Genomic DNA, 57007 nt, shown 5'->3' on the forward strand with positions numbered 1-57007 from the left:
CACATCGGCACGACCGAGACGTGGATCCGCTCGGTGCTCGAAGACGTCGAGAACTCCCCGAGCGAGGCCGACGGTGATCAGGCACCGCCCGGCAGCGGCGTCGCCGACGGGCTCTGGCAGGATCTCGGGGGAGACACGGGGGAGACGGAGACGAGGGAGACACGGTGAAGATACGCCTGGCCTACGGGGAGACCGGCCTCACGGTCGAGCTGCCGGACACGGCCACCACGGTGGTCACCCCCGTACACCACGAGGCCGCGCCCGACCAGATGGGCGTGCTGCGGGCGGCCCTGCGCGATCCGGTGGCCGGGCCGCCGCTGCGCGAGAGGGTACGGCCGGGACAGACCGTCGCCATCTCGGCCTGTGACGGCACCCGTCCCCAGCCGCGGCACCTGATGATCCCGGCGATCCTCGACGAACTCGACGGCGTCGTCGACCTCGACGACGTGACCATCCTGGTGGCGACCGGCACCCACCGCGGCAACACCGAGGCCGAACTGCGCGCGATGTTCGGCGACGCGGTCGTGGACTCCGTGCGGATCGTCAACCACGACGCCCGCGACCCCGGCTCGCTCACCTACCTCGGCCGCTTCGGCAAGGACGTACCGGTGTGGCTGAACACCGCCTGGGTCGAGGCCGACGTGCGGATCACCACCGGTTTCGTGGAACCTCACTTCTTCGCGGGCTTCTCCGGCGGCCCCAAACTCGTCGCCCCCGGCCTGGCCGCGCTGGAGACCGTCCTCACCCTGCACGACGCCGCGCGCATCGGCGACCCCCGGGCAACCTGGGGGGTGATCGAGGGCAACCCCGTGCACGACGACGTGCGGGCGATCGCCGAGGCCACCGGGGTGACCTTCGCCCTCGACGTGATCCTCAACCGGGACAAGGACATCGCGGCGGCGTTCGGCGGCGACATCCTGCCCATGCACGCCGCCGCCACCGCCGCCGCCCGCCGGGTCGCGATGCGGGAGGTCGAGGCACCCTTCGACGTGGTGGTCACCACCAACTCCGGCTACCCCCTCGACCAGAACCTCTACCAGGCGGTCAAGGGCATGTCGGCGGCGTTCCAGGTGGTCAGGCCGGGTGGCGTGATCGTCTGCGCGGCCGAGTGCCGCGACGGCTTCCCCGACCACGGCTCCTACCGCGAGGTGCTCGCCTCCGAGCCCTCCCCGCAGGCGCTGCTCGACGCGATCGCCGCCAGGCCGGTGACCGTCCCCGACCAGTGGCAGGTGCAGATCCAGGCACGCATCCAGGCCGGCGCCCGGGTGGTGATGCACACCTCCTACCTCGGCGACGCCGACCTGGCGACCGCCCACCTGGAGCAGACCGACGACATCGAGGCCACGGTGATCCAGGCGCTGGCCGCCGCCGGCCCCGGCGCCCGGGTGTGCGTGCTCCCCGAGGGGCCGCAGACCATCCCGTACCTGGCCGGCGGCCGGGCGTGAGCGAGCGCGTGGTGGACCTGGGGTTCGCCCGGGTCGACGTGGACCGGGAGGCCCGCCAGGGGACGCCTGAGGTGGTCTACGGGCCCGGCAAGACCGCCGGGGAGATCGCCGCGATCGCGTCCGCCCTGCTCGCCCGCAACACCGGCCCGGTGCTGGCCACCCGGGTCGAGGAGGCCGACGCCCGGACCGTCCTCGCGGCCGTGCCCGGCGGGTCCCACGACCCGGCCGCGCGGCTGCTGGCATGGCGGCCGGCCGCACCCGGAACCTTCGCGGTCGCGGTCGTCACGGCGGGCACCTCCGACGGGCCGGTGGCGGCCGAGGCCGCGGCCGTGGCCCGGGCGCTCGGCCTCGCCGTCACCGTGATCCGCGACGTGGGCGTCGCGGGCATCCACCGGCTGCTCGCCGAGACCGAGCGGCTCCGCGCGGCCGACGCGGTGATCGTCGTGGCGGGCATGGAAGGCGCGCTCGCCAGCGCCGTCGGAGGTCTCGTGGCGGCGCCGGTGATCGCCGTGCCCACCTCCGTCGGGTACGGCGCGGCCCTGGAGGGCGTCACCGCCCTGCTGGCGATGCTGTCCTCGTGCGCCGCGGGCCTCACCGTCGTCAACATCGACTCCGGCTTCGGCGCCGCCATGGCGGCCCACCGCCTCGCCCACACAGCCACCCGCCGCACCCGCCGCACCCTCTCACCACCCCCGCCCACCCCGGCCGGCGCGGAGGCGGCGCGGCCCGGGGGACGGCCGTGATCTGCTGGGTCAACCCGTTCACAGGGCTCGCCGGCGACATGCTGCTGGCGGCGCTCATCGACGCCGGGGCGCCGCTGGAGGGCATCCGCGCGGCGGTGGGATCGACCGGCCTCACCGGCTGGGAGCTGACCGCCGAGCGGGCCCTCAGCCACGGCCTGGCGGCGACCCGGGTACGGGTCACGGTCACCGACACGGCGACCGAGCGACGGGCCGCCGAACTGATCGCGATGGCCGGGGCCGCCCGGCCCGGACCGGTCGCCGCCCTCGCCGGCGACGCGCTGCGGGCGATCGCGGAGGCGGAGGGCCGTATCCACGGCACCGACCCCGGCCAGGTGCACCTGCACGAGCTGGGCGGCCACGACGCGCTCGTGGACATCGTCGGCGTGGCCGCCGCGCTGCACCTGCTCGGCGTCGACACCGTGCACTGCGCCCCGATCCCGCTGGGCACCGGCACGGTGACCACCCGCCACGGCGTACTGCCCGTACCGGCTCCCGCGACCGCCGCCCTGCTGCGAGGGGCGCTGGTGACCGGCAGCGACCTGCCGGGCGAGACCGTGACCCCCACGGGAGCGGCGCTGCTGCGCGCCATGCGAGCGCGATACACCCCGCCGCCGGCGATGACCCCGGTGGCGACCGGCTACGGCGCGGGCACCAGGAAACTTCCCGACCGCCCCAACATCGTCGCCGTCACCGTCGCCGAGCCCGTCCGGGACAGCGGCACCGAACCCCTCGTCGTCCTGGAGACCAACCTGGACGACGTCACCGGCGAGGTGCTCGGGCACACGATCGCGCGGGCCCTCGACGCCGGCGCCCTGGACGCCTGGGCCACCCCGGCCACCATGAAGAAGGGGCGACCGGCGCACGTACTGCACCTGCTGTGCCGCCGTCCCGCCCTCCCCGCCCTGCGCGAACTGATCCTCGCCGAGACCGGCGCGCTCGGCGTGCGCGAGGTCGCGGTCGAGCGCACGGCCCTGCCCCGGCACATCACCGAGGTCGACCTGGAGGGCCATCGCGTACGGGTCAAGCACGGACCCCACTCGGCCAAACCCGAACACGACGACGTGGCCGCGGCCTCGGCCGCCCTCGGCCTGTCCCTGCGCGAGACGGCCGCCAGGGCGCTGCGACTGGCCCACGAGCGGCCCGCCACGCACGAGAGCCCAGGTTGACCTCCTCACCGCACCTCAAGGCGGAGGTCACCACGCGGAAAGGAACACGATGACGGCCCTCGACGCCAAGATCGCCACGCTGCTCGACCGGCTGGCGGCCCTGCCCTCGCTCGCCGTCGCCTTCTCCGGCGGGGTCGACTCCGCGCTGGTGCTGGCGGCGGCGGTCCGCTCGGTAGGGTCCGGCAGAGTCGCCGACAGAGTCCTGGCGGTGACGGCGGTCTCCGACAGCCTGGCGGCCGAGGAACTCGACGCGGCACGGCGGTTCGCGCTCTCGCTCGGCGTACGGCACCTGCTGCCCGGCACCGCCGAGACGGCGAACCCCGGCTACCGGGCGAACGGCCGCGACCGCTGCTACTTCTGCAAGTCGGAGGTGCTCGACGTGATCGGCCGGGTGGCGGCCGACCACGGCTTCGCGCACGTCGCCACCGGCACCAACGCCGACGACGCCGCCGACCCGTTCCGGCCGGGGATCAGGGCCGCCGACGAGCGCGGGGTGCTCGCCCCGCTGCGGGACGCCGGTCTGACCAAGGCCGAGGTACGGCGGGCCTGCAAGGCGTGGGACCTGACCGTCTGGGACAAGCCGGCCGCGCCCTGCCTGGCCAGCCGGGTGGCCTACGGCGTGGAGGTGACACCGGCCAGGCTGCACCGCGTCGAGACGGCCGAGCGGGCGGTGCGCCGCCTGCTGGCCGGAGCCGGCCTGACGGTCACCGACCTGCGGGTGCGCGACCTCGGCGACCGGGCGCGGGTGGAACTGGACGCCGACCTGCTGCCCCGGGCCTCAAGCCTGCCGGGCCTGGTCCCCGCCGTACGCGAGGCGGGCTTCCACGGCGCCCAGGTCGACGTGGCGGTCTTCCGCTCCGGAGTCCTGAACATCGAGCCGCTTCGCCCCTGAGCGGTCGCGCGGACCCCGCGCGCGAGGTCGCTCGCGTGGCCTCGACAGGAAAAGCACCACGGCGGTCCCGGGTTCACCGGACCCGGGCCTGCCGAGGGTGAGCCATCGATCCTTGGATCGGCCTGATGTCCCAGAGGCTTGGCGCGTCGGCCTCCGGGACGTCAGGCCGGCGTTCCGTCTCCTCGTGACGGGACGGGCGCGGTCAGCGTGAGCGATCTGTTCAGGACGTACTCGGTCTCACCCGCTCGGAACATCACCGACGCCTTGATCTGCGCGCGATCGGCCGGGGACGCGAACGACTCGGGTGCCGTGACCTTCCAGGTCTCGGTGGCCGAGTCGCCGGGGGCGAGCACGTCTCTCACCGGTTCGCCGGCGCGTTCGGCCCTCCAGCCCCGCAAGGCGGCGATCGAGACGGCCAGGCCGGTGGCCGGACGCTCGCCCAGGTTCTCCACCGTGACGGTGACGATCGTCGGACCACCGGCCCCCACGGTGACCGGATCGGCGGACAGGAAGGCGCCGGCCGGGGGACGCCGCGGGTCGGGGGCGCCGCGGTACGGCCCGGCGGGACCCGCCTCGTAGATCACCCGGCTGGCCTCGATCGGGAGGTTGCCGTCGGTGACGACGACGTTGCCGCGGACGACGTTGCCACGGTCGCCGTCGGCGATGCCGGTGACGGCGGGGTTGGTGGTGTAGTTCCCGATCAGGGTGAGATCACCGGTGTGGTTGGCGACGCCGTTGTTGGCGTGCGCCCACTGCTCCGCGGTGTCGGCGAACACGTTGCGGCGCACGCTCAGGTACCGGGCACCCTCGTCGAAGTACAGGCCGTACTGGCCGCTGTTCTCGCAGAAGTTCTCCTCGACGCGGCCGCGGGGTATCGCCGAGAGCGCGTAGATGCAGCCGGCGGCGTACATCGTCCGCACGACGTCGCGCACGTGGTTGCCCACGATGTGGACGTCACTCAGAGTCGTGGGCGTGTCGTGGACCGGCTGGAAGCGGTAAAGCCCGCGATCGACGTAGTCGGGGCTGCCTCCCACGTCGTTGGCGCCCCAGCCGTAACCGACGCCGATGCCGATGTAGGGCATCTCGGAGACGTGGTTGTGCTCGATGGTCAGCCGCGTGACGTAGGTGGCGAGAATCGCGGCCTGGTCCAGGTATTCGAGCGCGGTCGCGTGGACGCGGTTGTCGCTGAGCACGATGTCGCTGTTGACCATACGGGGGTCGGACGGATGGTGCGCGTCGGGGCGCACGCCGCCGACCACGATCCCGCCGCCGGCACTCGCGGTGAACGTGCTCCCCACCACCGAGACCCGGTGCGCGCCCAGCCCCACGCCGGTGGCATGGGCGCCCGCGTCGTTGCCGATGCCGAGCCCGACGGAACCGAGGTTGACGAAGGTGCTGTCGAGGAACCCGATGTCGTCGGCCGCCGACACCTGCACCGCCGCGGGCGCCTGTGCCCAGTCGTTACGAGACGCCTCAAGCCCCGTGCAGCCGACGGAGCACGAGGTGAACGCGTCGGCCGGTCGGCGGGGCTGGACGCCGCTGATGAACACGCCGGTCTGCTGGTTGGCGTACCCGTCGGACGAACCGGGACGCAGCCACGTGGTGCCGGTGAAGGTGAGGCCCTCGAATCGCAGGTTGCGGGCGGGCTCGTCGTAGGTGCCGCCGACCTGGAGCAGCGATTCCAGCCGCGGCAGCTCCACCCGCGCGCGCGAGACGTCCTGCCCCGGGAGCGGTTTGTAGTAGAGCGTCCCCGTCGCCGGGTCCAGATACCACTCGCCGGGCTCGGTCAGGAAACTCCTGGAGTTGAGCAGGAAGAACGTCGGGGTGCGGAACGGAGCCTGGACGGTGTCGTAGCCGTAGGTGTTGTTGTCCCAGGCCGGCTGTTGCATGACGACCGTCGATCCGGAGACGCTCCGCAGCGGCGCGAACCGGTTGGTGAACGTCAGCATCGCCTGCAGTTCGATGCGCCCCTGGTCGGGCAGGGTGGCCAGGTAGGCGAGGTCGGGGTTGTCGACGGTGAAACCGGTCGCGGTCGGCGTGATGTCGCCGGGTGCCAGCCTGATCCGCGCGCGGCGCGCGAGGACCCCGTCGACGTAGAGCTGCCGGGTGTCGAATCCGGTGCCGACCCGGGCCCGGTAGACGCCCGTGTCGGTGTCGTCGGGGTCGTCGGGTTCCCAGCCGGTGACGGGCCGGGCGCCGCTCAGTACGGGCCTGGCCCCGCGCGCCGCCCTCCAGGTCACGGTGTGCCCGCCGCGCCCGGAGTCGGCGGCGTCCAGGCGCAGCGGCGAGAGCAGGCGGTGGATCCCGTCCAGGAGCAGGACGACGACGTCGCGGTCGCCCTCGGCCGCCGCCTCGCGCGCCCGCCGCCGTGCCTCCCACAGGGTCGCCAGTGGCCGCGCCGCAGTGCCGGGGCCGCCGTCGTCGGCGTTCTCGGCCCCGGTGGGCGCGACCACGATCGTGTGGCCGGCCCGTGAGGTCTCCGCCGGGGCCGAGGCGCGTCTGTGTGGCACGAACGACGAACGCACGCGCGTTCCTTTCTTCCGGCCCGGGACGCTCATCCGGCCCGGGGACACGGCGTGGACCGTCGGTGTCGAACGGTGAGGGGCTACCTCGGCGTTCGGTCGCGCAGGTCCACGGCCAGGGGGGCGAGCAGGCGCTGCTGCGCGACCTGATCGTGATCGGTCACCGAGAGCAGCCGGCGTCCGGCCTGCTCGGGGCGGACGCCGGGGCCGTCGGCCGTCAGGGTGCCCGGCCGGTGGGTGAACCCTCTGATGACGTCCTCGTCGACCGTGACGCCCAGGCCGGGAGAGTCCCCGAGGTGGAACGCGCCGTCCTCGACGTGCAGGTCGACGGACACCCCCAGTGGCGGACGCAGGTCCTGCAACTCGCTGGCGATGTGGTTCGGCACCGAGGTCGCGGCGTGCAGCAGGCCGATCGGGATGTTGCCGATCGGGCTGACCGGCAGATCGTGGGCGTGAGCCAGGGCCGACACCCGCAGGAAATGGGAGACACCCCAGACCGCGGCCGTCTGGACGATGTCGACGGCTCCCGCGGCCAGCAGCGGGCGATACTGCTCAAGTCCGGTGAGGTTCTCCCCGGTGGCGACCGACGCGCGGATCCCCCTGCCGACGGTGGCATGGCCCTCGGCGTCCCACCGCCGGACGGGCTCCTCGATCCAGGTGAGATCCAGGGTGCGCTCCAGCTCGCAGACGTGCCGGATCGCCTGTTTGCGCGACCACGACTCGTTCACGTCGAGCATCAGGCCCGGCCGCCTTCCGTGCCCGGCCTCGGTCAGGACCTCCTGCACCAGCGTCAGGCGGTGCCTGTCCCGCTCGATGTCGAGGCCGCCCTTGAGCTTGGCGGCCCGCAGGCCGTACCGGGCGTAGACCTCGTAGGCCGAGACGAGCTCGTCGTCGGTCAGGCCGATGTCCAGGCCGGAGGCGTAGGCGGGGACCCGCCTGTCGCGCCCGCCCAGCAGACGCCAGAGCGGTTCGCCGGCGATCTTCGCCTTGATGTCCCACAGGGCGGTGTCCATGGCGCCGATGGTCCCGAACACCGCGCCCGCGTGGCCCGCCTTGAAGGTCTGCCGCAGCATGCGGTCGTACAGCGCCGCCACGCCGCGCGGGTCCTCGCCCTCGATGGCGGCGAAGACGCCGTCGATCTCCACGTGAGGTCCGATGCCGACACCGGTGATCCCCTCGTCGGTGTCCACCATGACGATGGACACCGGAACGACGCCGTCGGCGTAGAGGCCGTTGGAATCACCGACAGGACGGTCCCATTCCTGGACCGTCGTCAAAGTGCGATACCCCGAAATACGCATGTCAGCCCTTCGTGGAACCGGCGGTGACCCCGTCGGCGATCTGGCGCTGGAGAAAGAGATAGATCATCAACATGGGGACGGCGGCGATCAGCACCCCGGAGGCGAAGGTGGGGATGTTGTCGGAGTACTGTCCACGCAGCGAGGTGACCCCGACCATGAGGGTGCGGTGGTCGGCCGACGGCATCATCAGCAGGGCGATGAGCACGTCGTTCCAGCAGAACAGCGTGTTGAGAATGCCGACCGACAGCAGCGCCGGAGTGCCCATGGGCAGCATGATCCGCCGGTAGACGCCGTACGTGGTGTTCCCGTCGATCCTCGCCGCGTCGACGATCTCCGCCGGGATGGTCTTGTAGTAACTCGTCATCAGGAAGATGGTGAACGGCAGGAACTGCGCGACGTAGGCGAGGATCAACCCCGGGTAGGTGTCGATGAGGCCGCTGTCGGCCATGACCCGCGCGAGCGGCACCATGATCACCTGAAACGGGATGAGCAGCGCCGCGAGACAGCCGAGGAAAAGCACCTTGGAACCGCGAAACCGCAGCTGGCTCAGCGCGAAGCCCGCCATCGACCCGAAGAGGAGCAGCAGGACCACCGAGATCGTCACCACGATGAGCGAGTTGGCGAAGTATCGTGCCATGCCGACACTGGTCCACGCCGTGACGATGTTCTCCCACTGCAGGGAGGTCGTCAGGGCGAAGCGGTCGAGGACGTACTCACGCCGGGTCTTCAGGGCGACGTTGACGGTGAACACGAGGGGGTAGATCGTCGCCAGCGCGAGGAGCGCCATCGGAACGGCGAGCACCCACCTGATCAGTCTCTTGCCGAGCATCAGTCCTGCCTCCCCGCGCGGCGGAGCACGCTGATCTGCAGGAGCCCCACCACGAGCATGATGAGGAAGAGGACCGTCGACGCGGCCGAGGCGAGCGCCGGGCGGTTCATCTGTCCCTGCTGGATCCAGACGTAGTACTCCGGCAGGTAGGTGGACCCCTCCGGGCCGCCGCTGGTCATGACGTACAGCAGGCCGAACATGGATGTCAGCATCCCGATCATCGTGGTCACGAAGACGAACTGAATGGTGCGGGTCAGGCCCGGGATGATCACGTGCCAGATGGTCTGCGGGAGCGACGCGCCGTCCATCCTGGCCGCGTCCAGGAGCGCGGAGTCCAGGGTGGCGAATCCGGCGAGGAACACCACCAGGGCCATCCCGAACGTCGCCCAGATCTGCACGCCGACCACCGCGAACATGGCGACATCCGGATCGCCGAGCCAGTCGACCGGGCCGAGGCCGATCGTCGCGAGGATGGAGTTCAGCGGGCCGTCGAAGGCGAGCATCAGGTTGAAGATCGCACCGACGATCACCGGGGAGAGCACGGCCGGGAAGAAGTAGACGCTGCGGAAGACCCGATGCCCGGGAACGCGCAGGTAGATGAACGTCGCGAGCAGCCCGGGGATGGCCACCGCGACGGGAAGCAGCAGCACCAGCAGCAGCACGTTGCGCAGCGCGCTCTGGAACGTCGCGTCCTGGAACATCTCCAGGTAGTTGTCGAAGCCGACCATCGCCCCGTTGCGCTCACCGTCGCCGGTGAAGGAGAAGTTGACGCCCAGCAACAGCGGCCACAGCCGCAGGGCCACGATGATCAGTAGGGCCGGAGCCACCAGAACGTAAGGCGCGAGGCGCTCGGAGCGCAACGAGCGGGAGGGCGGCAGGGAAACGATCCCGGCGTCGGCGCGGCGTGCCCGCTGCTCTGCTTCCCTCGTTCCGCCCGCACCGCCTGCCCGCCCGGAACCGACCGGGCGGGCAGACGGCGACGAATCTCTGACCGGCACGAGATCAGCTCGCCCGATCCGAGGCGGCCAGCTGCTCCACTACCTCGTCGACGGTCGCCGAGCCGCTCAGGAGCTGCTGGGAAAGCCTTCCCATCAGGTCCAGGGTCTTGGAGGACAGCGCGACATGCAGCGCGGGCTTGCCTTCCTTGAGCTGGGAGACGAGCGTGCCGACGGCCGCGGGGGCCTGCGAGACGTCGATCGTGGTGTCGGACGCGATCGCGCCGGCGTCGGAGTAGAAGGAGGTGAGGGCGTCGGTGGTGGTCAGCGACCGCACCAGGTCGGCGGCGAGCTTGGGGTCCTTCGCCCACTTCGCGACGCCGTAGCCGATGCCACCGTCGTAGGCGAGGCTCGGGGTCACCCCGTCGGTGACGACCGGAGCGGGCATGACGCCGAGCTTGTCGGCCCCCAGGAACTCGCTGAAGTCCTTCCAGTGCCCGATGTCGGACATCAGGCCGATGATGTGGGCGGCCTTACCGGAGTTGAAGATCGTGAAGGCGTCGTTGAACATCGCGGTCGAGTTGGCCCCGTCGTTGTTCAGCTTCGCGTCGCCGGTGTCCTTCCACAGCTTGAAGATCTTCTTCACGTTGGGGGAGTCCCAGACGCGCTTCCCGGCGATCCAGTCGTCGTACTCCTGTGCCGTCAGGATGCCCGAGCCGAGGCCCGACATGAAGAATTGGATGCCGGCGCCCTCCTTGTTGCCGAGCGCGAAGCACTTGGCCCCGGTCGCCTTCTTGATGGCGGCGCAGTCGTCGAGGAACTTGTCCCAGGTGGTGGCGGGGTTCGCCGGGTCGAGTCCCGCCTTCTCGTACAGCGTCTTGTTGTAGTAGATCGGGTGGCCCTGCAACGTCAACGGCGCGGCGTAGATCTTGCCTGCCTCGCTGAACGCGTCCCAGCCCGCCAGGCGCTGCTTGTCCTCGGCCACGTACTGGTCGAGCGGAAGGAGCGCGTCCACGCGGTCGCGGATCTGGCCGCCTCCGTTGAAGAGCATGACGTCGGGCCCCGCGCTGGACTGGATCGCCGAGCCCAGCAGGGTGTAGTACTGGTCGAAGGGCTGGGCCACGAACTCGACCGTGACGTCCGGATGCTTCTTGGCGAAGTCGGCCTTCGCCTTCTGGATGTAGTTGGCGGCGGACGCCTCACCCGATTTCCAGTCCCAGACCACGAGTTTCGTGACCTTGCCGGACTCGCTCGGCGACGACGTGGGTCGCGTGGCGCTTCCGCAGCCGGTCAAGACCAGCCCCGCGGCCAGGACGGCCGACCAGAGTGCTCGCTGCTTCATTGCTGTTCACTCTCCAGAGGGTGGCCGGGCTCACCCGGCCTTCGTTTGAGGCGAAACGTAATTCGTATGACGTCTGACGTCAATATGCGTGACATATACTGATGTTGAAATGTGGCGCCGCCCGCGGCACCGGAGGAGATATGACGGCATCACAGGAGTCGCCCCTGAGCTTGGCGTCCCCTCCGGCGTGGGTGCGACGGCCGGCGAACCTCGCCAGGGCGGTCACGGCGGAGCTGGTGGAGCGCATCGTTCGCGGAGCGCATCCGCCCGGCACACCGCTGCCCGCCGAGCCGGTCCTCTGCGAGACCTTCTCGGTGAGCCGGACCGTCATCCGCGAGGCGGTGAAGATCCTTCAGGAGAAGGGGCTGGTGCAGGTCCGCCAGGGCAGCGGCACCATAGTCACCTCGCCGACGATGTGGGACATGCTCGACGAACTCGTCCTCGCGGCGACCATCGCCGAGGACGAGAGCCTGGCGATCCTCGACGACCTCGTCGTCACGCGGCGCGTGCTGGAGTCCGACATGGCGAACCTCGCCGCTCGCCTCGCGGACCAGGACACCATCGATCGGCTGCGTGCGCTGGTGGACCGGATGGACGAGCTCGTGGACGATCATGTCACCTACGCCGACCACGACCGCGCCTTCCACGACACGATCATGCAGGCGTCCGGAAACCGCATCGCCCGCGGCGTGGTGCGGGCACTGGAGAGTCAGGTCATCAACACCGCCCGCTACATGGGCCAGCCCCAGCGGGCACTGTGCGTGGCGTCCAACCTCGGTCATCGCCGTATTTACGAGCACATCGCCGCCCACGACCCCGGCGGCGCCGCCGGGGCGATGTTCACGCACATCACCGAAGCCTGGCTCGTTCGTCGCGGCGGGCCGGGCGATCCCGTACGCCTGGAGCGCTGAGGGCCGGCCTATGGACACGCGTTCCCTCGCGCGGGGTCGCCGGGGAGGTCCGAGGACTCGGTGGAAGGAGCCGGCCCGGTCAGGCCCAGGGCGGTGACGCGCCGTACCAGGGACTCGCGCCGCACCCGGATCTGCCGGCCGTTGTCGTGGCCGGCGAGGGTCGCGGCGCGCACCTCGGCGATGACGTGGGAGTGCGGGACGTTGAGCACCGCGGCGGCCGTGGCGACGCTCACCAGGGGCTCGTCGGGCAGCATCGCGAGCCGTTCGGCGATCATGCGCTCGCGGAACTCGGCGGCGAACCAGACGGTGGCGTCACCGATGCCGAGATGAAGGACGAGACCTTCGCGTTCCAGATACCGCAGGAGGTCGTCGATGTCGCCCGGCGTGCTCATGTGGTGCTTTCCCTCGTGTTCGGTGGTGTGGGCGGGATGGGGACCCGCGTTCCGGCGGCAGTGCCCTCGACTGCCCCCGGAGCGTCCCGGACGGGTGGGGCCGTCCGCCCCCGCCCGGCCGGGGGCGGGTGACGGCTTTCGCCGGGGCGGTGGGCCGCCCCGGCGAAGACATGAGACGGCTGGATCAGTTGCGCAGGCTCCAGCGCTGGTTGGCGCCGCCGTTGCAGGCCCAGAGGTTGAGCTTGGTGCCGTTGGCGGTGCCGTTGCTGGGCGCGTCCAGGCACAGCCCTGACTGCACGCCCGTGATGGTGCCGTTGGCGTTGACGTTCCACTGCTGGTTGGTGCCGCTGTTGCAGTCCCAGATCACCACCTGGGTGCCGTTGGCGGTTCCCTGGCCGTAGGCGTCCAGGCACTTGTTGGCGTACACCTGCAGCTGCTTGCCCGCGGTGTGGGTCCAACGCTGGCTGGTGGCGCTGCCACAGTCCCAGAGATGTGCCTGGGCCCCGTTGGCGGTGCTGTTGCCGGTGACGTCGACGCAGCGGTTCGACTGGGCCCCGACGATCTGCGCGCTCTGCTGCGGGTTACCGCTCGTCTGGGGGCCGGCGGCCGCCATCACGGCCTGGGCTCCCGAGGGCCAGTTGCCGTTGGTGACCGTGACGTTGCCGTTGACGACGTTGCCCCGGTCGCCGTTGGTCACGTTGGTGCTGTTGTTGGTCGCCCAGTTGTTGGTGACGGTGAAGTTCCCCATGTTCTCGGCGTACCAGTAGTTGGCGGTGGCCCAGGTGCCGGTGGAGGAGAAGACGTTGTTGCGAGCGGTGTAGTAGCGCGAGCCCTCGTCGAAGTAGAGCCCGAAGTAGCCGTTGGTCCGCAGGCAGTAGTTGTCGCTGATCACCGCGTTCGGGTTCGCCGACAGCGTGTAGATGCATCCGCCGTCGTTCATCTGCTGCATGACGTCGTGCACGTAGTTGCCGGTGAGCCGGTTGTTGGACGCGGTGGTGGCCGTGGTGTACCTCGGCTGGTAGTTGTACAGGCCGCGACCGGCGTAGTGCTCACTGCCGCCGGCGTCGTTGGCGCCCCAGCCGTACCCGATCGACATGCCGGTGTACGGCATGTTGTAGACCTCGTTGTTGGAGACGGTGGCGGTGTTGACGTAGGTGGTCAGGACCGACACGATGCCCCGGTACTCCACGCCGAGGTCGTGGATGCGGTTGTTGCTGACGGTGATGTTCCGGTTCACCATCCGCTGGTCGCCGGGGTGGTGCGCGTCGGCGCGCACGCCGCCGACCACGATGCCGCCGGCCGAGGTGCGGGCGATCTCGGACCGGGTGACGGTGATGTTGCTCGCGCCCAGGCCGACACCGCTGGTGTGGCCGTTGGCGTCGTTGCCGATGCCCACGGCCGTCTGGCCGAGGTTGAAGAACTGCGAGTCGCTGAAGGTGATGTTGTTGGCGGCCGACACCTGCACTGCGGCGGGCATCTGGTACCAGTTCGGCCGGGTGGCCTCGAACTGCGGGCAGCCGTTGTGGCAGGAGGAGAAGGCCGGCCAGTTCCAGTTGCCGGCCATGTAGACGCCGGTCTGCTGGTCCACGTAGCCCTGGTTGCCGCTGGGGCCCATCCAGGTCGTGCCGGTGAAGGTGATTCCGGTGAACGAGATGTGGTGGGCGGGCGCGTCATAGGTGCCCCCGACGTTCACCAGGGACTGCAGCGTCGGCAGCTCCACGCTGACGTTGCTCATGTTCTGCCCGGCGAGCGGGATGTAGGAGAGCTGGCCGGTCCCGGGGTTGAGGTGCCACTCGCCCGGTGAGTCGAGGAACTCGTAGGCGTTGGCCAGGTAGAGCGGACCCGCCCGGTGCGGGCTGGTGAAGGTGTCGTATCCGAAGTTGTTGTTGCTCCAGCCGGGCTGCTGCATCGTGATGAAGTTCCCGGTGATGTTCTGCACCCTCACGTACCGGTCGGTGAACGAGCCGACGCTCTCCATCTCGACCTGGTTCTTGTTGGCGAGGTTGTTCAGATAGCTCAGGGCGCCGTTGGTGAAGGAGAGGCCGCTGCTGTTGGCGGTGAAGTCCGACCGGTTCACGGTGGTACGCGCGCGTGTGGCGATGGCACCGTTGACGTAGAGCTGCCGGCTGTCGACCCCGGTGCCGACGTTGGCCCGCCAGATGTTCTTCCCTGAATCGGCGAGCGACCAGCCGGTGACCGCCCTCGCGCCGCTGATCACGGGGCGCGCCGACGGGGCGGCCCGCCATATCACCTGGTATCCGTTGTTACCGGAGTCGGCGGCGGTGAACCGTAGTGGCGCGGAGAGCCGGTATACCCCGTCGGCCAGTTCCACGACGATGTCGCCGGACATCGCGCCGGTGAGTGCCCGCACCGCGGTCTGCGCGGCCGGCAACGAGCACGGCTGGGCGCTGGAGCAGCTGCCGCCGCTGCCGGAGGGGGAGGCGTAGAGGGTCGTGGTGGCCGCGAGGGCGGGGGAGACCGGCGCCACCAGGGCGGCCGCGGCGGTCAATCCGATCGCGGCCGCTCCGGCCAGCATCAGTCTCCGTATCGCGGAGTACGAGAGTTCGAACACGGCACTTCCTTACGTGGGGGGGTGGTGGGAGAGCGGTCGGCGTGCCGCTCTCCCCCGGCGGGCACGCGAAGGTGCCCCGCCGTGGGCGGAATCCCCCGCCGGGAGGGTCGTTCTTCCCGGCGGGGGATTCCCGAAGGTGTCTCAGAGATGGTCCGGCAGGAGGATCAGATCCGGGTCCAGCGCTGGTTGCCTCCGCCGTTGCAGGACCAGATGACGAGCTTGGTGCCGTTGGCCGTGGCGTTGTTGGGCACGTCCAGGCACTTGTTCGAGCCGAGGGCGGTGATGCTGCCGTCGGGGTTGAGGCGCCACTTCTGGTTGTTCTGGCCGTTGCAGTCCCAGATCTGCACCGCGGCGCCGTCGGCGGTGCTCTGGTTGCTCACGTCCAGGCACTTGTTGCCGTAGACCCGCAGCTCGTTCGCGCCGTTCGACGTCCACTGCTGGTTGCTCTGGCCGTTGCAGTCCCAGATCTGCGCCAGAGCGCCGTTGGCCTGGGAGGCGCCGGTCACGTCGAGGCACTTGCCCGAGGCCGTGCCCCGGAGCGGGCTCGTCTGCGTTCCCGGGTTCGCGGTCGGAGTCGGGTTCGGGGTCGGGTTGGGGTTGGGGTCGCTACCGAACTGCGAGAAGAACCTCCACACCTCGCCCTTGGTCCAGGTCGTGATGCCGCTCTCGGCGTAGGTCCCGTCCACCGGACCCGGCATGTGGCCGTTGTCGAAGGCGGCCCACACGACCGGGTAGCCCGCGCGGCAGCCCGAGTAGGTGGTGGTGATGTGCGTCCTGCTGCCAGAGCCCGGCTCCGGCGGGTTCTGGGGGGTGCAGCCGTTGTTCCTGACGAACCTGTCACGCAGTGACCGGCCCTGGGAGATGTTGAGGACGTTGTCGGTGATGCCGTGCAGTCCCATGTACGCGATGGGCTGGCTGCCGTCGCTGCATCCGCTGAGCTGGGCGCCGGCGTAGACCGCGACCGCGCGGAAGACGTTCGCCCGGCTGCAGGCGAGCGAGTAGCTCATACCGCCGCCGTAGCTGAAGCCCATGGCGAAGCGCTGCGAGGTGTCGACGCACAGGGCCGCGTCGATCCGCCTGATCAGGTCGTCGACGAGGACCACGTCCTCGTTGCCGGAGTTGGCCCAGCCGTTGCCGATGCCCTGGGGCGCGACGAAGATCGCGTTGTTGTTCGACATCTGCCGCATGCCGTAGAAGGACCACGGGTAACCGCTGGTGCCGCCGGAGTCGACGTCGTTCATGGTGCCGCCCCGCCAGTGGAATCCGAAGAACAACCGGTAGGGGGTGTTGTTGTTGTAGTTGTCGGGGAGTCTCAGGATGAAGGAGCGGGTCTTGCCGCCGCTCTGGATCGTCTGCGTACCGTTGTTCAGCCCCGGGGCCTTGCCGCACCCGGCGGTCGGCGCGAGGGCGCGGGCCCCCGCCGACGACGACGCGGTGGCGCTGGAGCTGCTCAGTGCGGCATGTGCCGTGGACACGACGAGGAGGGCCGCGACCGCGATCGCTCCGAAGAGGGATCTCCGCTTCGCCATCAGGTGACCTCCCCTGCGGTTCGAATATCGGCATGTCTTGGTGGGCAGACCACTTGCTTCTCCTTCATGTGGGGGGTGAGGAGTTTCAGCCGGCCGGTGTGGCGGCTCGACGCCGTTTTTGTTTTCGCCCGCGCCGAACAGCACGCCTGGCCGGTTCTTGCAGGTGTCGCCGAACAACCGCGTCCCGGTCCGAGGTGGTCGGGACCGTTCGCGTTGCCGTCATGGACGGCGATGTCCGTCCTTGTCTCCGGTGGCTTCCCCTCCGCTCCAGATGTGGTCCGGCCAAAGGGGGGCCCTCCGACAGGAGGCGTCCCGGAGACTTAGCTACTAATTACGTTCCTCACGCTGAGTCGCGTCAAGACCTTAAGCCCACTTATTTCTGACTCCTCACAGGGGTTCCTTTGTCAGAGTTGGGGTTCATTTGAAGATAAGCGCAGGTAGGGGGCTTACTTCTTCCTCCCTCCTTGCTGTGGATCCGAGTTCGGGCAGGATGTGTAGCACTTAATGTCAGGTAGGTTGAGAGGGATTGATGCTGATCCGTGCCTCAGTTGGTCGTACTCTTGAGGAGGTGGTGGCAGGGAGAGGGCGGGTAGCGTGATCGATAATCCGCGCGCGGAAGGCGCATACCGGCCGGGCTACGAGGTGGCCGCGGAGCAGGTGCTGGAGTTGATCACCAGGCTGCACCTGCGGCCGGGTGATCGCATGCCCACCGAGAACGAGCTGGCCCAGCAACTGGGCACGAGCCGGACCGTGGTGCGCGAGGCGGTGAAGATACTCTCCGCGCTCGGCAGGATACGCGCCCAGAAAGGGCGCGGCCTCTACGTGGCCGACGACGAGGGGATGCTCGGTACCGGACGATGGGCGTCCTTCTTCCTGCCCACCGACCTGGACCACATCTACATGCTGTTCGAGTTCCGCCGGGCCCAGGAGATGGAGACCAGCCGGCTTGCCGCCCGCCGCGCCACCCCGGCGGAGCTGGGAGACATCGAGAAGTGGGCCGGGGTGTGCCGCTACGGGTTCGACACCGGACGCGAGGAGCTGTTCAACGAGGGCGACGACGCCTTCCACACCGCCATCGCGACGGCCTCGCACAACATGTTCCTCCAGATAGCGGTGCGGGAGGCTCGCCGGCTGCAGGCGCAGTCCAACCTCATCGGACTGCGAGGTTCGGTGGGCGGGCACGCGGCGAAGGCCGTCGAGGAGCACGACGCCATCTACCAGGCCATCCGCGCCGGTGACCCCGAGGCGGCGGCCCAGGCCGCGGCGACGCACATCGACAACACGCTGGACGACTACCGCAGGGAGATCCAGCAACGCATCTTCTCGCCGACCGACTGACTCCCCGCGGGCGGGCGACGCGGACGGCGGGTGCGCGGCGCCGCCGGAATCCGCCCGGCGCCGTCGCGCCGGGCGGATCGGCCGTGAGGTCAGACGCGGGTCCAGTGCTGGTCCGTCACCCGGGTGAGCGACGCGGTCGCGGCGGGCCGGACCGCCCGCAGCAGGCTCGCGATCGTCAGGGGTGACGCGACGACCGCGAGCAGGGCGCTGAGCCTTCGTCTCACGTTGTGTCCTTTCGATCGCCGGGAGCGTCAGAGCGCGGTGATGGTCCACTGGTTGTTGGTGCTGTTGTTGGGGGCCCACATGGCGACGGTGGAGCCGGCGGTGCTGTTGCCCATGCCGTCGAGGGCGGTGTTGGTGCCGCGGTTGATGATCTGCTGGCGGCCGTTGCCCACGCTGTTGAGGCGCCACTGCTGGTTGTTGTTGCCGGTCCAGGCGGCCTGTCTGGCGTTGGCGCCGTTGGCGGTGTTGCCCCAGCTGTCGATGACCATGCCGTTGGTGCGGTTGACGATGCGGTACCAGCCGCCGCCGAGGTCGACCAGCTGCCAGTGCAGGTTGGTGCTGCCGTCGGAGGCGTTCCACTGCTTGAGGTTCGATCCGGAGGCGACGTTGCCGCCGCTGTCCAGTGCCAGGCCGGTGGTGCCGTTGGTGATCCGCACATAGCCGGTCGGGGTGGGGCCCGAGCCCAGGGCGGGGATCTGACCGGAGAAGGTCAGCTTGACCACGTACGCCGGGGCGCTGAACGGGGCGGTGGAGGACGGCATCGAGACGTGCAGGCCGGAACCGTCCTGGCTGCGGTTGGGCAGATCGACGTACGACCCGGCCGTGGAGCCGAGGAGCTGCACCGAGGTCAGGACGCTCAGGTTGATCCGGTTCGAGCCCAGGGTCGTGATGTCCAGGGTGGCGCCCGGCCAGCCGAGCACGGTGGCGTACAGGACCGTGTTGGTCTTGTTGCGCGTGAAGCGGATGTCCCGGTTGGTTCCCGCGCGTGGTGTGACGAAGGAGCCGCCGCCCATCTGCGTGGGGCCCTCGCCGAAGGCCGTCCAGGCCCGGGTGGAGTAGATCGATTCGCCGAAGCGCCGCAGGTAGTCCCCGATGCCCAGCAGGATCGTCCGCTGCCCGGACGGGATGGTGCCGTCGGCCGTCGGGGCGATGTTCAGCAGCATGTTGCCGTTCTTGCTGACCCGGTCGATCAGCGAGTGCAGCATGGCGTTGAGCGAGTAGTAGCCGATGCCGTTGGTGTAACACCAGCTTGAGCTGGAGATGCTGTCGTCGGTCAGCCAGTAGGGGGTCTGGATGCCCGCCGGCCCGCCGCGCTCGTAGTCGTAGACCTCGCCCCTGTTGTTGAAACCGTCCTTGTAGGTGACGACCATCTCCCTGTTCCAGGCGATGGCCTGGTTGTAGTAGTAGGCGAGGAAGTTCAGCCGTTGCGTCTCGGGGATCTGGGGGAGGTTGAAGTCCTGCCAGATGACGTCGGGCCGGTAGCCGTCGATGACCTCCTTGAGCTTGTCGTACCAGAGTTGGTTCTCCGCGGTCCTGTCCAGCTGGCCGTACAGCTTCCTGAGGGAGGCGGTGGACTGGGTGGGCACGCGCTCGAAGAAGCCGGTGAAGTTGTAGGCGTGGTGCAGGGAGACCAGCAGCTTGAGACCCTTGGCCCGGATGGCGTCGGCGTGCAGCCGTAGCAGGTCGAGCCTCGGGCCGGTGGCGACCGAGTTCCACTCGTTCACCCTGCTGTTCCACATCGAGTAGCCGTCGTGGTGCTCGGCCACCGGCCCCGCGAACCTGGCGCCGGCGTCGACGAACAGCTGCGCCCACTCGCCGGGGTCGAAGTTGCCGCCGGCGGACCTGAGTTTGGGGGCGAACTGCACCCAGTTGCCCGCCTTGTCAGGGGCGCCGTTGATGAAGTTGTGGTACGGCCACACCGAGGGATCACCGTAGACGTTCCTGTGGTGGTTGTTCTCGCTGGAACCGCCGAAGTACATGTTGCGCGGGTACCACTCGTTGGCGAACGCGGGGACGCTGAACACGCCCCAGTGGTAGTAGATGCCGAACTTGGCGTCCTGGAACCACTCCGGAGCCGGCGGGTGCTGGTCGACCGACTCCCAGGTCGGGGTGTAACCGCTCGGGGCGCCTGCCGCCCACGCGGGAGGCGATCCCAGCAGGCCGGCGGCCGCGGCGCCTCCGGCTCCGGCGAGCAGCGCGCGGCGGCTGAACGGTGACGAGGATGGGGACATGAGCGGAAACCTCTCGGAGTGGGGGGATTCTCCTGGCCGTTCCGCAGGTGGGATGAGCGTCGTGGTCGACGGCCCCCGCCGCGCACCACCGACTTGGCATAGGGGCCGTCTCGGGGACTCAGTGTGGAAACTATTACAAAATGTGTCAAGGTCACGCAGGAAGGATCTGTCTCGCCGCGTGCCGCACACGTGATGGACCCGCTTCGGCGTCTGCGGGTCCTTGCAGGGCGTGGTGCCCGTTCCGGGGCGAGACGTCGGCGGTGAAATTTTCATCACGTCACCCCGGCCCGTTCGGTGCGGTGACCTGTGAAACACCAGATGGAGCCGTCTCCGTCTCCGGCTCCTGTTCGTCTCGCCGTGTTTCCGGCTCTTGACAGCCTCTCCTTGCCTCGTGTTTGCTCCGCTGCACCACCACAATCATTCGACGCTGGAAGAGGCCGCGACCGGCAGGAAAATGTTAGCGCTCACATCTCCCCGCCCCCCAAAAAGGCCCACTCGGCGACCGTGAATCCCGGCCACACACCACACCCGCGATTCCCTCCCACGGTCACCGATTTCTCGACAGGAGGATTCTCCGCACGGCGAAAGCCGGACCAACCCGATCCATCGGACCTCGCAGCCCTGTGCCCGGCGGGCACCCGCGAGGTGCCCCGAGCCGCCGCTCCCGCCGCCACATGACATTCGTTGGAAAGTGCTCCGAATACAGACCGTCAGCGCTAAACGAGCTGTCAGCAGTCACTGCTCTCAGCTTTCGGAAAGAGGTTGAGCATGCGTAGGTGGAGACGCTGGTTCACAGCGGCGCTTCTGGCTGTGATCGTGGTCGCGCTGGGCGCGGTGACGCGGACGAGCGTCGCCGGCGCGGAGTCCAACGGCGGCGTGCGGGTCATGCCGCTGGGCGACTCGATCACCGAGGGCACGCAGGTGCCGGGTGGATACCGCATCGGCCTGTGGCAGCGGCTGGTCTCGGGCCGGTACACGGTGGACTTCGTCGGGTCACAGTTCAACGGGCCGGCCTCGCTGGGGGACCACGACCACCAGGGGCACCCCGGCTGGCGCATCGACCAGATCGACGCGAACATCACGAACTGGGCGCGCACCCAAAATCCGCGCACGGTGCTGCTGCACATCGGCACCAACGACATCCTGCAGAACTACAACGTGGCCGGCGCGCCCCAGCGGCTCTCCAACCTGATCGACCGCATCACCGCGACCGTGCCTGACGCGGACGTGTTCGTCGCCACCATCATCCCGCTGTCCAACTCCGGGCAGGCGGCCGCCGCCCGCACCTTCAACGCGGCCATCCCCGGCATCGTGCAGAACAAGGTGAACAGCGGCAAGCGCGTCCACCTGGTCGACATGTACAGCAAGCTGGCCACGTCCGACCTGATCGACGGCATCCACCCCACCGCCGGCGGCTACGACAAGATGGCCGCCGCCTGGTACGCCGCCCTCCAGTCGGTCTCCGGCAGCATCGGCCAGCCCGGCGACCCCGGTTCGACGCCCTCGCCCTCGCCGACGAGCGCGATCAGGGGGGTCGGTTCGGGCAGGTGCCTGGACGTCGCCAACGTCTCGCAGGCCAACGGCGCCGCGGTGCAGATCTGGGACTGCAACGGCCAGAACAACCAGCGCTGGGCACCGACCGGCGCGAGTGAGCTGCGGGTCTACGGCAACAAGTGCCTGGACGTGAGCAACCAGAGCACCGCCAACGGCGCGCAGGTCCAGATCTGGGACTGCAACGGCCAGAACAACCAGAAGTGGCGCCTCAACAACGACGGCAGCATCACCGCCATCGGCGCGAACAAGTGCCTGGACGTGTCCAACAACTCCACCGCCAACGGTGCCAGACTCCAGATCTGGGACTGCAACGGCCAGGGCAACCAGCGCTGGACCCGCGTCTGATCCGTACTTCCCAAACGGCGCGTGGGCCTGTACCCCCCAGGCAGGCCCACCCCGCCGACCGGTTCGGCTACCGGCGCGTCGGCCTGATCGTTCAGGCCGACCCGCCGGGCCGGACCGGCCCGGTGCTCCCGCCGTGCGGCGGGAGCACCGGGCGGCGCGGGGTCATGGGAGCGTCCCCGCGCCGCTCTCGCGACCCCGCGCCACGGAGGCGTTCACCCCGTCGAGGGTGAGTTCGAGGACCGGCGCGTTCGTCCCGCCGAAACCGGCCCTCGCCTGCGCGGCCGGGATCCGCATCGGATCCTCGCCGCCCGTGGACGGGTAGTTGAGGAAGCTCACCACCCGAAGATCGGGCAGCACCAACCAGGCGTACGCCTGATCGGGCTCACTCGCGGGGTTGCCGACCACCAGCCCGGAGCCGTTCAGCGGCTCGTACGGTCCGGTGAGGCTCGGGGCCACGAAGCCGTACAGGCCGGTGGGCGCCGACCTCGGGGGATGGAACGAATGCCGGTGCGTGCAGAAGAAAAGGTAGTACGAGGACCCGTGCACGACGATGTGCGGTCGTTCGATCTCGTGATTGACCCCGTCGGCCACCAGCAGTGGCGGCCGGAGCGACCAGCCGTCAGGCGCCGCGTCGGCGAGGGCCACCGCGCCCGTGTAGCGATCCTCCCAGGCGACGGAGGCGGCGACGAGAAGGTGTTCGCGCCCGTCGGCGGGATCACGGAACCAGCCGGGATCGCGAAAGGCCCGGATCTTCCCCGGCCCCCCCTCGACGTCGTCGGCGGGCAGATACGTCCGGCCGTCCGAGCTCAAGATCTCCCGGTGCTCGGCGTGCGGTTCCAGCACGATCCGTTCGCCGTCGGCGACCAGCCGGGCACGTGCCTCCACGACACGCTGGACGAACGTCGGGCGCGCCTCGCCTCGCCGGCCGGCGGCCGTGTAGAACACCGACACCGTGCCGTCGGGTCTGCGGACCGCCGACCCCGACCACTCGCGGCTGCCCGGCGAGGCGCCGTCGGCGAACGCGTTCCCCAGGTCCTTCCAGTCGTCGCCGTCCTTGGCGAGCAACCGGACGCGAGCGTGGTCGTGGCGGTCCTCGGGATGCCCGGCGGCGGGTGCCGACAGACCCATCCACAGCTCGTGGCCGAGAACCGTGGAGGTCGAGCCGTCCTCCTCCTGGATCGGCCACAGGTCCCAGACGTCGTCGTGCGGCAGCACGCGCGGCAGGGCCACCGGACCGACGACCGGCGCCGTCGTCGCGGGAGTGTCGGTGAGCAGGGCGAGATGGCGCCGGTCCCAGCGCGCCGGCCGGCCGTCGCCGTGTCCGGGCGATCCTGTCTCGGTATCCGTGCCGAGCAACGACATGACGTGTGTCATCCCTTCAGGGAGCCCTGGAGCAGAGCCGTGACGAACCGGCGCTGGAAGATGAGAAAGATCAGCAACGTGGGAGCCAGGATGAGCAGCGACCCCGCGCACAACAGCGGGATGTCGGTGCCCCACTGTCCCTGGAAGGCGCCCAGCGCGCCGGACATGGTGCGCTGCAGCGGGTCGTCGACCAGGACGATGGCGAGCAGGAACTGGTTCCAGGTCCACAGGAACAACAGGATGGCGAGCGACGAGATCGCCGGCATGGCGAGCGGGACGTGGACGCGCCAGAACAGCTGCCACACGTTCGCCCCGTCGATCCGCGCGCTCTCCGACAGTTCCTCGGGCATGTTCACGAAGTGCGCGCGCATCCAGTAGACGGAGAACGGCATGAACAGCCCGATGAGCGGAAGGATGATCGCCCACCTGGTGTTCAGCAGGCCCATGTCGCGCACCTGGTAGTACAGCGGGGTGATGATGCCCTCGAAGGGCAGCGTCAGCCCGAACACGAACGCGAGGAACACCACGTGCTGTCCGGGGATCCGCAGGTGGCCGATGGCGAATCCCGCCATCGTCGCGATGATGAGCGCGAGGGGGACCACCCCGAGCACGATGAGCGTGCTCGACTTCAGCAGCTCGCCCATCCGCGCCACCTGGAAGGCCTGGACGAAGTTGCCCCACTGCGGGTCGCTCGGCCAGGAGAGTCCGAGCGGGTAGGTGCCCGACGGGTGCAGCGCCGTGACGAACAGGCTGACGAACGGCAGAAGGGTGACCGTCATCAGCAGGACGAGCAGCACCCTTCCCGTCCACGCCTCTCGATATCCGGTGATCATGTGGACCTGTTCCTGGTGAGCCACTGGACGGGAAGGGCGAAGATGAGCACGAGCAGCATCAGCACGACGGCGAGTGCCGAGGCCGTTCCCACCTGCCGGTCGGAGAAGGCCAGGTAGTAGATCTCCAGGCCGGGGACCATGGTGGCGTTCCCCGGCCCGCCCTGGGTCGAGATGTAGATGATGTCGAAGCTGGCGAGGGCGGCGATCACGGTCACCGTGACGCAGACGCCGATCTCCTGCCGCAGGCTGGGCACCGTGATCGAGAGGAACTCCCGGAGCGGCCCTGCGCCGTCCAGCCGGGCGGCCTCGTACAGCGATATGTCGATCTTGCTCATGCCCGCCAGGAACAGCAGGGTGCACAGGCCGAGGAGCACCCACGCGCCGATCACCCCGACCGCGGGCAGCGCGGTGGAGAAGTCGCCCAGCCAGGCGCGGGTCACGCCGTCGAGACCGGCGTAGCCGAGCAGCTGGTTGATCAGACCGGTCGACGACAGCAGCCAGCTCCAGGCGATGCCGGCGGCGACGAGCGGGATGACCTGCGGCAGGAAGATCACCGTTCTCGCCACGAGCGCGAGCCGGCTGGTGGCGATCCGCCGGATCGTCGAGGCGATCACCAGGCCCAGCACGACCGGGATCGCGCTGAAGAACACGATCAGCTCGAAGGCGTTCACGATGGAGGCGAACAGGTCGGGGTCGAGGAAGACCTTCGCGTAGTTGTTCAGGCCCGCCCAGGTGGACGAGCCGATGCCGTCCCAGGTGTACAGCGAGTACTGGAAGGTCAGGAGGATCGGCCGCAGGACGAAGACCACGTAGAAGGCGAGCGCGGGAACGACGAACAGCCAGCCGATCCAGCGCCGCGGGCGGAGCCCCGCCGATCGGGCGGGGCTCCTCCTCCTCGTCACGGCCTTCGGCCCGGACCGGGTCCCGGCGAGATCGACCGCCGTGTCGGGAGTCGGCCGTGCCATGGCGTGCTCAGCTCCCCTCGACCTGACTCTGGTAGTCGCTCTGCACCGACTTCAGCAGGCCTTCGGGGGTCTGCTGCCCGCCGACCAGCTTCTGCAGCTGCGGGGTCCAGCTCTTGGCGTAGATCGCGCCGGTGGCGTTGGCGATGAAGTCCATCGCGCCGTTGTCCTCACCGATCTTCGCTCCGGCCGCGAGCGTGCTCGCCGTCACCGTGTCCTGGGCGAGGGGCGGCATGTGAGCGTCGGCGGGACCCATGGGGTGCGATCCTCCGACCTCCACGGCGATGTCGCGCGCCTTCTGGTCGCTCGCCACCCAGTTGAGGAAGAACGCGGCACAGTCGGCGTTCTTGGCCTGGGCGCCGATGCCGAAGGTGAGGGGAGCCGACATCGCGGCCAGCTTGCCGCCCTCCTGCGCGGACGGCATCAGGAAGAAGCCCACGTCGCCGGGCATCTGCTTGTCGAGGTTGCCGGACTCCCAGTCGCCGTTGAACATGAACAGGCCGTCACCGCCGATGAAGCGGCTCATCATCGTGGCGTAGTCGACGGCGTTGATGTCCTTCCAGAAGGATCCGGCCTTGATCCAGCGCTCCAGGTGCTGCGCGGCCTGGAGGTTCGTCGGCGTGTCGATCGTGGCGTCCGGCTTCTGGAAGATCCAGTCGTTGATCGGCCCGGCCGTGCCGTAGGCGGCCATCAGACCTTGCAGGGGGAACGCCAGCCCGCCGGTGGCTCCTCCGTTGAACTGGGCGATCGGGGTGACGCCCTCCTTCTTGGCCTTCGAGATCGCGTCGTCGAGCTCCGCCAGGGTGGTCGGCGGGGACGACATCCCGATCTTCTCGGCGAGCTTCTTGTTGTAGAAGACGCCGGTCATGCTGAAGTTGAGGCCCATCGCGTACAGCGACCCCTCGCCTCGGGTCTTGCCCCCGGGACCGAGGCGCAGCTGCGCGAGCTGGGACTCCGGCCAGGCGTCCCAGCCGAAGACCTTCGCGTAGTCGTCGAGGTTCTTCAGCAGGTTGTTCTTGACGAGCTCGGAGACCTGGGGGAGCCGCATGAGGTCCGGCGGGTCGTCCGCGAGGACACGCGGGGCGTTCTGCGTGATCACCGCGAACTGGTCCTCGCGGATGTTCCATGTGACGTTCTTGTGCTGCGCGGAGAACTCGGTGGTGAGCGCCTTCGGCAGGGGGAAACCGGTCTCGAAGTAGGCGTTGATCGTGATCGGGTCGGTCCCGCAGGTCGGTGCGGCCGACAGCGGCGTGCTGCTTCCTGCGGCCTCCGGCTGCGGTGCGTTGTTGTTGCCCGGTGCGGCGCAACCGGCGGCCAGCGTCCCCCCCAGGACGACCATGAGCACCGCCCGGCGATGAGGGCTGAATCGACGCGGCATATGCGTCTCCTTGGTTGATCGGGAACTCGCCGGCAATCCGCCGGGTGTCCTGGGAACTCATTTGCTAAATCGGATTAGCAATGCGGTAGTCTCACCACACGTATAGCTGGCTGTCAACCCTCACAACGTGGGAGGTCTCTCGGTGAGCCCAAAGCGGGTCACACTGGCCGATGTCGCCAAGATAGCCGCTGTCTCCACCACCACGGCATCGCTCGTCCTGTCCGGCCGAGGCCGTGAGCTGCGCATATCCCAGGACGTCGAGCAACGAGTGCTGAAGGCCGCCGAGGAGTTGCAGTATCGGCCCAACATCGTTTCCGTGGGGCTGCGCACGGGAACGACGCGGACCATCGCCTTCGTGTCCGACACGATCGCCACCTCACGGCTCGCCGGCGACATGATCAAAGGTTCTCTCGAGGCCGCCAGGGAACGCGGCGTGATGCTGTTCATCGGTGAGACCGAGGGAGACCCCGAGCTCGAACGCGCCCTGCTACAGGCCATGCAGGACCGTCAGGTCGACGGGATCATCCTGGCCTCGATGTTCACCAGGACCATCAAGGTGCCGAAGACGATAACGGCCGCTCCGGCGGTTCTGCTCAACGCGCTTCCCAAGCAGCCCTCTCCGCTTTCCTCGATCATCCCCGACGAGGTCGAGGCCGGCCGCACCGCCGCCCGCCTGCTGCTCAAGGCCGGCCATCGCGACGGCATCCACCTGGTCGGCGCCGGCCCCGGGATGCGCAACGTGCCCGCGGGAAGTGTCGCGGCCGTGGAACGGCTCGCCGGCATTCGCGAGGTGCTGGGCGAGGCGGGCGTCAAGATCGCGAGCGGGCGGGTCTGCCCCGACTGGCAGCCGGAGTACGGCCTCGACGCCACCCGCGCGATCCTGGAGAAGGAGCGCCCGCGCGCGTTGATCTGTTTCAACGACAGGATCGCGCTCGGCGCGTACCAGGCGCTCAGCGACCACGGGCTGAGGATCCCGCAGGACGTCTCGGTGATCTCGTTCGACGACCACCCCCTCGCCTCGTGGATGCGGCCCAAGCTCACCACGGTGGCCCTCCCGCACTACGATCTCGGCCGCAAGGCGGTGGACGTGCTGTTCGCGGAGATCGGCCGTCATCGTGACGGCGGGGCCGGTCGGCAGAGCGAGACGCACCGGGTCCCGATGCCGCTGCGCGACCGCGAGTCCGTCGCGCCACCGGGAGTCTGAACCGCGCGAATCCGTGGGGTCGCGTCCTCGGGCGGGCGAGGCGAGGCGGCGTGAGCCGCCGTTGATCAGCGCCGCACCCCGGGTGCGGGCGCACGAACTCTCCCATATCCGGGGGAGGTGCTCACCGGCCAGGCGGTTCTCTCGAGATGTCTGTGGGGCCCGTGACGCGCCGGGATGACGCGTCACGGGCCCCGGGCGATGGCGAGGGCGCGTGTTGCTAGACGGCGCGGGCGACGGCGATCGTCGAACCGCCGCGCCGGCCGGCCTCGTAGAACATGTAGGCCACGCCGCCGTCGGTGCCGAAGGAGGGGGCGGCGCTACGGCCGTTGTCGGGGGCTCCGGTCAGCGGGCGGTGGAAGACGCCGAGGTGCACCTCACGGTCGAAGGCGTTGCCCACCTCGGTGAGGAACATGTTTCCGCTGTTGCCGTGGTAGGCGACATAGGTGGTGCCGTTGCGCTTGAGCAGGGACGGCCCGGACAGGTCGCTCTGCCCGTCGGGGCCGGGCGACACCAGCGGGGTCGGGTCGAACCGCCAGTCCATGCCGTTGGACGACCAGCCCCAGAAGATCTTGCGAGAGCCGCCGGTGACGCCCATGAAGACCATGACGTATTTGTTGCCCAGTCCCGGGACCGCGTGCTCGAAGACCCGGGCGTAGGAGGTCTCCGTCGAGCCGGGGATCATGGCGGTGGTCAGCACCGTGCCGTGGTAGGTGAAGCGCACGCCGTCGGTCGACCAGGCCATCCGGGTGGTGTTGTTCTCACCGTGGAAGTACATGTGGAACCGCCGGTCGGCGGCGTTCCAGATGATGTGCGGCGAGGAGATGTGGCTCACCGAATAGTGCGGTGACCAGGTCCTGGAGATGATCGGGTTGCTCGGATACTCGGTGAACGGGCCGCCGAGCGAGTTGCCGTAGGCGAGGCAGATGCCGCCGGGCGCGTCGTGGGGGGCGTAGTAGAGGTAGTAGCGCCCCAGCGGGCTCGCGATCTTGTCGTACATGCCCCGGATGCAGGGGAAGATCAGCTCGTTGGTCGGGTTGTAGCGCAGGCTCGCCTTGTCGAACGCCGTGCCGATGTAGCGGTAGGTGGGGAATCCGGCGGGTCCCAGCGCCGCGGTCGTGCCGGCCCGCGCGGACGCCTGCACGGACGCCTGCGCGATCGCCGCCGTGGCCGTCCCGGGAAGGGCGAGCCCGAGACCGCCGGCCACGCCGGCACCGACCGCCGCGCGCAGGAGTCCGCGGCGGTCCAGGAGGGGTTCAGACATGGAACGTCCCTTCGCGACAACTTTCACCGTGAGTGATGGTGAGGACTTCTCCCTGATCGCAAAGATTCGGTCAAGCATGCCCGCTCGTCAAGGTGCTAATACGGATTATCACCGGCAAAATTTCCATAGCAAGATCCTGGAGCCCGGCTCTTGACAGGATCCGCCGCGGATTGCAGGATGACGTCCCAACTTCGCTAATGCGCATTATCAGCAGATGGGACGCTACGAATCGTGACCGCCCCCGGCCGCCGGCTCACCCAGCAGGACATCGCCCGCATCGCGGGGGTGAGCCAGACGACGGTCTCGCTCGTCCTCAACAACCGGATCGACGCCGAGGTACGCATCGCCCCGGAGACGCGCGAGCGGGTGCTGAGGGTGATCAGGGAGACCGGATACGTCGCGGACCCGGTCGCCCGGCGGCTCGCCGAGCGGCGCAACCGCATCCTGGGCGTCTTCACCTACGAGGCCGTCTTCCCGACCGCGAGCGCGGACTTCTACCACCCCTTCCTGCTCGGCATCGAGGAGTGCGCCGAGGAGATGGGCTGTGACCTGTTGCTGTTCACCAGCGCCAGGGCCGCGGGGGAGCGGCGCCGCATCTTCAACGAGGACAGCCGGGTGCGGCTGGCGGACGGCTGCGTGCTCCTCGGGCGGGCCGTCGACCGCGACGACCTGGCCCGGCTGCTGACCGAGGGCATCCCCTTCGTCTCCATCGGCCGCCGCGACGACGCTGGAGCCCCGGTGCCGTACGTGGGCGCCGACTACTCGCCCGCGGTGCGCGCCCTGGTCGACCGGGCGGCCGGGCTCGGCCACCGGCGGCTCGCCTACGTCGGCACCGGGGCCGGTGCCGAGTCGCCGGCCGACCGCATGCGCGGCTTCCGCGAGGCGGTGGCCGCCGTCGGAGCCGAGGGGGTGCACGTGCCGGTCGTCGGCAGGACCCCCGAGGAGATGCTGGACGAGCTGTCGGCCGCGGGGGTGACCGCGGTCTTCGCCGAGGAGCCCGCCGACGCCGTGGCGATCATGCACGCGGCGGGTGAGCGGGGTCTTGAGATCCCCGTTGACCTGTCGTTCATCGCACTGGGCGCTCCGACCAGGCCCGTCCGCGTCGACGTCGACCTCACCGGGTTCCGCATCCCCCGGCGGGAGATGGGCCGCAGGGCCGTCGAGCTGCTCGCGCGGCTGCTGGAGCGCGGCGGAGGAACGCCACAGGAACTACTGCCCTGCGAGCTGGTCGAGGGATCCACGCTCGCACCGGTCCGGAGCTGACCGGACGATGCGGAACGCCACAAGCGCCGAGAAGGCGAAGAACGCCGGGAACGGCGAGAAGGCGGAGAGAACGACGATGATGGGAGAGAGCCCCGACGTGGTTGAGATATCGGCGGACGCGGTGGTCGTCGGCGGAGGACTGGGCGGCGTCGCCGCCGCCCTGGCGCTGCTGCGAGCCGGGCGCACCGTGATCCTGACCGAGGAGTACGACTGGCTCGGCGGGCAGCTGACCAGCCAGGCCGTACCGCCCGACGAGCACTCCTGGGTGGAGCGGTTCGGTGTCACGGCCTCCTACCGGGCGCTGCGCGACGGCATCCGCCGCTACTACCGCGACCACTACCCGCTCACCGCGCGGTCGCGGGCCTGGCGGGAGCTGAACCCGGGCGCCGGGCACGTGAGCCGCCTGTGCCACGAGCCGCGCGTCGCGGTCGCGGTGATCGAGGCCATGCTCGCGCCGTACCGGGGTTCCGGGCGGCTGCGCGTGCTGCAGCCGTACCGGCCGGTCGGCGCCGAGGTCGACGGCGACCGGGTGCGGGCCGTGCGCCTGGAGCACCGCGAAGGGAAAGGCGAGGTCACGGCCGTCGCGCCGTACGTGCTGGACGCCACGGAGACGGGTGAGTTGCTGCCGCTGACCGGCACCGAGTACGTGACGGGGTTCGAGTCGCAGGGCGACACCGGAGAGCCGAGCGCGCCCGCCGAGGCCCAGCCGATGAACATGCAGGCCGTCTCGGTGTGCTTCGCGATCGACCACGTCGACGGAGACCACACCATCGACAAACCCGCCGCCTACGAGTTCTGGAGGAGCTACCAGCCCGACTTCTGGGGCGACCGGCTGCTGTCCTGGCGCTGCCCGCACCCCAGGACCCTGGAGATCGTGGAACGCTCCTTCACCCCCAACCCCGACGACGACCCGCTGCTGGTGGAGGCCGACCAACGCCTCAACCCCGGTGACGCGAACCTGTGGACGTTCCGCAGGATCGCCGCGCGGCGCAACTTCGCCGACGGCGCCTACGACAGCGACATCACCCTGGTCAACTGGCCGATGATCGACTACCTGGAGGGCCCGGTCATCGACGTGCCGGACGCCGCCGCGCACGTGGCCGCAGCTCGCGAGCTGTCGCGCTCGGTGCTGTACTGGATGCAGACCGAGGCGCCCCGCGCCGACGGCGGGACCGGCTTTCCCGGCCTGCGCCTGCGCGGCGACGTCACCGGCGGCGGTGAGGACGGGCTGGCCCAGGCACCCTACATCCGCGAGTCGCGCCGCGTCCGCGCCCTGTACACCGTGGCCGAGCAGGACCTGTCGTTCGCGGTGCGCGGAGACAAGGGCGCGGTGAACTACGCCGACTCCGTCGGGGTGGGGATGTACCGCATCGACCTGCACCCCTCCACCGGGGGCGACAACTACATCGACGTGGCGAGCTCACCGTTCGAGATCCCCCTCGGCGCGCTCGTGCCGCAGCGTATGACCAACCTGCTGCCCGCGTCCAAGAACATCGGCACCACCCACATCACCAACGGCGCCTACCGGCTGCACCCGGTGGAGTGGAACGTCGGCGAGGCCGCGGGGGCCCTCGCGGCCTTCTGCCTGGACAACGCCACCACCCCGCACGCCGTACGCGAGGACGAGGGCCTGCTCGCCGACTTCCAGCGGCGGCTCACCCGAGACGGCGTCGAGCTGCGCTGGCCGCAGGTGACCGGCTACTGACCGGACGAGCGGCACCGGCCGGGCGACCGGTCATCCACCACGACCGCCGGGGGATTCCCAGCAAGGAGATCGGACCATGAGAACATTCGCGAAGCCCGCGGCCGTCGCGCTGGCGGCGCTGCTCACCCTGACGGCGTGCGGCGGGGGAGGCGAGGCCGCCCCCGCCGCGCAGGGCCCGCAGCCGCTGCGCATGACGATCTGGACCTCCAACGAGGCCCACCTGAAGCTGTTCGACGAGATCGCCGCCGAGTACAAAAAGACGCGCCCCGACGTCGGCGAGATCAAGTTCGACCCCCTTCCCTTCGAGAACTACACCACGACCCTGACCACCCAGATCGCCGGCGGCAACGCCCCCGACCTGGCCTGGATCCTGGAGAACTCCGCGCCCGACTTCGTCTCCTCCGGCGCGCTGGCGCCGCTCGACGACACGCTGCGCAAGGCCGAGGGCTACGAGTTCGACGACCTCACCCCCTCGGCGGTCAAGCTCTGGCAGGCCGAGGGCAAGCTGTACGCCTACCCGTTCTCCACCTCGCCGTTCGGTGTTTTCGTCAACACCGACCTGCTCAAGAAGGCGGGCCAGAAGCCTCCGGCGGAGATGATCGAGGACGGCACGTGGACCTGGGAGAAGGTCGCCGCCCAGAACGCCGCGGTCGCCTCCAAGACCGGCAAGGCGGGCATGGTCGTCCGCGACTTCGACTACAAGGGCTGGGACAACCTCTCCACGGTGTGGGGCGGCTGGGGCGCCCAGGCATGGAGCGAGGACGGTAAGAGCTGCGGGTTCGACAGCCCCGAGATGGTCGAGGCGATGACGTTCCTGCACAAGTCGATCTTCACCGACAAGGCCTTCCCCGGCCCCGGCACCACGGCCGACTTCTTCGCGGGCGACGCGGCGATGACCATCACCCAGATCTCCCGCGCCTCGCTCCTGCAGGAGGCGAAGTTCGGCTGGGATCTCGTGCCGCTGCCCGCCGGGCCCAAGGGCGAGTACTCGGTGATCGGACAGGCGGGCCTGGGCGTCTTCAAGCAGTCCGCCAACGCGGAGCTGGCGGCCGACTTCCTCGCCTTCTTCACCAACCCCGGCAACTCGGCCAAGCTCGCCGCCTACTTCCCGCCGCCCCGGGCCTCCCAGCTCACCGCCGACACCCTCGCCAAGAGCAACCCGCTGCTCAAGCCCGGCCAGCTGCAGGAGGTCGTGATCGGCGGCATCGAGAAGGGCGTGGTCAAGCCCAACCACACCGGCCAGGCGGAGCTGTCGCAGACCGTACGGGCCGCGCTCGACCCGCTCTGGCAGCCCGGCGCCGACGTCAAGGCCGTGCTGGGCGGCGTGTGCGCCAAGATCCAGCCGATGCTGGGCGCGTGACGTGGCCGCGTCACACCCCCGATCCGCGGTGACCGGCCGGGCCGACGCCCGGCCGGTCACCGGCGACCGGGCCGCCCGCCGGACGGCGGAGGGCACGGAGGCCGAGGGCCTGACTCGCGGCCCCCGGCGGACCCGCCGGGCTCACCGGGTTTCCGGCGGCGGTGGAGGAGGCGGGGTGTTCTGGACCATGCGCCGCCGCGACAACCTGGTCGGATACCTGCTCATCACCCCGCAGCTCCTCGGCAGCCTGCTGTTCGTGCTCCTGCCGCTCGGGCTCGTCCTGTGGTACAGCCTGCACGAGTGGAACGTGCTCGCCGGGACCTTCGAGTTCGTCGGCGGGGAGAACTACGACAGGCTGCTCGCCGACGCCAACCTCCGTGAGGTCCTCGCGGGGACCGCGCTGTTCTCCGTCGGGCTGGTCGTGCTCAACCTCGGCCTCGCCCTCGTCCTCGCGATCCTGCTCAACCAGCGGCTGCGCGGGACCACCTTCTTCCGCACACTGTTCTTCTCGCCCGTGGTGGTCTCGCTCGTCGCCTGGACGATCGTGTGGCGGTTCCTCCTGCAGGACGACGGCGGACTCAACGGCCTGCTCGCCGTCGCCGGGGCCGACGGCCCCAACTGGCTGCGCGGCGAGGGCACCGCGATGCTCTCGGTGATCGTCGTGCAGGTCCTCAAGAACGTCGGCCTCAACATGGTGCTGTTCCTCGCCGCCCTCCAGGGGGTGCCGTCCCAGCTGTACGAGGCCGCCGAACTCGACGGCGCCGGGGCGTGGACCCGCTTCCTGCGGATCACCGTCCCCCTGATCAGCCCGACCATCCTGCTCACCTCGATCATCACCGTGGTGGGGTCGCTGCAGGTGTTCGCGCAGATCGCGGTGCTCACCCAGGGCGGCCCGGGAATGTCGACAACGGTCCTCGTCTACTACCTGTACCAGCAGGCGTTCCAGTTCCATCACTTCGGATACGGCGCGACGCTGTCGGTCCTGCTGTTCGTGATCGTGGCGCTGCTCACCGTCGTGCAGTGGCGGATGCGCAGGAGGTGGGTCTTCAATGAGACGTGAGATACCGGTACGGATGAAGACGCTCCTGTACGGCGTGCTGTGCGTGTTGTGCGTGCCGTTCGTCTTCCCGACCTGGTGGATGGTGACCTCGTCCCTCAAGCCGGTCGGCGAGATCTTCGCCTTCCCGCCGCGGCCGCTGCCCGCCGACTGGGACTTCTCGGCCTACGGGCAGGTCTTCCGGCTCCAGCCCTTCGCGGGCCAGTATTTCAACAGCCTCTACATCGCCCTGGTCGTCACGGCGGGGACGATGGCGGTGGCCGCGATGGCCGGGTACGCCTTCGCGCGCATCCGCTTCCCCGGCCAGAACGTCCTCTTCGTCGTCGTACTGCTCGGGCTGCTCATCCCGAGCGAGGTCACGATCGTCCCGCTTTTCCAGATGTTCCACGGGCTCGGGCTGACCGACACCCACTGGCCGCTCATCCTGGTGCCGATCCTCGGCGCGCCCGGCGTGCTGGCCACCTTCATCATGCGGCAGTTCTTCATCAGCCTGCCCGGTGAGCTGGAGGAGGCGGCCCGGGTGGACGGGCTCGGCCGGTTCGGCACCTTCTACCGGGTCGCGCTGCCGCTGGCCCGCCCCGCGCTCGGCGCCGTCGCGATCTTCACGTTCCTGCACAGCTGGAACCTCTACCTGGAACCCATCGTGTACCTCTCCTCGCCGGAGAAGTTCACCCTCCCGCAGGCGCTGACCCAGTTCGTCGACGCCTACGGCGGGCCGATGTGGAACGTCCAGCTCGCCGCCGCCTCGATGACCGCCCTGCCGGTGCTCGTGGTGTTCGTGCTCGCGCAACGGCAGTTCATCGAGGGCCTGGCCCACACCGGCCTGAAGGGCTGAGAAGGGTCAGACCCGGGGGTCGACGTGGATCTTGGGGCCGGGCCCGGAGCCCGCGGGGCGGGAGCCGGAGAGGATCTCGCCCACCTCGTCGAGCCCGACGACGGCCGCCACGAGCGGCCGGGGGTCCACCGAGCCGGAGGCGTAGTGCTCGATCGCCCCGGCCAGGCCGGGCGAGGCGCTCAGGATGCCGACGGCCGTCACGTCCTTGAGCACCAGCAGGCGGGTGTCGACGGTGCTGGGGGTCGACGCCAGGCCGATGTAGACCACCCGCTTGCCGGGCTCCACCAGATCGACGGCGAGGGAGGGCAGGCCGGGGGCGTTGGAGGCGTCGACGACGGCGTCGAACGGGAGGCCGGGAAGCCGGTCGGCGGTCCACGCCCCGTGCACCCCGAGGGTGCGGGCGAACTCCAGCGACGGCTCCGACAGGCCCATGATGTGCACCTCCGCCCCGTGCGCGAGGGCGAAGGCGGCGGCGAGCAGGCCGATCGTCCCCGGCCCCAGCACCAGCAGCCGGTCGCCGGGGGCGAGGGCCGCGGCCTCGACGGCCCGCAACGCGTTGCCGCCCGGCTCGACCATCGCCCCGGCCGCCGCGTCGACCGTGTCCGGCAGGGCGTGCAGCGCCGTGACCGGAACGGGAAGGCGCTCGGCGAGGGCGCCGGGCCAGCCGCCCCGGATGCCGATCTCGAAGCGGTCCTCGCACACGTGCTGCAGCCCGCCCAGGCAGCGGCGGCACCTGCCGCAGCCGAGCATGGTGTCGCCCGTGACGCGGGTGCCGATCCAGCCGCCGTCGACGCCCTCGCCGACCGAGGAGACCGTTCCGCACCACTCGTGGCCGAGCCGCATGGGATAGCGGGCGTGGTCCTCCTCGAGATAGGCCATGTCGCCGCTGAAGAACTCCATGTCGGTGCCGCACACTCCGGCCCGCTCCACGTCGACCACGACCTGCCCGGGGCCGGGCACCGGCGGATCGACGTCCAGTACGGCGAAGCGGCGGGGCCCGGTCACGACGAACGCTCTCACGGTTGGAACCTTCCAGACGGCACCGCCGGGCGGGGACGGAGGTAACAGAGGTACAAGAATCGGGCTCCGTAGACTACCGTTCGGCAAATGGGGCTGAAAACGTGACGGCGGAACGACGTAGCTCGCAGTGGTACGCGGGAAACGATCGCAACGCCTACATCCATCGGGCCTGGATGCGGCGGGGGTTGCCCTCGCACGCCTTCGACGGCCGTCCGCACATCGCCATCGCCAACACCGCCTCCGACCTCACACCGTGCAACTCCCATTTCGACGAGGTGGCCGAGGGCGTCAAACGGGGCGTCTGGGAGGCCGGCGGCGTCCCGATGAACCTGCCGGTCGTCTCGCTGGGTGAGACGCTGGTGAGGCCCACCGCGATGCTGTGGCGCAACATGGCCGCGATGGCGATCGAGGAGATGCTGCGGGCCAACCCGATCGACGGTGTGGTGCTGCTGGGCGGCTGCGACAAGAGCATCCCGTCCCTGCTGATGGCCGCGGCCTCGGTCGACCTGCCCGCGGTGGTGCTCCCCGGCGGGCCCATGCTCACCGGCACCTTCCGCGGCGCACCACTGGGCTGCGGCACGGACGTGTGGAAGCTCAGCGAGGAGGTCCGCGCGGGCACCCTGAGCGAGCAGGCGTTCCTGCGCTCGGAGTCGTCGATGATCCGCAGCAGGGGCCACTGCAACACCATGGGAACCGCCTCCACGATGGCCTGCGTCGCCGAGGCGCTCGGCACCACCATCCCCGGCATCGCGGGCACGCCCGCCCCCGACAGCCGTCTGCTGGAGGGCGCTCATGAGACCGGGCGGCTCGCCGTCGAGCTCGTCGAGCGGGACCTGCGTCCCAGCGCCCTGCTCACCAGGGGATCGTTCCTCAACGCGATCGTGGCGCTGGCCGCCGTCGGCGGATCCACCAACGCGGTGGTGCACCTGCTGGCCATCGCGGGCCGGCTCGGCGTCGAGCTCTCCCTCGACGACTTCGACCGCGTCGGCGCCGGGGTGCCGCTCCTGGCCGACCTGCAGCCGGCGGGCCGGCACCTGATGGAGGACCTCCACCGCGCGGGCGGGCTGCTGGCCGTGCTGCGCGAGGTGCGCGACCTGCTGGACCCCGAGGCGCTGACGGTGACGGGCAGGCCGCTCGCCGATCACCTGGACGAGGCGCGGATCTGGGACGAGACCGTCATCCGCCCGCGTGACCGGCCGCTGCAGGAGGCCGCGGGCATCGCCGTCCTGTACGGCGACCTGGCGCCGTCCGGCGCCGTCATCAAGCCCGCGGCGGCCTCGCCCGAGCTGATGCGCCACCGGGGCCGTGCCCTGGTCTTCGACAGCGTCGAGGACATGCACGCGCGGATCGACGATCCCGATCTCGACGTGGACCCCTCCACGGTGCTCGTGCTGCGCGGGTGCGGACCCAAGGGCTACCCGGGGATGCCTGAGGTGGCGAACCTGCCCCTGCCGGCCAAGCTCCTGGAGAGCGGGGTGCGTGACATGGTGCGGATCTGCGACGGCAGGATGAGCGGCACGGCGTACGGGACAGTGGTCCTGCACGTGGCGCCCGAGGCCGCGGCGGGCGGCCCGCTCGGCCTGGTGCGGACCGGTGACCCGATCGTCCTGGACGTCGAGGCCAGGCGCCTGGACATCGACATCCCGCCGGAGGAACTGGCCAGGCGTCTGCCCTCGGAGACCATGCGGGAGGCGTTCGCCGCGCCCTCACGGGGCTGGGAACGCCTCTACGTCGACCACGTGATGCAGGCCAACCGGGGAGCCGATCTCGACTTCCTCATCGGCTCCAGCGGTCACGCGGTCGCCCGCGAGTCCCATTGACGCCGGTGCCGCCGGTGCCGTCACCGGCGGCGCCGACGCCGCGTGACGGGCCGGGCGCATCCGGTACCCGGCGACCGGCCCGTGCTCCGTGCCGTTCCAGCCTCCCTCGGTCCCCGTCAGCCGCCGGTAGCGGGAGTAGGCGATCTCGTACGGTTCCCGCTGCCCTGAGGGAGAGAACGGCCGGGGCCTGAACGAGCGGCGGACCACCTCGCGCAACTCGGTGAGGGAGCCGATGCGGCCCTCGGCCATCGCCTGGACCAGCAGGTTGCCCACGGCGGTCGCCTCCACGGGGCCCGCGAGCACCGGTCGTCCGGCGAAGTCGGCGACGAGCCGGCACAGAGTGTCGCTGGAGGCCGCGCTCCCCACCAGGTGCACGGCCTCCACCCGCCGGTCGCTGAGGAACTCGGCCTGCTCCAACGCCCACCGGTAGGAGCAGGCGAGGCTCTCCAGGACGCAGCGCACCGTCTGCGCGCGGCCGGCGGGCGGCGCCTGGCCGGTCGAACGGCAGTAGGCCCCGATCCTGGCCGGCATGTCACCGGGTTCGAGGAACCACGGATGGCCGGGGTCGATCAGGGGGCCGAAGGCGGGGGCCGCCGCGGCCTCGGCGACCAGATCCGCGTACGAGGTGCGCACCCCCCAGGCCCTGCGGCACTCCTGGAGCAGCAGCAGGCCGTTGAGGGTCCGGGTGAAGCGCACGGCCCCCATGACGCCGCCCTCGTTGGTGAAGCCCGCCAGCCTCGCCTCCCGGCTCGTGACCGGCGCGTCGAGCTCCAGCCCCGCCAGCGAGCGAGGGCCGAAAGAGACATAGCCCACCGATCCGGATGAGACGGGAAGCGCCGCCGCCACGGAGGCGGCGTCGTGGCCCGCAACCGCGACGACCATGGGCGTGGCACGGCCTCTCCCGTTCCGGTCGCCGCCCCTCCTGCCGCTCCCACCGTTTCCCCCGCTCTCGCCGCTCAGCGGGCCGACGACCGTACCGGGCTCGGTGAGCCGGTCGGCGAGCAGGTGACGGGGCAGGCCCAGGCGGGTGACGATGCTGTTCGCCCAGCGGCCGGTCCTGACGTCCAGCAGCTGGCTGGTGCTCGCGATCGTCCGCTCGCTGAGCATCTCGCCGCTCAGCCAGAGCGTGAACAGGTCCGGCATCATCGCCAGGTGGTCGGCCGCGTCCAGGAGCGGGGAACCGGCATGCGCCAGCAGCTGGCAGGCCGTGGTGCCGGGGCCCGGATGGACACCGGTCAGCTCGTAGTGGTCCTGCCAGGAGACGAGTCCCGCCAGCCCGGAGGTGTAGGGGTCGCGGTGGTGACGGGGGTTGGCCAGCAGTCGCCCGTCGCGGTCGAGGAGCGCGAAGTCGCCACCCCAGGCGGTCACGCCCACGCTGGTGAGGCGGTCGCGGGCGGCGGCCAGCGCGATGCCCCCGCGAGCCTGGGTGAGAAGCCCGAGCACGTCCCAGTACAGGCCGTCGAGAACGCGGACGGGCCGGTTGGCGAAACGGTGCACTTCACGCACCGAGAGCCGTTCACCATCGAATTCGCCGGTCAATACCCGGCCGTTCTCAGGTCCGAGATCCACGGCCACGTAGACGGGCACGGGTGCAAGGATAACCGGAGAGACTTTACTGATACGGAAGATATATCAGAAACGGTAGGTGAGGCAGCTCACAGGGTCGTCTTTCTCTCCGGGGCCGGCCGCATGGGCCTTTCCTGGAACCCTTCCTTGACGGTTTCACCCGGTGTGGTCAAGCGGTCCCCACCGCTCGGGCGCGTACCGGCACCATTCCCGTCTGGTCCGATCTCGACCGGTTTGGGCGAAGGCGGCGGTGGCGGCGGGTCCGGCCACGGTGAGGGCCCGGTGAGAGCCACAGTGACGATGTCGCGACGTTTACGCGACATGACGGTGATCTCCATCTGATCCTCGTCCGGTCCCTGTCCGATCCGTGAACCACGGACCTCCCCCCTTATATGGGCGGCCATTCGGCATACCGTCCGAGGCATTGTCCTCACCCCCTTTCCCGCACGGAGTCGTGGCGCCCACATGGGCCTCCGAGACGACGGCAAAGGCACATAATTCCTGCGATTTACCAGCATCGGTAAAGACATCCTGGATTTCCGGACCGAGGCGACCAGGCACGATTGACAGCCGGCGGAGGACGGCCATCCGCCGCACCGTTTATCTCGGCCGCGAGGGGTAGTCGGGGGGCCACACACATCGTGACAAGGAGAGAGCCCGCACATGACGAGCGAAGGTCTGTGGAGCTATCGCGAGGGCGTCTACGGTCCGGACGAGACGATGGACGAGACGATGAGCGTCATCGGCTTCGACGTGGAGGCCGTCGACGGCAAGGTCGGCCGAGTGGAGGAGGAGAGCAACATGACCGATGACAGCTACATCGTGGCCGACGTCGGCTCCTGGCTCTCGGGCAGGAAGGTCGTGCTCCCGGCCAGCACGGTGACCAGGATCGACAAGGACGAGCGCAAGGTGCACATCTCGCAGACCAAGCAGGAGATCCAGGACGCGCCGGAGTACGACCCGGCGACCTACCGGCAGAGCGTCCACCGCCAGGAGTCGGGCGGCCACTACGCGTCCGCCCCGCCGCGCGAGCGGCTCACCGCCGATCTCGGCTGAAGCGGCCGGCCGTCCAGCCGGATGATGCCGCGGGAGGCGGCGACCGTCACCGCGGCGGTGCGGTCGTCCACGCCGAGCTTGGCGAAGATGTGCAGCAGGTGGGTCTTGACCGTGGCCTCGCTGATGCACAGGTGGGCGGCGATGGCCTTGTTGCTCATCCCCTGGGCGACCGCACCGAGGACCTCGGCCTCCCGGCCACTGAGAGCATCGGGGGCGTCGGCCCGCGCCCACGACAGCACCCGGCTCGCGATCGTCGGCGACAGGGCGCTCTCCCCCCGCGCCGCCACCCGGATCGCGTCGAACAGCTGCTCGCGGCCGACGTCCTTGAGGAGATAGCCGATGGCTCCCGCGTCGATGGCACGGGAGATGTCGCCGTCGGTGTCGTAGGCGGTCAAGACGATCACCTTGGCTCCCGGGTCGTCCTCGCGGATCCTGCCGATCGCGGTCGCGCCGTCGATCCCGGGCAGCTGCAGGTCCATCAGGGTGACGTCGGGCCTCAGGTCGCGCGCCAGCCGCACCGCGTCCGTGCCGGAGACCGCCTCACCGACCACCTCCAGATCGTCCTGGGTGCCCAGGACAGCCCGGATGCCGTCGCGGACCAACGGGTGGTCGTCGGCGATCAGGACCCGGACGGTCATCGCGACCCGCTCAGCGCCACCGGGGAAAGGCTGGCCACCACCGTGGCGCCCGCCCCCGGGGCACTTTCCACGAGCAGCGTGCCGCCGAGTTGCTCCATCCTCTCCCGCATGATCGAAAGGCCGTGTCCCGAGGCGGCCCTGCCGGGATCGAAACCGTCGCCGTCGTCGTGGACGTCAAGCACCACCAGGTCCTCCATGTACGACAGGGTCAGCGTGACCCGCTCGGCGCGGGCATGGCGGCGAACGTTGGCGACCGCCTCCTGCGCCACGCGCAGCAGCTCCGCCTGGACCCGTGCCTCGAGCGGCCGGAGCCTGCCGGTGATCACGGTGTGCGCGTCGACGCCGGTCTCGTCCGACAGCCTGCCCGACAGCCGCCGCAGGGCCTCCGGCAGGCCGCACCCGTCGAGCTGGCCGGGGCGCAGTGCTCTCACCACCCTGCGGCTTTCCGCCAGATTCTCCCGTGCCACCCGCAGCGCCTGGGTCAGGTGCCTGTTGTCCGGCAGGGTCTCCTGGGCCGCCTCGAGCAACATCGTCACGCTGGCGAACCCCTGGGTCAGGCTGTCGTGGATGTCACGGGCGAGCCGTTGCCGTTCGGCCGCCACGCCCGCCTGCCGTTCGGCCGCCGCCCGCGCCTCCTGGGCGACCTGCAGCCGGTCGAGGAGCCGCTTGCGTTCGGCGCTCTGCCGGGACACCGAGCCGAAGTACCCGACCGCGGCGGCCGCGCTGGTCGCGATCAGCGCGGCGATGACGATCTCGGCCCAGGTGATCGACCCGGTCGCGTGGAAACGATGCCACAGCCAGCCCCCGGCGCACGACACCACCGCGACCAGCCCGACCCGCACGGCGTCCATGCAGTACGGCACGAGGACGCTCAACGCGACCACCAGGAAGGAGGAGTCGATCGCGAACAGCCCCAGCCAGAGCAGTCCACCGCCGAGCACGTACGGCGTGGGCACGTCGTCCGGGGGCGGCGTGCGCAGCACGAACCACACCGCGTACCAGGCGGCCAGCCCGGCCACCAGCACCACCGGGAGCACCCGGCCCACCTCCGTCAGCGGGCCGGCCGAGGTGAGCACCAGCCATGAGGCGAAGAAGGCGTGCTGCCACCGGCGCCGCGACCGCTCCCAGGACTCCACACCGCCGACGATAATCAACCTCCCGTCCGTTCGGCATCAACCGGTCGACTGATCACATGATCGGCGTTGCGATCGATGCGGGCGCCGCCCCGGCTGAACCAGACTCGACGCCGTGACCGCCATCCCCAGCCCGACCCAAGCCGTCTGGCACCTCGGCCCGTTCCCGATCCGCGCCTACGCCCTGCTGATGCTGCTCGCCGTCCTCGTCGGCATCTGGGTGACCCGGCGCCGCTGGGTCGCTCGCGGCGGCGATCCCGGCGTGGTCGAGGACATCGCGATCTGGGCCGTGCCGCTCGGCCTGGTCGGCGCCCGGATCTACCACGTGGCCACCGACTGGCAGCAGTACTTCGGCCCGGGCGACGACCCGCTGCGCGCGTTCGCGATCTGGGAGGGCGGGATCAGCATCTGGGGCGCCGTCGCGGGCGGCGCGGTGGGCGCGTGGCTCGCCTGCCGCCGGCGCGGCATCGCGCTGCGCGACTTCGCCGACGCCGTCGCGCCCGGGATCGCGCTCGGGCAGGCGATCGCCCGATGGGGCAACTGGTTCAACCAGGAGTTGTACGGCGGGCCGACGACCCTGCCCTGGGCCCTGGAGATCGACCCCGCCCATCGGCCACCCGGTATGGAGTCCACCGCCACCTACCACCCGACCTTCCTTTACGAGTCGCTGTGGAACCTGGGCGTGGCCGGGTTCGTCATCTGGGCCGAACGACGGTTCCGGCTCGACCGCGGCCGGACGTTCGCGCTCTACGCCGCCGCCTACAGCGCGGGTCGCGCCTGGATCGAGTGGCTCCGCATCGATCCCGCCCCCCACGTCCTCGGTCTGCGCCTCAACAACTGGACCGCCCTGCTCGTCTGCACGGCCGCGGTCGCGTACCTCGTCGCCGCCGGAAAAACCGCTCCGGCGGATCGGTAGGAGGTGGCCGATGCGTCGGCGGCCGCTCCCGGCCGGGCCGGCTCCAGGAGACCCCAGAATGTGATCTGGCGTCCGCGGAACCGAACCCCTGGAAAGGGAAGCTGATGAAGATTGTCCTCGACGACCTCTCCGGTCCGGAGATCGCCGGTTTTCTCGACGAGCACGTCCAGGAGATGCGAGCCGTCACCCCCCTGAAGAGCAAGCACGCCCTCGATCTGGACGGGCTTCGCCGGCCCGAGGTCACCTTCTGGTCGGTGATGGACGGTGACAGCCTGGTGGGCTGCGGCGCGATCAAGAGACTGGACGCGGGACACGCCGAGGTGAAGTCGATGCGCACCGCGCCGGCGCGCAAGCGCAGCGGGACGGCGTCCCTGCTGTTGGAGCACATCATCGCCGAGGCCGGGCGCATGGGATTCACCCGGCTGAGCCTTGAGACCGGGGCGAGCGAGTTCTTCCTGCCCGCCCGGAGGCTGTACGAGAAGTTCGGCTTCGAGTACTGCGAGCCGTTCGCGGACTACGAGTACGACCCGTACAGCGTGTTCATGACGAAGAGGCTGTAAAAATCACGGGTCACGGGTCGCGGTGATCGATCGTTCCCGCCGGTGGACCCCGGATCCCCGGGAGTCGCCCGAGCCCGGGGGCGCCCTGCTGAACCAGCCGGTATCCAGGTGCGTAGCTGGGGGTGTCAGAGGCGTGAACATCCGTCAGCAGGAGGCCCCCGTTGGCCGGTTCCACCCACCGCCGAGCGCACGGTGCAGCGCACAGCCCGTCGTACTTCTCGCTCATCCGGGCCGCGCCGGAGCGGGGGGAGGAACCGGTCGACTTCTGTATCCCCTGCAATCCGTACTTCCCGACCCCGGAGGCCTTCGGCGTCCTGGAGCACAACCTCGCCACGATCCTGAAGTTCTATCCCAGCGACGCCGACACGATCACCGCCGAGCTCTGCGGGGTGCTGGGCCTGAACCCGCAGACCGTCGTGATGGGCAACGGGTCGACGGAACTCATCACCTGGATCGACCACCTGCTGGTCAGGGAGAGCCTCGCGGTGCCGATCCCCACCTTCGGCCGCTGGACCGACCAGCCGATGGAGACCGGCAAGCGCGTGGACATGTATCCGCTGCCGGAGAACCAGGGATTCGCGCTGGACGTGGACGCCTTCGTCAACTTCGTCAGGCATCGCGGCTCCCGGGTGGCGGTCATCTGCAACCCGAACAACCCCGACGGTGGCTACCTGCGCCGCCACGAGGTCATCGCCCTGCTCGACAGGCTCGTCGACCTGGACCTGGTCGTGGTGGACGAGTCGTTCATCGACTTCGTCGACGCCGAGCCGTATCCGAGCGTCGCGAACGAGGCGGCGATCCGGCCGAACGTGGTCGTGCTGAAGAGCCTCGGTAAGAACTTCGGGCTGCACGGCATTCGCTTCGGCTACATGGTGGCGAACCCCGCCCTGGCGGACAGGGTGCGGCGCGCCCTGCCCCGGTGGAACCTGAACTCCTTCGCCGAGACCGTGGTCTTCATGATCCGCCGGTACATGTCCGAGTATCTGGACAGCCTGCGGCTGGTCGCCCTGGACCGCGAGTCGATGCGCCACCAGCTGACCCGGGTCCCCGGCCTCACCGTCTTCCCCTCCCAGGGCAACTTCCTGCTGGTACGGCTCCCCGGTGGCAGGGACGGCGCCGCCCTGCGCGACCAGTTGCTCGACGAGCACAACCTGTTCGTCCGCGAGTGCGGCAACAAGCTCGGTATGACCAGCCAGTTCATCCGCCTGGTGGTCCGCCCCGAGCAGGACGTGCGGCGCCTGATCAGCGGGTTGTACGCGGTCCTGTACGAGAGCGGGAACAGGTCGCTGAGCCCCGTACCCCCGCCCCTTCCCGCACCGACCCCGATCCCGACGCCCACGCCCCTGTACGACCCGCTGCCCGCGTCCCCCTCCACGCAGACGCCCCTGTACGAGGGGGACCGCCGCTTCGACATGCTGTCGTCGGCCCTGCCACCCTCCATCTGAGACGCCCGCGCCGGCCGCCCGGGGTTCCGGTCGCGTTTCCGGCTCCTCACGATCGGATGCTCCTTCTGCGGATGATGACCGCGAACGCGGGGACACCGATCAGGGCGGTGAGCACCCCTACGGGCACCTCGCGCGGGGAGAAGAGTGTGCGCGCGGCGGTGTCGGCCCACAGCAGGAAGACCGCCCCGTACAGCGCGCAGGCCGGTAGCAGCACGCGGTGGCGGACGCCCACCAGGAAGCGGACGGCGTGCGGGACGACCAGGCCCACGAACCCGATGGCGCCGCTCGCGGCGACCAGGACCGCGGTGCTCAGCGCGGTGGTGACGAGCAGGAGAAGCCGGGTCCTGCCCGGAGCGACGCCGAGTGAGGCGGCGATGTCGCGCCCGAAGGCCAGCGCGTCCAGGGCGGGGGAGGCGGCCCAGCACACCGCCAGGCCGATCCCGGCCACCGCCGCGCAGAGGACGACGGTGCTCCAGCTCGCCGGGGCGAGGGATCCCAGCAGCCAGAACGTCACGCCGCGAGTGCTCTGCGCGTCACCGGCCCAGATGACGACCAGGCTGGTCAGGGCGCTGAACAGCTGCGAGACCGCCACCCCGGCCAGCACGACACGCAGGGAGCCGCCCGAGGTCGCGCCGACGAGCATGAGCACGCAGCAGAAGGCCGCCAGGCTGCCGGCGAAGGCGCCCGCCGTCAGGGCCGCCGCGGTCCCCGATCCCAGGCCGAGGATGAGGACGGCGACCGCTCCCGTGGACGCTCCGGAGGAGATGCCGAGCAGGTAGGGGTCGGCGAGCGGATTGCGGGTCAACGTCTGCAGGACCGCCCCGCAGACGGCCAGGCCACCCCCGACCAGGGTCGCGAGCAGCACCCGGGGCAGGCGCAGCTCCCAGACGATCGCGTCCCGCAGCGGGGGCGGGGGTTCCAGCGGCAGACCGAGGTGCGCGGCGACGCTCTGGAACACGTCGCCCACCGACAGGCCCGCGGCGCCGACGGTCACCGCGAGGGCCACCGAGAGCGGCAGCAGTGCCAGCCCGGCGCCGCCCACCGAGAGAGCACGTCGTCGCCCGGCCCGTGATGAGGTCATCGAGGTCATCGAGGGCGTCGGGGGTCATCGCCGGGCGAAGACGACGTGGTCGTCCAGGTACTGCCAGACGGTTCCCACCTCGGCGAAGCCCGCCGTGCGCAGCGCCGCGAGGTGGAACTCCAGGGGGGCCGGAGGCTGCGGCGGGCGGTCGGCGAAGCGCCGCTCGCGTTCGGGGAGCAGGGGGGCGAGCTCGGGGTGGTGGGCCACCGTCGCCCACCACTGCTCCCAGGTGGCGGCGCCGTCGGTGAAGGCCGCCCGCTGCACGGCGGCGTCATGGGAGGCCGACAGTCGCCGCAGCGCCGGATGATCGTCGCCGAAGCGCAGGTGGTCGGCGTTGAGGAGTACGGAACCCGGCGGCAGCAGGCGCGCCAGCTCGGTGTAGACCTCCAGCAGCTGCCCGGGGGAGAGCCAGTGCAGCGCGGTGGAGCTGAGCACCGCGTCGAAGCTCAGGTCGGGCAGCGCGGACGACCAGCCCGCGTGCGCCAGGTCGCACTCGACCACGGTGGCACGATCGTCGTGGCGTGCCAGGACCGAGCGCGCGAGCCGTGTCAGTACGGGGTCGTGGTCGACGGCGACGGCGCGGGCCCGGGGAAAGCGGCTCAGTACGCGTTCGGTGATCGAGCCGGGCCCGCAGGCCAGGTCGAGCACGGTGGGATCGCCGGGGCAGTGCAGGTCGAGCACGTCGAGCATCACCTGGAAGCGGTTCTCCCGGTGTGCCACGTAGGCGGACTGCTGTTCCTCCCAGGAGGAGAACAGGTCACGCGAGGTCACGGAGGAGGAGGCGGGAGGGGGGACATCTGTGGGGGCGGTCATCGTGGTCTCCGGGGAGTTCGGTGGTCGTGCGGCGGCGCGTCCGCGAAGGGCGTCGGTGCTCCGCGGTCCGTGATCCGGGTGGGGGTCTGCGGGGTTCCGAGGCGCCGGGTTCGAGGTATTTCCAGGAACGTCGAGGTATGTCGGGGAATGAGGTCAGCCGTAGAGGTCCCGCAGGCCTCTGCCGACCTGTTCCACGGCGCCGACGCTCCTGATCGAGGGGTCCATGGCCGACCCGGGGACGACGATGAAACGGTTCTTCCTGACCGCCGTGAGCCGGGAGGCGACGGGATCGGAGCGTAGGAAGCCCATCTTGGCCTCGGCGCTGTCGCCGTCACCGCCACGGGTGAGGTCGGCCAGCACGATCACGTCCGGGTCGCGCTCGGCGATCTTCTCCCAGCTCCCCTCGGACCACTGCTGGGTGATGTCGGAGAAGGCGTTTCCCACGCCGAGGAACGTGCCGATGGTGTCGGGCAGCCCGCCACGGCCCGCGATGGCCGGGGTCTTCGTCCCGGAGTAGTACCACATCAGGTTCGGTTCGGCACTCGTGCCGGTCGTCACGGTCCCGACGGTGGTCTTGGCCGCGTCGAGGCGCTTTCGCAGATCGGCCACCACGTTCTCGCCGCGCTCCGGGACACCGAAGATCTTCGCGATGTCGTCGATCTCACCGAAGATGGCGTCGAACGTGACGGAGGAGGGGATGAGGCCGGGATCCTCGCAGTCGTTGGAGGAGAGATAGGCCGGTATCCCGAGGGCGGCCAGGTCCTTCCTGGTCCCACCGGCGTCCGGCGCGTAGGCGGAGGCGCGCATCGAGTAGACGAAGTCGGGTCCGGCGGCCAGCAGGGCCTCCCTGCCGGGATATTGGGCGGCCAGGACGGGGACCCCGTCGTAGCCGGCCTTGAGCTCGGTGAGCACCGGGTCCGTCCGGTACGCCGTGCCCGCCATCCGGTCGGCGAGTCCCAGCGTCAGCATGATCTCTGTCGCGTTCTGCTCCATGGAGACCGCCCGGCGCGGCGGCGCGGCCACCTTGAGGGGCAGTCCGCAGCTTGTCAGCTCCGTGACGACGGGCGTGGCCTCGCCGACGGCGCCGGTGGACGTGCCGCTCGCGCTCCCGCAGGCGGCGAGGGTGAGGAGGAGGGAGCCCATTATGAAAATGGGAACGGTTTTCATAATGGGTGACTGTACAGCACCGGGGAGAGATGGGAGAGGGAGGGAGCTCGTGCTTCCCGCGGTCCGCTGTCGAGCGGGCGTCGACACCGAGGTCCGGGTCCGGCTCGAACGGGAGTGCCCGCTGGTTCTCGCCGGGAGTCGGTTCCCACGTGGTCAGGAGACGACCGGTGGCGCGCTTCCGTTGTGAAACGGGCTCTCGGACAGCCGTTCCGGCGTGACGAGCAGCCGGACCGTCCCGGCCTTCACCTGTCAGGCGTTCCAGGCGGACGTTGAGTGCCACGCCGGACAGTCGTTCCCCGAGAGTTCGCGAATTCCGAAGGGGATATCGGGCGGAACCCAAGGTGAGACACCCCTGATAGTGGCATGTCAGGCCTTGAGTTCGCGAACAGGAGGCGTTCTTTCGCGGTCAAGCAGGTTATCGCCGAGGCGGCCGGAACCTCGCCATCGCCGCGACCTTCATCACCCCAGCCGGGCCGGGGCTGCGCTCCTGCAGGGATGCGAGTAGTGCGGCGCCTAGCTGAGCTGTGGCTACGAAAACGGCATGCGGAGGCCCGATTGTCTCGGTACCTCCGCTGCCTCTGCGCCGGTTCCGGTCAGCCCGCGGTGAAGCGCCAGCCTTCGGTGACGGTCGGAGCGTTGGTGGTGCCTCGCTGGGTGCCCCGGTCGAAGCACTTCTCGCGTGGTCGTCCCACGACCGCCGGCCAGGAGAACACCGTCTGGACGTCGTAGACCACGTCGTACGCCTGCACGCCGTACTGCCCGGTCACTCTGCTGTGCGGAGGGACGACGAGGCTGGCGTTCACACCGATGGCGGTGGTCCGTTCCTGCACGATCTGCGTGCTGACATTGGTCTGCAGATATTTGGTCAGCTCGGCTGTCGCGCCCACTGTGACGCTGATCCGCCAGGTCCGTGACTGCGATGAGCTGAACGTCGCATTGATCGGCGTGTCAAGGGCGTTGTCCACGACACGGGCGTCACTCACGTTGAACGTCGAGGCAGTGGAAATCGCGGTGTATCGGTACCCCGCTAAATAGGGGGTGCGGCCGTAGAACGCCAGCTGCCAAACGATGGTGGGGTCGGTTGGGCAGGAAATCTGCGGACCAGGTCCGTCGGCATGTGCGGTGCCCGGCGTCACGGTCACACCTAGACTTGAGATCAGGGCCGTGAGCACCGTGAACGCGGTGAGTCTTCTATGCCGTCCGCTGATTCTTCCGGCCATTCCCCGCCGGTCGTGCGCTCTGCTTCGAGTGCTGGCCAATCTTTACCTCCACGCGACTTGAGTTTACACCGGTCCATGAGTGTGGCCGGTTCTTCCACATGGCCGCGCTGCCGGGCGCCGCTTACGACTGCTGTATTGAGAGGTACAAACGCATACTTTGATTGCTGTCCGGGCACCTGTCAACAGTCGGAATAGTGCCCGGCCACTCGGGTCTTCGGTGTCTTCGTCCAGGCGATGGAAAAGGGCCCCGATGAAAAGGAGCGATCCACGGCAGGGGAGTTCACGGAGTTGATGGCGGGGACGAGCCGAGGCCTGGGCCCGCGACTTCCCTTACCGAATCGGATATGAAGTTTGCCGGCCTCGCCGAGGTCCGGGCGCCGGTCTCGGATGTCGAGCTTGACCGTCTCGGTGATCCGCAATCCCACCCGCCGCCACAGTGACACGGCGAAGTATCAGACGCCTGGGAGTAGCCGGTGATCGCACCACACCGGTGATCGCACCACACCAAGGCTCATCGGCACACCCCCGCTCACTGCCTCCGGCCAGACATCTCAATTACCGGCGACACTTCAGGAATCCCGACGGAACGCCACGCGGTTCACTACTCTCGGTGTGGCGTTTCTGTCAGGGTGTGCAGGAGCAGGCTCAGCGCGAACTCGCGGGAGTTCCTGTGGCAGCGCCTGATCGCCGGGTGGCAGGTCGTCCACTGGGCACCGCCCGCGCCGTCGGTGATCTCTCTCCTGCTTCACCTTTCGTTCCAGGCGTCCGAAAAAAAGGGGGTGGCCGTGGCCGGAGAGTCGTACTCGGTGCGCAGTGTTACGTCTCGCGCGACATGCGAGGTTTTGATCACTTTATGTCATCAGACACTTACTCGGTGCGGGAATCGTGGAATGCGTCTCGCGGGTGAGGCGATCAATGGTCGCCTCCTCTTTCGGTCGGCCGTATCCGCAGGCTGCCGCACCTTTGTCGAAGATGGACCGCTCCCATTTCGGAAAATGCCGTGGGAGGGCCGAGGGGAAGGGGCGTCGCGGACCTGCCGGACGATGGAATCCAGAGTGTCCGGAGGGCGCGGCCTGCGTCCGAAGGCGTTCCGTGCCCGCGAGGGCGGGCGACGTGAAATTTTCCCGGATCCGTTTCGTGAGGAATCTTCAGATGAAATGTGTGCCGACAGGTTGATTCTTGATCCATAATCGCCGTCAAGAACATGTGAATCGTGAAAAGGGAGCGCTGCGTTGTACGGCAGAACCTCTCCGCTGTTCATCGGCCGGAAGCGGGAACTCGACTTTCTCGGGGAGGCGTGGAGGGATGCCGGACGTCGTGACGCGCGGATCGTGGGTGTCCGGGGGGCGTCCGGGATCGGCAAGACCGAGCTGGTCGAGCGCTTCCTGCGTACCGTGCCCGGCGTGCGGACCGTTCGCGCCTTCGGTGACGAGGACGCGCTCGCCCACCCGTGGGGCGTCCTGGAGCAGATCGCCGAGCAACTGCCGACCCCGGTGCTCGCCAGGACGCTGGCGGGCCAGGCCGAGGCCGCCTTCGTCGGCCAGGCCCTCGCGGCGGAACTCGTCGCCGCCGACGCGCTGATCGTGGTCGTCGACGACGCGCACTGCGGCGACCGGCAGTCGATGGCCGCGCTCCGCCTGGCCGCCCGGCGCCTGCGCAACGCCCAGGTCATGCTCCTGGTCGTCCACCAGGCTCCGGGATACGCGACGGGAGCGGCGCCGGACGCGCCCCGCCTGGAACTCCACGAGGGCTGGGCCCGCATCTTCGACTCGCCGCAGGGGCGCCTGCTCCAGGTCGATGGACTCCCCGCCGACGATCTGGTGCGGCTCGCCGTCGCGACCGGCCACGACGGGCTCACCCTCTCCGGCGCGAGAAGGCTGCACGAGCACACCGACGGCAACGCGCTGCACTCGCTCCTCCTGCTGGACCAGGTGGAGATGCACTCGATCAACTTCGGCAACGGCCCGTTGCCCGCCCCCCGGGGCATGACGCAGGCCGTCGTGGCGAGGCTGGCGTCGTGTGACCGCCGTACCCGCGAGGTCGTCGGTGCGGCGGCGGTGCTCGGCCGCCGCTTCGGCCTGACCGACCTGCGTGCCCTGGCCGGCGTCGCCGACGCCACCACCCCCCTCGCGGAGGCCGTCGGCGCCGGGCTGGTGAAGGAGATCCCCGGGACGGCGGGGCAGGAGTTCGCGTTCACCACCCTGCTCGTCTGGGACGGCATCTACTACGACTCCGGCATCGAGCGCCGCCGCGTCCTGCACCGCAGCGCCGCGCTGCTCGGTGGCCCCGGCGCGCTGTGGCACGGGATCGCGGCGTCCGGAGGCGGTACGGACGGCGAGCTCGCCGAGCTGGCCCAGGAGGAGGCCCGGTTCCTGCTGGCGCGGGGCAGGCTTCCCCTCGCCGCGGTGTACGCCCGCCACGCGGTGGAACTGACACCGCCGGGACCGGACAGGGTCGCCCGCCTGCTGACGGCCGTGGAGACCCTGCTGGTCTCCGGCGACGCCACCGTCGCCCGGCGCTACGAGAGTGAGGTCCTCGCCGCGCCACGGGGTCCCTGGCGCGACTACGTCGCCGGCTACCAGGCACTGATCTCCGGGCGCGTCGCGGAGGCGAAGCTGCTGCTGGTCCAGGCACTGGGCGCCGCCGAGCGCGACGGGGCGGAGAACCCGCACGCGCCCGCCGACCTGCGGGCGCGCATCGCGGCCCAGCTCGCGATCATCGGGGTGGTCGAGATCTCCTACCCCGAGATGGTCGAGTACGGTACGGCCGCCGTCGCGGCGGGCAGCCACGAGCCATGGGTGCGCGCGTTCGCCTGGTTCGCCCGGTCCCTGGGCTGGACCCTGGCCGGACGGGCCGAGGAGGCGCTGGCATCCCTGACGGACGCCGACCTGCCGGGGTCGGTGGCCGGGCTGGACGGGCTGGTGGCCCGCGGGATGATCCGGCTGTGGACCGACGACCTCGAGGGCGCGTCCGCCGACCTGCGTGACGGCGTCGCACGGGCCACGCGCGGCGAGGCGCTGCGGGTCGGCCAGGCACTCGGTTTCCTGGGCGAGGTCGAGTTCCGCCGGGGCAGGCTCGACGACGCCGTCCAGTTCACCAGGCTCGCCGTCGGCGACGCCGAGGAGAACGAGCGGGTCTGGGACTACGCGCTCCTGCACTCCCTGGCGTGTTTCCCCCAGGCGGCCAGGGGCGAGTGGGACCAGGCGCGCGAGCACGCCCGCCAGGCCGCGGAGTGGGCGCCGATCGTCGAGAGCAGGGTGAGCCTCGCCTACGCGGCGGGCGCGCGTGCGGCGATCGCCCAGGCCCAGGGGGACACCCAGCGGCTGCTCGTCGCGGCCGAGGCCATCGAGGCGCACTACGACTCCCTGGAGCCGGGAACCCACCTGTTCGGCCCGGTCTGCGCCGACGCGCTCTCCCAGCTGGGCCGGGTCGAGGAGGCCGAGGCCGCGCTGGACGTCTTCACCGACAGGGCCGCCTCCAGCGGGCGCCGCTCGACCCTGATGTCCATCGCGAGGGTCAGGGGCCAGATCGCCGCGGCGAGGGGAGACCACACGCGCGCCGTACGGGAGTGCGAGGAGGCCCTCGCACTCGCCCGCGAGGTGGGCCTGCCGATCGAGGCGGGAAGGATCGACCTGGTGATGACGCGCTCCCAGCACGCCAGGGGGCGCCACGCCGAGGCGGAACGGCTGCTTCGGCGGGCACTGGTCGCCTTCAACCGCACCGGCGCCGCGGCCTACGCCGCCCTCGCGCTGAAGACGGCCGAGGAGCTCAGGCTCTCCGTGGACGGCCCCAACGCCGCCTTCAGCAGCCTCACCGGTGCCGAGCGCGAGGTCGTGGCGATGGTCTGCGAGGGCATGACCACCCGTCAGATCGCGCAGCGGCGCTCGGTGACGATCAGCACCGTGGAGACGCAGCTGAACCGCATCTACGCGAAGCTGAACGTGACCAACCGGATCGAGCTGCGCGCCGTCCTGTCCGACCCCGGGGATTGACCGGCGGCCGGGACCGGACACCCGGCTCACAGGAGCGGCATACCGGCGGCGCGGCCGGGCCGGTGCAGGTGAAGCGGGCATGTCAAGGTCCATCGTGCCATCCGTAGGGGTGGTACCTGGACGCCTTCCGCTCTCCCGGCGACTACCGTGGGCGCCGCCAGAGCGCCGGGAGAGCGGTGCCGCAGAAGGAGGCCGGAATGCGGTTGACCATCGACGTCCAGAGGACCGCCACCGGTCACATCGCCGGGACGGTCGCGTCCGACGACTCCGCGCAGCCCGTCCCCTTCCACGGTGTCATCGAGTTGGTCACCCTCCTGGAAACCCACCTGGACGGATGACCGCACGAGGGGATGCCGCGCCCCCCGCGGGGCTGGAGATCGTCGTCCATGGAGTGCACGCCAGGGGGAGAACATCGGATGGGCAGCACATCGCACCTCACAACGGGACACCGGCGCCGCGGACCCGAGCCGGGCCGGGCGCACCGCCGGCCGCGGGCCGGGACGGTACCGCGGGCACTTCCCGACGTACAGGACGTGCCGGTCGTGCGTCCCGAGGGGAACGGTCGCGCGGGATCGGCCGGGGCGGTCGCGTGAACGCCACCATGACGGCCTTCGTGCCACCGACCGACGACGGTCACGACCTGCTGGACAACTGGATACGGCCGATCTGCGCGAGACTGGGGATCCGCCTCGCGGTCGCTCTTCCCGGCGCCGGCCAGATCACCGCGCTCGCGGCGCAGCGGGCGTCGACCTTCGTCGTGTGGGACTGTTCGGTCGAGGGGCCGGAGGACGTCTACGCGGCCTTCAACATGCGCGCCAAACTCGACCCGGGCAGCATCGTCCTCAGTCGCACCCCGCTGCCGCGCAACGTGCTGACCCGCGCCAGCCACGCCCCCGTGCACGGTGAGGTTCTGGAAAACCCGGAGCTGGGCGTGTGGCTGGAGCGGCGTCTGCGCCGCGTGCTGGGCGCGGTCAGGACACCCGCGCCACGCCTGCCCGAACCTCGGGCGCACTACTGGATGTTCGACGAGCCGGCCGACTACTTCCTCAGTTTTCACGGCGAGCGCCGGCGGGAGGCGGGGGAGTGGCGCGAGACCTTCGAGAAGGCCCACTCGGTCACCGTGCGGATGATGTCGCCTCGCGAGTACTCCTACCCGGCCGAGGTGGTCACCCGGCAGCAGATGTGGGAGGGCGTGGCGCGGCTGATGTACGAGATCGTCACGACGGGCAGGGCGATCGTCCATCCCACCCCGGACTACTTCGCGTCGTTCTGGACGGTGAGCGAGCTGCTGGCCACGCTGTGGCTGCTGCCGCGCGGCTCCACACCTCCCATGATCACCTCCGCGTACGCCGCCCGCCCCTCGGGCGGCATCCGGCGGATGGAGCACCTCACCGCCCGTGCCGTCCTGGGCGTCCCCCTGCTGAGCGACGCTCACGCCGACCGCTTCGCCAGACTCGTCAACCACGCCGATCCGATCACCACCGTCCCGCAGATCCGGAGACCCCCCGAGGGCGGCGGGAGAGATGTCACCGGGATGGTGAGGAACGTCGGCCACCGCGACCCCGAACTGGCGTCCTCACGGTTCTGGGACGAGGTGCGAGTGCCCTGCTCGATCTGCGCTCCCAAGGGCAGGCGTGCGGCGAAGGTCGACTGGGACCGGCACATGGACCTGTCGTGGAACGAGCGGGGGGTGGACCAGTACGGCTATTTCACCGCCCGCCGCGAGGACCTCGGCGCGGGAGGGATCCGCTGCCCCGGGTGCCGTACCCGCCTGCGCCTCGTCAACGAGCACGGCGTCCGCACGCTCTGGACACCGGTCGCCGAGGGGGAGACGGAAAGGGAGCGGCCGATCCTCCGGCGCGACCCCGTCTGGCAGGTGCTGCCGGACGGCCCGCGGGAGGCGGAGACGCTTCCGGGGAAGAAGGGGCTCGGGGCCCTCCTCGACTTCCGGGACAGAGGGTTTCCCACCGGGACGAGGTGGGTTTCCGCGCGAGGTCTCGGCTAGGGGCGAGAAGCCCCTCGGGAAGTCGTCACCTCCGAAATCGGAGCGTTCCAAAACAACAGAAGATCTGGTCATCGTCGCCGACGGCTCGGTTCGGCGAAAGGAGGCGAGATGGATCCCGTTGACACCGTTCGAGTTCAAGGAGAAGGGATGGACGCCACCCCTTGCCGGTCCGCGGACCGGAGCACCCCGGTGAGACCGTGGTGAAGGTGGAGGACGGCGGTGCGTCCGCGGAGCGCGCGCACCGTCTGGCCCTGTCGCTGAGCCGCCGCTCCAGCGTGCTCGGAGCGGCGGGGCGTCACGGGGAGGCGCTCGCCGCGAGCGAGGAGGCCCTCACGGTCGTCCGGCGGCTGGCCGCGGACGACCGTGACACCTACCTTCCCGACCTGGCCCTGTGCCTGGCCGGGGCGGCGACCCGGTACGTCAGGCTGGGCCGCAGGCACGAGGCGGTCGAGGTGGGCTGCGAGGCGGTTGCCGTCAGGCGCGAGCTGGCGCGGGCGCGCCCCGGCGACTACCTGCCCCACCTCGCGGGTTCGCTGAACGGCCTCGCCTGCGACCTGGGTCGCATCGGCAGGCCGGAGGCCGCCCTGGACGCCGCCCGCGAGGCGGTCGACATCTACCGGGATCTCGCCGCGCGGAACCCGGTCGCGCACGAGCCCGGTCTCGCCATGGCGCTGCACACCCTGGCCCAGCGGACGGCGTCGCTGGGGCGGCTGGAGGAGGCCGTGCTCCACAGCACGAGAGCCGTCTCCATCCGGCGCGGGTTCGCCACGGAGAACCCGTCCGCCGGCGCGGTGGCCTTCGCCACCGCGCTGCACGGCCTCGGGTGGCTGCTCGCCGCGCTGGGCAGACGCGAGGAGGCCATCGCCGCCTACGCGGAGTCGGTGACGATCCGCCGCGGGCTCACCCTGTCGGAGGACGTCCAGGCCGCCGACCACGGCTACCTCGCCGCCGTGGCGGGGGAGTGGGCGGACCTTCTCATGGACGCGGGCCGCCTCCCGGCGGCCATGGAACCACTGGAGATCGCCAGAGCCGCCTCCGTGCACGCCGGCGACATCGAACGGGCCGGCCGTCTGGCCGCCCTGATGGAACGTGCGGGAAGCATCCGCGTCTGACCCTTCGCCTCCCGTACGGAACCGGAGGCCGGTTTCCTCGGGGAGGGGGAGCGCGGTGGCGGGGACGGGGTTCGCGTCCCGCGCGGGGAGGAGGGGACTCGCGCGGGCCGGGGGTGCGCGGGGGGGGGGGGGGGGCCCCCCGCGGGGGGGGGGGGGGGGGTCACCCCCCCCCCCCACATGACCCCACCCCCCA

At 70.1% G+C, this 57007-nt stretch carries 46 protein-coding genes (1 of these 46 cut by a window edge); 23 read left to right on the forward strand and 23 right to left on the reverse strand.

From position 1 onward, the window contains the following. The 5 genes in view from ACFY3D_RS34880 to larE are tightly spaced (at most 49 nt apart) and all read left to right on the forward strand, a layout consistent with a single transcriptional unit that may run on beyond the window. Positions 1-168, forward strand: partial view of a FadR/GntR family transcriptional regulator gene (locus ACFY3D_RS34880; RefSeq protein ID WP_389987792.1) — the final stretch only. The gene continues 633 nt to the left of window position 1, outside the view; only the last 168 of its 801 coding nucleotides appear in the window; its start codon lies beyond the left edge, outside the window; its stop codon occupies positions 166-168. Then, the gene (larA, locus tag ACFY3D_RS34885; protein ID WP_350946312.1) at positions 165-1445 is read left to right on the forward strand and encodes a nickel-dependent lactate racemase; all 1281 of its coding nucleotides are present in this window, start codon (positions 165-167) and stop codon (positions 1443-1445) included. Before ACFY3D_RS34880 ends, larA begins: the two co-directional genes overlap by 4 nt. After that, positions 1442-2188 carry a nickel pincer cofactor biosynthesis protein LarB gene (larB, locus tag ACFY3D_RS34890; protein ID WP_389987796.1) on the forward strand — a complete coding sequence of 249 codons (747 nt, stop codon included), beginning with the start codon at positions 1442-1444 and terminating at the stop codon, positions 2186-2188. The genes larA and larB overlap by 4 nt, the downstream gene beginning before the upstream one ends. Then, positions 2185-3354 carry a nickel pincer cofactor biosynthesis protein LarC gene (gene larC / locus ACFY3D_RS34895; protein ID WP_389987799.1) on the forward strand — a complete coding sequence of 390 codons (1170 nt, stop codon included), beginning with the start codon at positions 2185-2187 and terminating at the stop codon, positions 3352-3354. The genes larB and larC overlap by 4 nt, the downstream gene beginning before the upstream one ends. A gap of 49 nt (positions 3355-3403) precedes the next feature. Next, the gene (gene larE / locus ACFY3D_RS34900) at positions 3404-4246 is read left to right on the forward strand and encodes an ATP-dependent sacrificial sulfur transferase LarE (RefSeq protein ID WP_389987802.1); all 843 of its coding nucleotides are present in this window, start codon (positions 3404-3406) and stop codon (positions 4244-4246) included. 161 nt (positions 4247-4407) lie between these two features. Here larE and ACFY3D_RS34905 read toward each other — a convergent pair whose 3' ends face one another. The 5 genes from ACFY3D_RS34905 to ACFY3D_RS34925 form a co-directional block, all read right to left on the reverse strand. Further along, entirely contained in the window at positions 4408-6771 is a 2364-nt protein-coding gene (locus tag ACFY3D_RS34905; protein WP_389987805.1) for an NEW3 domain-containing protein, read from the reverse strand. 80 nt (positions 6772-6851) lie between these two features. Continuing rightward, positions 6852-8045: a mandelate racemase/muconate lactonizing enzyme family protein gene (locus ACFY3D_RS34910; RefSeq protein ID WP_389987808.1), complete on the reverse strand. Its 1194-nt coding sequence runs from the start codon at positions 8043-8045 to the stop codon at positions 6852-6854. A 25-nt stretch (positions 8046-8070) separates the two neighbouring features. Further along, positions 8071-8898: a carbohydrate ABC transporter permease gene (locus ACFY3D_RS34915; RefSeq protein WP_350946306.1), complete on the reverse strand. Its 828-nt coding sequence runs from the start codon at positions 8896-8898 to the stop codon at positions 8071-8073. Continuing rightward, on the reverse strand, positions 8898-9725 hold the full coding sequence (locus tag ACFY3D_RS34920; RefSeq protein ID WP_350946305.1) for a sugar ABC transporter permease: 828 nt from the start codon (positions 9723-9725) through the stop codon (positions 8898-8900). Before ACFY3D_RS34920 ends, ACFY3D_RS34915 begins: the two co-directional genes overlap by 1 nt. Before the next feature lie 175 nt (positions 9726-9900). After that, a complete protein-coding gene (locus tag ACFY3D_RS34925; RefSeq protein ID WP_389987811.1) occupies positions 9901-11175 on the reverse strand; it encodes an ABC transporter substrate-binding protein in 1275 nt (424 codons plus the stop codon). A gap of 140 nt (positions 11176-11315) precedes the next feature. On the opposite strand from ACFY3D_RS34925, the gene ACFY3D_RS34930 reads away from it, so the two are divergent. Beyond that, on the forward strand, positions 11316-12086 hold the full coding sequence (locus ACFY3D_RS34930) for a FadR/GntR family transcriptional regulator (protein ID WP_362907302.1): 771 nt from the start codon (positions 11316-11318) through the stop codon (positions 12084-12086). A gap of 8 nt (positions 12087-12094) precedes the next feature. Here ACFY3D_RS34930 and ACFY3D_RS34935 read toward each other — a convergent pair whose 3' ends face one another. The 3 genes from ACFY3D_RS34935 to ACFY3D_RS34945 all read right to left on the reverse strand — a co-directional run bounded on the left by ACFY3D_RS34935 (position 12095) and on the right by ACFY3D_RS34945 (position 16579). Then, complete coding sequence (locus tag ACFY3D_RS34935) at positions 12095-12478, reverse strand: hypothetical protein (protein WP_389987814.1); 384 nt, start codon at positions 12476-12478, stop codon at positions 12095-12097. 184 nt (positions 12479-12662) lie between these two features. Beyond that, on the reverse strand, positions 12663-15050 hold the full coding sequence (locus tag ACFY3D_RS34940; protein WP_389987817.1) for a ricin-type beta-trefoil lectin domain protein: 2388 nt from the start codon (positions 15048-15050) through the stop codon (positions 12663-12665). Positions 15051-15214: 164 nt separating this feature from the next. Beyond that, on the reverse strand, positions 15215-16579 hold the full coding sequence (locus ACFY3D_RS34945; RefSeq protein ID WP_389987820.1) for a lectin: 1365 nt from the start codon (positions 16577-16579) through the stop codon (positions 15215-15217). 594 nt (positions 16580-17173) lie between these two features. Between ACFY3D_RS34945 and ACFY3D_RS34950 the strand changes: the two genes are divergently transcribed. Further along, positions 17174-17917 (forward strand): FadR/GntR family transcriptional regulator, encoded by a 744-nt coding sequence (locus ACFY3D_RS34950; protein WP_389987823.1) that lies wholly within the window; start codon positions 17174-17176, stop codon positions 17915-17917. A gap of 89 nt (positions 17918-18006) precedes the next feature. On the opposite strand, the gene ACFY3D_RS34955 is transcribed toward ACFY3D_RS34950, so the two are convergent. Next, positions 18007-18141, reverse strand: a complete 135-nt coding sequence (locus ACFY3D_RS34955; RefSeq protein ID WP_389987826.1) for a hypothetical protein — start codon at positions 18139-18141, stop codon at positions 18007-18009. A 27-nt stretch (positions 18142-18168) separates the two neighbouring features. Further along, a complete protein-coding gene (locus ACFY3D_RS34960; RefSeq protein WP_389987830.1) occupies positions 18169-20151 on the reverse strand; it encodes an alpha-L-fucosidase in 1983 nt (660 codons plus the stop codon). Between the two features lie 768 nt (positions 20152-20919). Here ACFY3D_RS34960 and ACFY3D_RS34965 point away from each other — a divergent pair. After that, on the forward strand, positions 20920-22050 hold the full coding sequence (locus tag ACFY3D_RS34965; RefSeq protein WP_389987833.1) for a ricin-type beta-trefoil lectin domain protein: 1131 nt from the start codon (positions 20920-20922) through the stop codon (positions 22048-22050). Positions 22051-22212: 162 nt separating this feature from the next. Here ACFY3D_RS34965 and ACFY3D_RS34970 read toward each other — a convergent pair whose 3' ends face one another. Genes ACFY3D_RS34970 through ACFY3D_RS34985 form a run of 4 tightly spaced genes read right to left on the reverse strand, consistent with a single transcriptional unit; the run spans position 22213 to position 26585 of the window. Then, the gene (locus ACFY3D_RS34970) at positions 22213-23424 is read right to left on the reverse strand and encodes a glycoside hydrolase family 68 protein (RefSeq protein ID WP_389987836.1); all 1212 of its coding nucleotides are present in this window, start codon (positions 23422-23424) and stop codon (positions 22213-22215) included. After that, on the reverse strand, positions 23421-24245 hold the full coding sequence (locus ACFY3D_RS34975) for a carbohydrate ABC transporter permease (protein WP_389780457.1): 825 nt from the start codon (positions 24243-24245) through the stop codon (positions 23421-23423). The genes ACFY3D_RS34970 and ACFY3D_RS34975 overlap by 4 nt, the downstream gene beginning before the upstream one ends. Further along, a complete protein-coding gene (locus tag ACFY3D_RS34980) occupies positions 24242-25210 on the reverse strand; it encodes a carbohydrate ABC transporter permease (protein WP_389987839.1) in 969 nt (322 codons plus the stop codon). Before ACFY3D_RS34980 ends, ACFY3D_RS34975 begins: the two co-directional genes overlap by 4 nt. A 7-nt stretch (positions 25211-25217) precedes the next feature. Further along, positions 25218-26585, reverse strand: coding sequence for a hypothetical protein (locus tag ACFY3D_RS34985; RefSeq protein WP_362901177.1), 1368 nt, complete (start codon positions 26583-26585; stop codon positions 25218-25220). A 142-nt stretch (positions 26586-26727) separates the two neighbouring features. Between ACFY3D_RS34985 and ACFY3D_RS34990 the strand changes: the two genes are divergently transcribed. Further along, the gene (locus ACFY3D_RS34990; RefSeq protein ID WP_389987844.1) at positions 26728-27789 is read left to right on the forward strand and encodes a LacI family DNA-binding transcriptional regulator; all 1062 of its coding nucleotides are present in this window, start codon (positions 26728-26730) and stop codon (positions 27787-27789) included. Positions 27790-28006: 217 nt separating this feature from the next. Here ACFY3D_RS34990 and ACFY3D_RS34995 read toward each other — a convergent pair whose 3' ends face one another. Further along, positions 28007-29050, reverse strand: a complete 1044-nt coding sequence (locus ACFY3D_RS34995; RefSeq protein ID WP_389987847.1) for a hypothetical protein — start codon at positions 29048-29050, stop codon at positions 28007-28009. Between the two features lie 231 nt (positions 29051-29281). Between ACFY3D_RS34995 and ACFY3D_RS35000 the strand changes: the two genes are divergently transcribed. From ACFY3D_RS35000 to ACFY3D_RS35020, 5 genes are all read left to right on the forward strand, one after another. Continuing rightward, positions 29282-30313, forward strand: a complete 1032-nt coding sequence (locus ACFY3D_RS35000; RefSeq protein ID WP_389987850.1) for a LacI family DNA-binding transcriptional regulator — start codon at positions 29282-29284, stop codon at positions 30311-30313. 7 nt (positions 30314-30320) lie between these two features. Next, positions 30321-32018 carry an FAD-dependent oxidoreductase gene (locus ACFY3D_RS35005; protein ID WP_389987853.1) on the forward strand — a complete coding sequence of 566 codons (1698 nt, stop codon included), beginning with the start codon at positions 30321-30323 and terminating at the stop codon, positions 32016-32018. A 76-nt stretch (positions 32019-32094) separates the two neighbouring features. Next, positions 32095-33378 carry an ABC transporter substrate-binding protein gene (locus ACFY3D_RS35010; protein WP_389987856.1) on the forward strand — a complete coding sequence of 428 codons (1284 nt, stop codon included), beginning with the start codon at positions 32095-32097 and terminating at the stop codon, positions 33376-33378. Positions 33379-33553: 175 nt separating this feature from the next. Then, the gene (locus ACFY3D_RS35015) at positions 33554-34438 is read left to right on the forward strand and encodes a carbohydrate ABC transporter permease (RefSeq protein WP_389778162.1); all 885 of its coding nucleotides are present in this window, start codon (positions 33554-33556) and stop codon (positions 34436-34438) included. Beyond that, positions 34428-35270 carry a carbohydrate ABC transporter permease gene (locus ACFY3D_RS35020; protein ID WP_362901163.1) on the forward strand — a complete coding sequence of 281 codons (843 nt, stop codon included), beginning with the start codon at positions 34428-34430 and terminating at the stop codon, positions 35268-35270. The genes ACFY3D_RS35015 and ACFY3D_RS35020 overlap by 11 nt, the downstream gene beginning before the upstream one ends. A gap of 6 nt (positions 35271-35276) precedes the next feature. Here the strand turns inward: ACFY3D_RS35020 and ACFY3D_RS35025 are convergent, their stop codons facing one another. Beyond that, entirely contained in the window at positions 35277-36290 is a 1014-nt protein-coding gene (locus ACFY3D_RS35025) for a zinc-binding dehydrogenase (protein ID WP_389987859.1), read from the reverse strand. 101 nt (positions 36291-36391) lie between these two features. Here ACFY3D_RS35025 and ACFY3D_RS35030 point away from each other — a divergent pair, with 101 nt between their 5' ends. Then, positions 36392-38110 (forward strand): IlvD/Edd family dehydratase, encoded by a 1719-nt coding sequence (locus ACFY3D_RS35030; RefSeq protein ID WP_389987862.1) that lies wholly within the window; start codon positions 36392-36394, stop codon positions 38108-38110. On the opposite strand, the gene ACFY3D_RS35035 is transcribed toward ACFY3D_RS35030, so the two are convergent. Continuing rightward, positions 37997-39697, reverse strand: a complete 1701-nt coding sequence (locus tag ACFY3D_RS35035; protein ID WP_389987865.1) for a rhamnulokinase family protein — start codon at positions 39695-39697, stop codon at positions 37997-37999. The genes ACFY3D_RS35030 and ACFY3D_RS35035 overlap by 114 nt on opposite strands. A 642-nt stretch (positions 39698-40339) precedes the next feature. Here ACFY3D_RS35035 and ACFY3D_RS35040 point away from each other — a divergent pair. Further along, complete coding sequence (locus ACFY3D_RS35040) at positions 40340-40732, forward strand: PRC-barrel domain containing protein (protein WP_389987868.1); 393 nt, start codon at positions 40340-40342, stop codon at positions 40730-40732. Here the strand turns inward: ACFY3D_RS35040 and ACFY3D_RS35045 are convergent. Then, positions 40684-41370, reverse strand: a complete 687-nt coding sequence (locus ACFY3D_RS35045; protein WP_362901153.1) for a response regulator transcription factor — start codon at positions 41368-41370, stop codon at positions 40684-40686. The genes ACFY3D_RS35040 and ACFY3D_RS35045 overlap by 49 nt on opposite strands. Next, positions 41367-42506 (reverse strand): sensor histidine kinase, encoded by a 1140-nt coding sequence (locus ACFY3D_RS35050; RefSeq protein WP_389987870.1) that lies wholly within the window; start codon positions 42504-42506, stop codon positions 41367-41369. The genes ACFY3D_RS35045 and ACFY3D_RS35050 overlap by 4 nt, the downstream gene beginning before the upstream one ends. A 112-nt stretch (positions 42507-42618) precedes the next feature. Here ACFY3D_RS35050 and lgt point away from each other — a divergent pair, with 112 nt between their 5' ends. The 3 genes from lgt (at position 42619) to ACFY3D_RS35065 (ending at position 45424) form a co-directional block, all read left to right on the forward strand. Continuing rightward, on the forward strand, positions 42619-43419 hold the full coding sequence (lgt, locus tag ACFY3D_RS35055) for a prolipoprotein diacylglyceryl transferase (protein WP_389987873.1): 801 nt from the start codon (positions 42619-42621) through the stop codon (positions 43417-43419). Positions 43420-43523: 104 nt separating this feature from the next. Next, positions 43524-43979 carry a GNAT family N-acetyltransferase gene (locus tag ACFY3D_RS35060; protein ID WP_362901147.1) on the forward strand — a complete coding sequence of 152 codons (456 nt, stop codon included), beginning with the start codon at positions 43524-43526 and terminating at the stop codon, positions 43977-43979. Positions 43980-44140: 161 nt separating this feature from the next. Further along, positions 44141-45424 (forward strand): histidinol-phosphate transaminase, encoded by a 1284-nt coding sequence (locus ACFY3D_RS35065; protein ID WP_362901145.1) that lies wholly within the window; start codon positions 44141-44143, stop codon positions 45422-45424. A 46-nt stretch (positions 45425-45470) separates the two neighbouring features. Here ACFY3D_RS35065 and ACFY3D_RS35070 read toward each other — a convergent pair whose 3' ends face one another. From ACFY3D_RS35070 to ACFY3D_RS35085, 4 genes are all read right to left on the reverse strand, one after another. After that, entirely contained in the window at positions 45471-46505 is a 1035-nt protein-coding gene (locus ACFY3D_RS35070) for a FecCD family ABC transporter permease (RefSeq protein ID WP_389987877.1), read from the reverse strand. A gap of 24 nt (positions 46506-46529) precedes the next feature. Continuing rightward, positions 46530-47318 carry a class I SAM-dependent methyltransferase gene (locus ACFY3D_RS35075; RefSeq protein ID WP_389987880.1) on the reverse strand — a complete coding sequence of 263 codons (789 nt, stop codon included), beginning with the start codon at positions 47316-47318 and terminating at the stop codon, positions 46530-46532. Between the two features lie 153 nt (positions 47319-47471). After that, positions 47472-48461, reverse strand: coding sequence for an ABC transporter substrate-binding protein (locus ACFY3D_RS35080; RefSeq protein WP_389987883.1), 990 nt, complete (start codon positions 48459-48461; stop codon positions 47472-47474). 617 nt (positions 48462-49078) lie between these two features. Continuing rightward, positions 49079-49627: a hypothetical protein gene (locus ACFY3D_RS35085; RefSeq protein ID WP_389987886.1), complete on the reverse strand. Its 549-nt coding sequence runs from the start codon at positions 49625-49627 to the stop codon at positions 49079-49081. A gap of 1310 nt (positions 49628-50937) precedes the next feature. On the opposite strand from ACFY3D_RS35085, the gene ACFY3D_RS35090 reads away from it, so the two are divergent. The 4 genes from ACFY3D_RS35090 (at position 50938) to ACFY3D_RS35105 (ending at position 56814) form a co-directional block, all read left to right on the forward strand. Beyond that, entirely contained in the window at positions 50938-53697 is a 2760-nt protein-coding gene (locus ACFY3D_RS35090; protein ID WP_389987889.1) for an AAA family ATPase, read from the forward strand. Positions 53698-53894: 197 nt separating this feature from the next. Then, complete coding sequence (locus ACFY3D_RS35095) at positions 53895-54035, forward strand: hypothetical protein (RefSeq protein WP_350946273.1); 141 nt, start codon at positions 53895-53897, stop codon at positions 54033-54035. Between the two features lie 251 nt (positions 54036-54286). Then, on the forward strand, positions 54287-55702 hold the full coding sequence (locus tag ACFY3D_RS35100) for a hypothetical protein (RefSeq protein WP_389987892.1): 1416 nt from the start codon (positions 54287-54289) through the stop codon (positions 55700-55702). A 161-nt stretch (positions 55703-55863) separates the two neighbouring features. Continuing rightward, on the forward strand, positions 55864-56814 hold the full coding sequence (locus tag ACFY3D_RS35105) for a tetratricopeptide repeat protein (protein WP_389987895.1): 951 nt from the start codon (positions 55864-55866) through the stop codon (positions 56812-56814). Positions 56815-57007: the final 193 nt, after the last annotated feature.

This window comes from Streptosporangium sp. NPDC000509 (assembly GCF_042898365.1).
Lineage (GTDB): Bacteria > Actinomycetota > Actinomycetes > Streptosporangiales > Streptosporangiaceae > Streptosporangium.

Coding starts and splice junctions, on each gene's coding strand:
- larE (WP_389987802.1), top strand. CDS start 3,404: ATGACGGCCCTCGACGCCAAGATCGCCACGCTGCTCGACCGGCTGGCG.
- ACFY3D_RS34915 (WP_350946306.1), bottom strand. CDS start 8,898: ATGCTCGGCAAGAGACTGATCAGGTGGGTGCTCGCCGTTCCGATGGCG.
- ACFY3D_RS34925 (WP_389987811.1), bottom strand. CDS start 11,175: ATGAAGCAGCGAGCACTCTGGTCGGCCGTCCTGGCCGCGGGGCTGGTC.
- ACFY3D_RS34930 (WP_362907302.1), top strand. CDS start 11,316: ATGACGGCATCACAGGAGTCGCCCCTGAGCTTGGCGTCCCCTCCGGCG.
- ACFY3D_RS34935 (WP_389987814.1), bottom strand. CDS start 12,478: ATGAGCACGCCGGGCGACATCGACGACCTCCTGCGGTATCTGGAACGC.
- ACFY3D_RS34945 (WP_389987820.1), bottom strand. CDS start 16,579: ATGGCGAAGCGGAGATCCCTCTTCGGAGCGATCGCGGTCGCGGCCCTC.
- ACFY3D_RS34960 (WP_389987830.1), bottom strand. CDS start 20,151: ATGTCCCCATCCTCGTCACCGTTCAGCCGCCGCGCGCTGCTCGCCGGA.
- ACFY3D_RS34965 (WP_389987833.1), top strand. CDS start 20,920: ATGCGTAGGTGGAGACGCTGGTTCACAGCGGCGCTTCTGGCTGTGATC.
- ACFY3D_RS34970 (WP_389987836.1), bottom strand. CDS start 23,424: ATGACACACGTCATGTCGTTGCTCGGCACGGATACCGAGACAGGATCG.
- ACFY3D_RS34975 (WP_389780457.1), bottom strand. CDS start 24,245: ATGATCACCGGATATCGAGAGGCGTGGACGGGAAGGGTGCTGCTCGTC.
- ACFY3D_RS34980 (WP_389987839.1), bottom strand. CDS start 25,210: ATGGCACGGCCGACTCCCGACACGGCGGTCGATCTCGCCGGGACCCGG.
- ACFY3D_RS34985 (WP_362901177.1), bottom strand. CDS start 26,585: ATGCCGCGTCGATTCAGCCCTCATCGCCGGGCGGTGCTCATGGTCGTC.
- ACFY3D_RS34995 (WP_389987847.1), bottom strand. CDS start 29,050: ATGTCTGAACCCCTCCTGGACCGCCGCGGACTCCTGCGCGCGGCGGTC.
- ACFY3D_RS35005 (WP_389987853.1), top strand. CDS start 30,321: ATGCGGAACGCCACAAGCGCCGAGAAGGCGAAGAACGCCGGGAACGGC.
- ACFY3D_RS35010 (WP_389987856.1), top strand. CDS start 32,095: ATGAGAACATTCGCGAAGCCCGCGGCCGTCGCGCTGGCGGCGCTGCTC.
- ACFY3D_RS35020 (WP_362901163.1), top strand. CDS start 34,428: ATGAGACGTGAGATACCGGTACGGATGAAGACGCTCCTGTACGGCGTG.
- ACFY3D_RS35040 (WP_389987868.1), top strand. CDS start 40,340: ATGACGAGCGAAGGTCTGTGGAGCTATCGCGAGGGCGTCTACGGTCCG.
- ACFY3D_RS35045 (WP_362901153.1), bottom strand. CDS start 41,370: ATGACCGTCCGGGTCCTGATCGCCGACGACCACCCGTTGGTCCGCGAC.
- ACFY3D_RS35060 (WP_362901147.1), top strand. CDS start 43,524: ATGAAGATTGTCCTCGACGACCTCTCCGGTCCGGAGATCGCCGGTTTT.
- ACFY3D_RS35070 (WP_389987877.1), bottom strand. CDS start 46,505: ATGACCTCATCACGGGCCGGGCGACGACGTGCTCTCTCGGTGGGCGGC.
- ACFY3D_RS35075 (WP_389987880.1), bottom strand. CDS start 47,318: ATGACCGCCCCCACAGATGTCCCCCCTCCCGCCTCCTCCTCCGTGACC.
- ACFY3D_RS35080 (WP_389987883.1), bottom strand. CDS start 48,461: ATGGGCTCCCTCCTCCTCACCCTCGCCGCCTGCGGGAGCGCGAGCGGC.
- ACFY3D_RS35095 (WP_350946273.1), top strand. CDS start 53,895: ATGCGGTTGACCATCGACGTCCAGAGGACCGCCACCGGTCACATCGCC.